The sequence below is a fragment of the Marinobacterium mangrovicola genome, from assembly GCF_004339595.1.
GTDB lineage: Bacteria > Pseudomonadota > Gammaproteobacteria > Pseudomonadales > Balneatricaceae > Marinobacterium_D > Marinobacterium_D mangrovicola.
This window is the reverse complement of sequence record NZ_SMFU01000001.1, coordinates 1-57671: the sequence shown is the minus strand read 5'-3', so window position 1 is coordinate 57671 and position 57671 is coordinate 1. Positions and strand designations below refer to the sequence as shown.

Annotated in this window: 50 protein-coding genes and 1 tRNA gene (1 of these 51 running past the window's edge); 29 read left to right on the top strand and 22 right to left on the bottom strand. The window is 57.6% G+C overall.

Going from position 1 to position 57671, the window contains the following annotated elements; genetic code table 11:
• The 3 genes in view from CLV83_RS00255 to CLV83_RS00245 are tightly spaced (each overlapping or abutting the next) and all read left to right on the top strand, a layout consistent with a single transcriptional unit that may run on beyond the window.
• On the top strand, positions 1-747 hold the 3' portion of the coding sequence (locus tag CLV83_RS00255; protein WP_132285804.1) for a glycosyltransferase family 2 protein. The gene continues 273 nt to the left of window position 1, outside the view; the window shows 747 of its 1020 coding nt (coding positions 274-1020); its start codon lies off the left edge, out of view; the stop codon is at positions 745-747.
• Positions 737-1108, top strand: a complete 372-nt coding sequence (locus CLV83_RS00250; RefSeq protein WP_132285802.1) for a GtrA family protein — start codon at positions 737-739, stop codon at positions 1106-1108. The genes CLV83_RS00255 and CLV83_RS00250 overlap by 11 nt, the downstream gene beginning before the upstream one ends.
• Positions 1105-1893: a ChbG/HpnK family deacetylase gene (locus CLV83_RS00245; protein ID WP_132285800.1), complete on the top strand. Its 789-nt coding sequence runs from the start codon at positions 1105-1107 to the stop codon at positions 1891-1893. Before CLV83_RS00250 ends, CLV83_RS00245 begins: the two co-directional genes overlap by 4 nt.
• A 9-nt stretch (positions 1894-1902) precedes the next feature.
• On the opposite strand, the gene CLV83_RS00240 is transcribed toward CLV83_RS00245, so the two are convergent.
• A complete protein-coding gene (locus CLV83_RS00240) occupies positions 1903-3363 on the bottom strand; it encodes a glycosyltransferase family 39 protein (protein ID WP_165900199.1) in 1461 nt (486 codons plus the stop codon).
• 386 nt (positions 3364-3749) lie between these two features.
• Here CLV83_RS00240 and lpxL point away from each other — a divergent pair, with 386 nt between their 5' ends.
• Positions 3750-4685 carry an LpxL/LpxP family Kdo(2)-lipid IV(A) lauroyl/palmitoleoyl acyltransferase gene (gene lpxL / locus CLV83_RS00235; RefSeq protein ID WP_132285796.1) on the top strand — a complete coding sequence of 312 codons (936 nt, stop codon included), beginning with the start codon at positions 3750-3752 and terminating at the stop codon, positions 4683-4685.
• Between the two features lie 2 nt (positions 4686-4687).
• Entirely contained in the window at positions 4688-5605 is a 918-nt protein-coding gene (locus CLV83_RS00230) for a GT-D fold domain-containing glycosyltransferase (RefSeq protein WP_243642235.1), read from the top strand.
• Between the two features lie 136 nt (positions 5606-5741).
• Here CLV83_RS00230 and CLV83_RS00225 read toward each other — a convergent pair whose 3' ends face one another.
• From CLV83_RS00225 to CLV83_RS00215, 3 genes are read right to left on the bottom strand one after another with little or no spacing between them, the layout of a single operon-like run.
• Positions 5742-6872: a polysaccharide pyruvyl transferase family protein gene (locus CLV83_RS00225; RefSeq protein WP_132285794.1), complete on the bottom strand. Its 1131-nt coding sequence runs from the start codon at positions 6870-6872 to the stop codon at positions 5742-5744.
• Positions 6872-7918 carry a nitroreductase family protein gene (locus CLV83_RS00220; protein ID WP_132285792.1) on the bottom strand — a complete coding sequence of 349 codons (1047 nt, stop codon included), beginning with the start codon at positions 7916-7918 and terminating at the stop codon, positions 6872-6874. The genes CLV83_RS00225 and CLV83_RS00220 overlap by 1 nt, the downstream gene beginning before the upstream one ends.
• A gap of 51 nt (positions 7919-7969) precedes the next feature.
• Complete coding sequence (locus CLV83_RS00215; RefSeq protein ID WP_132285790.1) at positions 7970-8881, bottom strand: glycosyltransferase; 912 nt, start codon at positions 8879-8881, stop codon at positions 7970-7972.
• A gap of 168 nt (positions 8882-9049) precedes the next feature.
• On the opposite strand from CLV83_RS00215, the gene CLV83_RS00210 reads away from it, so the two are divergent.
• The 4 genes from CLV83_RS00210 (at position 9050) to CLV83_RS00195 (ending at position 13070) form a co-directional block, all read left to right on the top strand.
• Positions 9050-10189: a glycosyltransferase family 4 protein gene (locus CLV83_RS00210; protein WP_132285787.1), complete on the top strand. Its 1140-nt coding sequence runs from the start codon at positions 9050-9052 to the stop codon at positions 10187-10189.
• Between the two features lie 73 nt (positions 10190-10262).
• Positions 10263-11309 (top strand): glycosyltransferase family protein, encoded by a 1047-nt coding sequence (locus tag CLV83_RS00205; protein ID WP_132285784.1) that lies wholly within the window; start codon positions 10263-10265, stop codon positions 11307-11309.
• Positions 11306-11998, top strand: coding sequence for a YrbL family protein (locus CLV83_RS00200; protein WP_132285781.1), 693 nt, complete (start codon positions 11306-11308; stop codon positions 11996-11998). Before CLV83_RS00205 ends, CLV83_RS00200 begins: the two co-directional genes overlap by 4 nt.
• Before the next feature lie 19 nt (positions 11999-12017).
• Positions 12018-13070, top strand: coding sequence for a glycosyltransferase (locus tag CLV83_RS00195; RefSeq protein WP_132285778.1), 1053 nt, complete (start codon positions 12018-12020; stop codon positions 13068-13070).
• On the opposite strand, the gene CLV83_RS00190 is transcribed toward CLV83_RS00195, so the two are convergent.
• Positions 13067-13963 (bottom strand): mitochondrial fission ELM1 family protein, encoded by an 897-nt coding sequence (locus tag CLV83_RS00190; RefSeq protein WP_243642234.1) that lies wholly within the window; start codon positions 13961-13963, stop codon positions 13067-13069. The two genes, CLV83_RS00195 and CLV83_RS00190, sit on opposite strands and share 4 nt — an antisense overlap.
• Positions 13964-14194: 231 nt before the next feature.
• On the opposite strand from CLV83_RS00190, the gene CLV83_RS00185 reads away from it, so the two are divergent.
• Complete coding sequence (locus tag CLV83_RS00185) at positions 14195-15190, top strand: branched-chain amino acid aminotransferase (protein ID WP_132285772.1); 996 nt, start codon at positions 14195-14197, stop codon at positions 15188-15190.
• Between the two features lie 403 nt (positions 15191-15593).
• Here CLV83_RS00185 and glnE read toward each other — a convergent pair whose 3' ends face one another.
• Positions 15594-18503, bottom strand: a complete 2910-nt coding sequence (gene glnE, locus CLV83_RS00180) for a bifunctional [glutamate--ammonia ligase]-adenylyl-L-tyrosine phosphorylase/[glutamate--ammonia-ligase] adenylyltransferase (RefSeq protein ID WP_132285769.1) — start codon at positions 18501-18503, stop codon at positions 15594-15596.
• A 413-nt stretch (positions 18504-18916) separates the two neighbouring features.
• Between glnE and CLV83_RS00175 the strand changes: the two genes are divergently transcribed.
• The 5 genes from CLV83_RS00175 (at position 18917) to ygiD (ending at position 24205) form a co-directional block, all read left to right on the top strand.
• Positions 18917-19939, top strand: coding sequence for an amino acid ABC transporter substrate-binding protein (locus CLV83_RS00175; RefSeq protein WP_132285766.1), 1023 nt, complete (start codon positions 18917-18919; stop codon positions 19937-19939).
• 115 nt (positions 19940-20054) lie between these two features.
• Positions 20055-21260 carry an amino acid ABC transporter permease gene (locus CLV83_RS00170; RefSeq protein ID WP_132285763.1) on the top strand — a complete coding sequence of 402 codons (1206 nt, stop codon included), beginning with the start codon at positions 20055-20057 and terminating at the stop codon, positions 21258-21260.
• A gap of 10 nt (positions 21261-21270) precedes the next feature.
• Positions 21271-22371, top strand: a complete 1101-nt coding sequence (locus CLV83_RS00165) for an amino acid ABC transporter permease (protein ID WP_132285760.1) — start codon at positions 21271-21273, stop codon at positions 22369-22371.
• A gap of 53 nt (positions 22372-22424) precedes the next feature.
• Positions 22425-23153 (top strand): amino acid ABC transporter ATP-binding protein, encoded by a 729-nt coding sequence (locus CLV83_RS00160; RefSeq protein WP_207894640.1) that lies wholly within the window; start codon positions 22425-22427, stop codon positions 23151-23153.
• A gap of 170 nt (positions 23154-23323) precedes the next feature.
• Positions 23324-24205 (top strand): 4,5-DOPA-extradiol-dioxygenase, encoded by an 882-nt coding sequence (ygiD, locus tag CLV83_RS00155; protein ID WP_132285754.1) that lies wholly within the window; start codon positions 23324-23326, stop codon positions 24203-24205.
• A gap of 18 nt (positions 24206-24223) precedes the next feature.
• Here ygiD and ansA read toward each other — a convergent pair whose 3' ends face one another.
• Positions 24224-25240 (bottom strand): asparaginase, encoded by a 1017-nt coding sequence (gene ansA, locus CLV83_RS00150; RefSeq protein WP_243642233.1) that lies wholly within the window; start codon positions 25238-25240, stop codon positions 24224-24226.
• Positions 25241-25291: 51 nt separating this feature from the next.
• The gene (locus CLV83_RS00145; protein WP_165900197.1) at positions 25292-26329 is read right to left on the bottom strand and encodes a CYTH domain-containing protein; all 1038 of its coding nucleotides are present in this window, start codon (positions 26327-26329) and stop codon (positions 25292-25294) included.
• Positions 26330-26580: 251 nt separating this feature from the next.
• Here CLV83_RS00145 and CLV83_RS00140 point away from each other — a divergent pair, with 251 nt between their 5' ends.
• The 4 genes from CLV83_RS00140 to argA all read left to right on the top strand — a co-directional run bounded on the left by CLV83_RS00140 (position 26581) and on the right by argA (position 31211).
• Complete coding sequence (locus CLV83_RS00140) at positions 26581-27258, top strand: TIGR00153 family protein (RefSeq protein WP_132285745.1); 678 nt, start codon at positions 26581-26583, stop codon at positions 27256-27258.
• A gap of 20 nt (positions 27259-27278) precedes the next feature.
• Complete coding sequence (locus tag CLV83_RS00135; RefSeq protein WP_132285742.1) at positions 27279-28544, top strand: inorganic phosphate transporter; 1266 nt, start codon at positions 27279-27281, stop codon at positions 28542-28544.
• A 150-nt stretch (positions 28545-28694) separates the two neighbouring features.
• A complete protein-coding gene (gene argE / locus CLV83_RS00130; RefSeq protein WP_132285739.1) occupies positions 28695-29846 on the top strand; it encodes an acetylornithine deacetylase in 1152 nt (383 codons plus the stop codon).
• A gap of 24 nt (positions 29847-29870) precedes the next feature.
• Positions 29871-31211, top strand: a complete 1341-nt coding sequence (argA, locus tag CLV83_RS00125; protein WP_132285736.1) for an amino-acid N-acetyltransferase — start codon at positions 29871-29873, stop codon at positions 31209-31211.
• A gap of 15 nt (positions 31212-31226) precedes the next feature.
• On the opposite strand, the gene CLV83_RS00120 is transcribed toward argA, so the two are convergent.
• The 5 genes from CLV83_RS00120 to ald all read right to left on the bottom strand — a co-directional run bounded on the left by CLV83_RS00120 (position 31227) and on the right by ald (position 35565).
• Positions 31227-32609, bottom strand: a complete 1383-nt coding sequence (locus CLV83_RS00120; RefSeq protein ID WP_132285733.1) for an ATP-binding protein — start codon at positions 32607-32609, stop codon at positions 31227-31229.
• Positions 32606-33295, bottom strand: coding sequence for a response regulator transcription factor (locus CLV83_RS00115; protein ID WP_132285730.1), 690 nt, complete (start codon positions 33293-33295; stop codon positions 32606-32608). Before CLV83_RS00115 ends, CLV83_RS00120 begins: the two co-directional genes overlap by 4 nt.
• Positions 33296-33309: 14 nt before the next feature.
• Complete coding sequence (locus CLV83_RS00110) at positions 33310-33633, bottom strand: PepSY domain-containing protein (protein ID WP_132285727.1); 324 nt, start codon at positions 33631-33633, stop codon at positions 33310-33312.
• Between the two features lie 4 nt (positions 33634-33637).
• The gene (locus CLV83_RS00105) at positions 33638-34264 is read right to left on the bottom strand and encodes a glycine zipper domain-containing protein (protein ID WP_132285724.1); all 627 of its coding nucleotides are present in this window, start codon (positions 34262-34264) and stop codon (positions 33638-33640) included.
• Positions 34265-34443: 179 nt separating this feature from the next.
• Entirely contained in the window at positions 34444-35565 is a 1122-nt protein-coding gene (ald, locus tag CLV83_RS00100) for an alanine dehydrogenase (RefSeq protein WP_132285721.1), read from the bottom strand.
• Positions 35566-35745: 180 nt separating this feature from the next.
• Between ald and ilvD the strand changes: the two genes are divergently transcribed.
• Positions 35746-37578 carry a dihydroxy-acid dehydratase gene (ilvD, locus tag CLV83_RS00095; RefSeq protein WP_132285718.1) on the top strand — a complete coding sequence of 611 codons (1833 nt, stop codon included), beginning with the start codon at positions 35746-35748 and terminating at the stop codon, positions 37576-37578.
• Positions 37579-37640: 62 nt separating this feature from the next.
• Here the strand turns inward: ilvD and CLV83_RS00090 are convergent, their stop codons facing one another.
• The 4 genes from CLV83_RS00090 to CLV83_RS00075 form a co-directional block, all read right to left on the bottom strand.
• Positions 37641-37910, bottom strand: coding sequence for a DUF1413 domain-containing protein (locus tag CLV83_RS00090; RefSeq protein WP_132285715.1), 270 nt, complete (start codon positions 37908-37910; stop codon positions 37641-37643).
• A gap of 60 nt (positions 37911-37970) precedes the next feature.
• Positions 37971-38726, bottom strand: coding sequence for a sulfite exporter TauE/SafE family protein (locus CLV83_RS00085; RefSeq protein ID WP_243642232.1), 756 nt, complete (start codon positions 38724-38726; stop codon positions 37971-37973).
• A complete protein-coding gene (locus CLV83_RS00080) occupies positions 38723-39967 on the bottom strand; it encodes an EAL and HDOD domain-containing protein (RefSeq protein ID WP_243642231.1) in 1245 nt (414 codons plus the stop codon). The genes CLV83_RS00085 and CLV83_RS00080 overlap by 4 nt, the downstream gene beginning before the upstream one ends.
• 158 nt (positions 39968-40125) lie before the next feature.
• Positions 40126-40752 (bottom strand): TetR family transcriptional regulator, encoded by a 627-nt coding sequence (locus CLV83_RS00075; protein ID WP_132285712.1) that lies wholly within the window; start codon positions 40750-40752, stop codon positions 40126-40128.
• A 153-nt stretch (positions 40753-40905) separates the two neighbouring features.
• Between CLV83_RS00075 and CLV83_RS00070 the strand changes: the two genes are divergently transcribed.
• From CLV83_RS00070 to CLV83_RS00045, 6 genes are all read left to right on the top strand, one after another.
• The gene (locus CLV83_RS00070) at positions 40906-42051 is read left to right on the top strand and encodes an efflux RND transporter periplasmic adaptor subunit (protein WP_132285709.1); all 1146 of its coding nucleotides are present in this window, start codon (positions 40906-40908) and stop codon (positions 42049-42051) included.
• Between the two features lie 13 nt (positions 42052-42064).
• Entirely contained in the window at positions 42065-45187 is a 3123-nt protein-coding gene (locus CLV83_RS00065; protein WP_132285706.1) for an efflux RND transporter permease subunit, read from the top strand.
• Entirely contained in the window at positions 45184-46623 is a 1440-nt protein-coding gene (locus CLV83_RS00060) for an efflux transporter outer membrane subunit (protein WP_279387511.1), read from the top strand. The genes CLV83_RS00065 and CLV83_RS00060 overlap by 4 nt, the downstream gene beginning before the upstream one ends.
• 293 nt (positions 46624-46916) lie before the next feature.
• The gene (locus CLV83_RS00055; RefSeq protein ID WP_243642230.1) at positions 46917-47906 is read left to right on the top strand and encodes a Bug family tripartite tricarboxylate transporter substrate binding protein; all 990 of its coding nucleotides are present in this window, start codon (positions 46917-46919) and stop codon (positions 47904-47906) included.
• Positions 47903-48352: a tripartite tricarboxylate transporter TctB family protein gene (locus CLV83_RS00050; RefSeq protein WP_132285700.1), complete on the top strand. Its 450-nt coding sequence runs from the start codon at positions 47903-47905 to the stop codon at positions 48350-48352. The genes CLV83_RS00055 and CLV83_RS00050 overlap by 4 nt, the downstream gene beginning before the upstream one ends.
• A gap of 17 nt (positions 48353-48369) precedes the next feature.
• Positions 48370-49872, top strand: a complete 1503-nt coding sequence (locus CLV83_RS00045) for a tripartite tricarboxylate transporter permease (protein ID WP_132285697.1) — start codon at positions 48370-48372, stop codon at positions 49870-49872.
• Positions 49873-49941: 69 nt separating this feature from the next.
• Here CLV83_RS00045 and CLV83_RS00040 read toward each other — a convergent pair whose 3' ends face one another.
• From CLV83_RS00040 to CLV83_RS00025, 4 genes are read right to left on the bottom strand one after another with little or no spacing between them, the layout of a single operon-like run.
• Entirely contained in the window at positions 49942-51021 is a 1080-nt protein-coding gene (locus CLV83_RS00040) for an ABC transporter substrate-binding protein (RefSeq protein ID WP_132285694.1), read from the bottom strand.
• On the bottom strand, positions 51008-52396 hold the full coding sequence (locus tag CLV83_RS00035; RefSeq protein ID WP_243642229.1) for a sensor histidine kinase: 1389 nt from the start codon (positions 52394-52396) through the stop codon (positions 51008-51010). The genes CLV83_RS00040 and CLV83_RS00035 overlap by 14 nt, the downstream gene beginning before the upstream one ends.
• Positions 52397-53065, bottom strand: a complete 669-nt coding sequence (locus tag CLV83_RS00030; protein WP_132285691.1) for a response regulator transcription factor — start codon at positions 53063-53065, stop codon at positions 52397-52399.
• Positions 53066-53080: 15 nt separating this feature from the next.
• Positions 53081-53944 (bottom strand): YicC/YloC family endoribonuclease, encoded by an 864-nt coding sequence (locus tag CLV83_RS00025; protein ID WP_132285688.1) that lies wholly within the window; start codon positions 53942-53944, stop codon positions 53081-53083.
• Positions 53945-54049: 105 nt separating this feature from the next.
• Between CLV83_RS00025 and rph the strand changes: the two genes are divergently transcribed.
• On the top strand, positions 54050-54817 hold the full coding sequence (gene rph / locus CLV83_RS00020) for a ribonuclease PH (protein WP_132285685.1): 768 nt from the start codon (positions 54050-54052) through the stop codon (positions 54815-54817).
• 59 nt (positions 54818-54876) lie between these two features.
• On the opposite strand, the gene CLV83_RS00015 is transcribed toward rph, so the two are convergent.
• Entirely contained in the window at positions 54877-55650 is a 774-nt protein-coding gene (locus CLV83_RS00015) for an exodeoxyribonuclease III (RefSeq protein ID WP_132285682.1), read from the bottom strand.
• A 198-nt stretch (positions 55651-55848) separates the two neighbouring features.
• Here CLV83_RS00015 and pyrE point away from each other — a divergent pair, with 198 nt between their 5' ends.
• Complete coding sequence (gene pyrE / locus CLV83_RS00010; RefSeq protein ID WP_132285679.1) at positions 55849-56496, top strand: orotate phosphoribosyltransferase; 648 nt, start codon at positions 55849-55851, stop codon at positions 56494-56496.
• 47 nt (positions 56497-56543) lie between these two features.
• Positions 56544-56619 (top strand) — tRNA-Phe (locus CLV83_RS00005).
• The last annotated feature ends 1052 nt before the right edge of the window (positions 56620-57671 follow it).

Below are 57671 nucleotides of genomic sequence, written 5' to 3'. Positions count from 1 at the left end.
GCCGGTATCGATCACGCCGATGGCGATGTTGTCCTGCTGATGGATTCAGATGGTCAGCACCCTCTTTATGTGGTGGACGAGTTTTTCAAACACTGGCGTCAGGGCTGTGACATGGTGTTCGGCATTCATGAAAACCGTTCCGATGAATCCCATGCCAAGCGCTACCTGACTAAGCTGTTCTACAGCCTGCTCAGTCGCAGTGCGGAAATTGAGATACACCCGGATGCGGGTGACTTTCGGCTGCTGGACCGACGCGTTGTTCTCGCGCTACGCCGGCTGCCTGAGCGCTCGCGGATGATGAAAGGACTCTACTCCTGGGTCGGTTTTTCCAGCAAGGCGGTCCCTTTTCAGCCAGATGAACGGATCACCGGAGCCTCTCATTTCTGTTTCCGCAAACTCTCATCCCTGGCGATGACAGGTTTCACCAGTTTCAGTAATGCGCCGCTGCGTGTCTGGATGCTGATAGGCGCGGCAACCTCGGTTCTCTCGGTGCTTTACGCCCTGATCATCGTCATCCGCACACTGATTTTCGGATCGGACATTCCCGGCTGGCCATCCATCGCAGCCGGCATCGCCTTTCTTGGCGGTATGCAGCTGTTTTCGGTCGGCATTCTCGGCGAATATATCGCGCGTATCTTCTCCGAAGTGAAAGCCCGCCCGCTCTACCTGGTCAGCAACGAGATATCCTTCCGCAACCAGAAGCGATCAGAGCCCCAACCTGCACGGGACGAAGCGAATGACGCGTGAGGCACTGAGCTTTATCGCCGTTGGCGTGTCCGCGCTGCTGGTGCATTGGCTGGTGGTGTTCCTGCTGGTGCCCCTGGCGCACCTGCATCCGCTGATCGCCAATGTGATCGCGTTTCTGGTGGCCTTCAACGTCAGTTACCTCGGTCATCGCCACCTGACCTTTCGTGCCCAGGAACGTTCTCACCGCCAGACCTTGCCACGCTTCGCCACCGTTGCCGCCACCAGCTTCCTGCTCAATGAAACGATGTACTGGGCCCTGCTGAGCCTGACGCCACTGCGCTACGACGCGGCCCTGTTCATCGTGCTGGGCAGTGTCGCCCTGCTGACCTATCTACTGGGCAAATTCTGGGCGTTCGCATGAGCCGCACTGTAGTTATCTGCGCCGATGACTTTGGTATGTCTGAAGGGATCAACGAGGCGATCCTCGAGCTGATCGACAACGGTCGCCTGTCCGCTACCAGCTGTATGACCAATATGCCCTGCTGGACGGCAGCTACCGCTGAACAACTGCTGGCCAGGCGGCCACGGGCAGCGTTGGGCCTGCACTTCAACCTGACCGAGGGCGTACACGCCATACCGCCGGGAAGGTTGATACTGAAAAGTCTGTCCAGGCAGCTAGACAGGCAGGTTGTGCTGGAACAGTTTGATACACAGCTGGACAGGTTCGAGCAACTGATCGGCTCAGCACCGGACTTTGTCGATGGCCATCAGCATATCCAGATGTTTCCGGTGATCCGTGATGTTCTGCTCAAGCGTCTGCAACAGCGCTACGCTGAACAGGCACCCTGGGTTCGCGTTTCAACACCTGGCCTGTCGGGTCACGATTCTGCGTTCAAGGCATTGGTGTTAAGGCTGATCGGCCTGGGTTTTGAAGCTACATTAACCCGCGCTCACCTCAGCGGCAGCAAGGCGTTCGCCGGTATGTACTCGCTGACACCTGAGGCTGATTTCGCCAGCATGATGCGACACTGGCTGCAAACCGAACCGGAGGGCGTGTTGATCATGTGCCACCCAGGCAAGACCAGGGGTGAATCCCCCCTTCATCGCGCCAGACAGAACGAGTACCAGTGGCTCAGCAGCGACTCGTTCCATGAGGCCATGGAAAAAAGTAAGCGCTCACTTCGAATAAGGCCTGCGCTGATATAGGTCGTTTCGTTACTGCGGGCAGTCACTCTCGGGTAACCAGAGACGCCAGGATAGCCTCAGCGGCTCATGGTCGGGCAGACGCGGCCAGGGTACGCTGAGCTGCCCCTCTGCAGCCCAAGCGCCCAGCTCTGCCAACGTATCGCCCCAACGGGGCTGATCACCTCCGACCAGTTCGATCATGCCCTGAGCCTCAACACGCCGTTGATCCACCCAGGGTGCCAACTTGAGATCGGCATCAGGTACCGCAGAAGCACCGGGCAGCTCCAGCGCTATCAGCTCCGCCAGCCAATAGTCACCGGCCACCAGTTTTAGCGGGCAGCCGCTATGCTTACTCCATTCACTGGAGAGGCTTTGGGCCAGCGCCTGATCCGGCCAGCCAGTGCGGGACGGTTTGTTACGGATCTGATCTTTGAAGCCAACAAATAGCAGCATCAGGACAGCCAGCAGCAGAAGGAAACCGCCGAACAGAACGACGAGGCGTCGCTGACGCTGACGCAGCAGATCCGCAGGTATCATGCTGGCCAGTATAAGGCCCGACAGGTTCCACATGGGCGTGCCCCACATATCCCGCATTCCTGCGCCTGTCAGGATTGCGCCGACCAGGGTCAGCAGTGCCGGCGCCAGTCCCATAAACCAAATAAATGCCGTTCCAGCTGCCGGTTTCTGCCAACAGCCTCTGCGCCAGAACCCCGCCATCATCAGCAACAGGAGTAACGGTAGATGGTCGACCAGCTGCACCAGTAAAAAGCGTAACGGCCCAAAAATCCGGGAGCCATCTTCTGCGGCACTGACGGTTCGATCTTCAAAATAGGTGAATGGCAGAAAATCATGCTGTACCAGCCACAGCAGGTGGGGCAGGAACACCAACGCCATCACCAGGACGCCGCTCCATAGCTGCGGGCGCAGCAGACCTTTGCGTAACTCGGGCCGCCATACCATCCACAAGAACATGGCCGCGAGTAACACAAGGATCGAGTACTTGGTTAACAGCCCCAGGCCAGCCACCAGCCCAAGGAGCAGCCAGTCAGCATAGCGCCAGTCGTTAACCGCACGATAAAACAGCCATACCGCCGCTGCCCAGATCGGCATTTGGGCAATATTGTGATTGAACTCCATGGTGGGCCAGGTGAAGTAGTAGACCCCCATCAACGCCAGTACAGCAAAGGCTGACTGCTCCGGCGCGAGTGACCTGCGCCCTATCTGCCAGACACAAAACAGCGTCAGTGCGATACAGATCTGACTGAGAAAAAAGGGGCCTATATCCCCCAGGCTGGACTGAAACAGGTGCAGCACCCAGGCGGGAAATGGCGGGTGCTTGTAATACCCCCACTGCCATTCCCCCCCCCAATAAGCGCCCTCTACCACATCAAGCGGCAGGCTTTCGACCAACAGGCCGGGAAGAAAACCCCAGATGAACAGATGCGCAAAAAGCAGGTACCACAATCCCTTGAATACGATTCCCTGTTGCACGTCGGCCCTCTCCCGCCTCCTGTTAGCTAAGTAACCGGTCAAACCCGGCCTGTTTAGGTCAGCTCCCGGCGGGAGCAGCTCTCTGTAATCGTCCCAGCTTTCCTCACAGCGATGTATCTACTCTTTCATTAGCGCATGGTCAGGGTTAGTGAGCAATCACTGATATAGATCTGTCAGACTGTTTCCCGGGTCCAGCACACTACTGATTCGCGGGGTACTCTCTATGCATCCCCTGCAGCCTGCGCGTCTTCGACAACTATCAGAGCCCAAAGTCCGCACTATATCTTTGCTTTTCCTACACAGGGCGCAGCGACCCCTAGCCCCGAATCATTTGCCGCCCACCGGAGCGCGACTTAGAATACCCGCGAACCACAAGGGCAGATTTCATGGCACGCGAAAAACGACAGCGACTACAGAACAAGCCGTTTTGGCATCCTATCTTCTGGCCCAACTGGCTCAGCACCGGATTGCTATGGACTCTGAACCGGCTCCCGTATCGTGCACAGCTCGGATTGGGAAAAATGCTTGGCCTAGCCCTTTACCGGCTGGTCCCCGCCAGACGTCGGGTGGTCGAGGTGAACGCGAAGCTTTGCTTCCCGGAATTCACCGATCAGGAACGTAAGCGCTTTGTTCGTGATGTTTTTATCAACAACGGCATCGGCGTTTTCGAAACATCCATGGCCTGGTGGACGCCTCGCAAACACTTTAAAGGCCGTGTCGAACTCAAAGGCCGGGAGCACCTTGACCAGGCGCTGGAACAGGGCAACGGCATACTTCTGCTGGGCGCGCATTTTTCCACGCTGGACCTGGGTGGCCTGCTGTTCTCTGAGTTCTACCCCGTTGATGCCATGTACAGACGGCACAACAACCCATTGATGGAAGAGATTATCAAAAAAGGGCGTAGTCGCTACTTCGGCCAATCCATCGAGAGAGCCGACATCCGCTCAGTCATCCGCGCACTGCGCAAAAATCACATCATCTGGTACGCACCCGACCAGGATTTTGGTGCGAAGCAGTCCGTCTTTGTGCCCTTTTTCGGCGTAAACGCCGCCACCATTACGGCTACAGCGCGCCTGGCCAAGCTCAATAAGTCACCAGTCATGATGCTGGCCCAGCATCGATTGCCTGACGGAAGCTACGAATTGGAACTCTATCCACCTATCGCAGGGTTCCCGACCGGAAACGAAGAAACCGATGCTGCTCTGGTCAATGCAGAGATTGAACGGGCCATCCGCAAAGACCCTACCCAGTACATGTGGGTCCACAGGCGCTTCAAAACCCAGCCTGACGGTAAAAATCACCTTTACGACCAGAAGCGATAACTTTGAAAAACAGCAACGAAAAAGAGCACTCCGGTGTGATCAGAGCCTTCGCTCGGGCCGTGCTGAGGAAAATGGCACTCATTCTGGCACCGTTCGGTATCACACGGCAGGGACGAGCACGCATCCGTGAGTTCTTTGACGACCTGGTGATTGGCCTCTATCGGGAGGAGATTGAATCATTCATCCGTCGTTACCCCACCGTGTGGAGCGAAGAGGAGACTATTCAGTACATCATTGAGCATAAGGCCAGTATCTGCCGTTTCGGCGATGGAGAGCTCAAGCTGATCGTGGGTGAACGCCATAAATCGTTTCAGGATGTCGATCAGAAACTGAATGACCGTTTGCTCGAAGTGCTGCAGAGCAACGAACCCAACATTCTGATCGGCATTCATCCTGTCAGGGCTTTCGATCGACTAGGGAGAATCTGGCAGAAATTCATCATCAGAATCGGCGATCAGGTACTGGACCTGCTGGATAACCAGAGATCTTACCCTTCGATGGGTGCCTTTCGCGTTTTACCCAAGAAAAGTCGGGCGAGCCTGGTCGACAGGATCAAGCTCACCAAGAAAATCTGGGAAGGTCGGAAAATCCTCTTTATCACTGGAGAGAACAGCCGTTTCAGGTTCGAAGAGGAGCTTTTCAATAACGCAGCTTCGGTAGATTTCCTCTACGCCCCATCAAAAAATGCCTTTGGTCGTTACGACGAGATCATTTCAGAGATCCGTGCCAACTACCCGAAGGAAGAGTATCTGGTTATGCCTGTTCTGGGGCCAACAGCGACGGTTCTGGCTTATGACCTGGCGCTTTCAGGCTACCAAGCGATCGACTTTGGGCAGATGCCAGGCACGTTCAAAAAAGCGAAAGAATCTCTCTTCGGAACAGCTGACACTATATTAGATGAGCTTTATAACAACAAATAAACTCTCTATATCTGATCAATTATTTTATTTTAAGTATTTAAAAAATAAGCAATTATCAGGGCAAATCATCGCGAGGCAAAATAAAAACGACCAGGCCTAATATAAAACATGCGATAGGTAGCTTAATGCCTACAAATCAGTCGGCATTTATACGCTCGAAAACTCGATCCCACATTGCTCGTGTTTCCTGTTTAAGCCTATCAGAATTCCCATCGATAGTTTCTTTAACTTGGACGTATACATCGTCATCCAACAGCTTTTCGAGTGAAGCTATAGCCGCATCAGGGGAGTCTACAAGAAATTCTTCGCACCCATAATCCTGCATCAATTCTGCGTACTTATGACTCCAGCCTGTTGCTATCGAAGGTACACCTTGTGAAAGCGCACTCACTAAGCCATGAAAGCGTGAACTTATAACAATTTTTGCCTTGCCAATTACGCCTTTTATATGAACCGGATTTTCAAATTTATATATATCAATTTCCGAACCCACTTTCTCAGCAGTTTTAACAGCAAGATCCCAATCTTTCTTACCTTCATGCACTAAAATAAAAACTTTTTTTCCGTGATTTTTTGCTACCTGAATTAAAGAAGAGAGCAAATCTATGTAACTTTCTCTATCTTTTACAGCATTCATCTCAATCATTTTATTATTCGGGATTACGCAAATATCATAAACGTCAAGCGGAAATTCTGAAGGTACCGAACCTTTCACCAAATTAGTAAAATCCCCAGACAATGCAATTTTATTATTTTCTCCTACTTCATCGATCAGGTATTCATAAGAAACCCTATCTCTAGCGAATATAAGATCTACACTAGAAACCACTTTCTTCAATTCATCCTTAAATTCATTAGAAGAGAATGGCCCGAAAGCCTGAGGTAACAAAATTACTTTCTTATCTCTATTTTCCCAGCTTTTGGTTTGGGAACCCAATCGATCTCTAAGCTTTTCGACGCCCCACTGATCACCATAAGCAAAACCAGAAGCATCAAAAATAACTCTGATATCCTTATCCTTTACTATCCCGTAACGTCGTATATATTTTTTGGGTAGTAAATTTAACAAAAAGCTTCCATCCTTAGATTTAGACCGAAGCGGAATTTTCTGTAAAAGGCCATACCGGCAACGATCCATATATGGCCTATGGGGTTCACATGCAAATTTAGCATTCGGTATCCGACTAAGTACTTCCTGCTGAATCGCAGCTAACATCAACTCTGCACCTTTGTTAGGAATTCCTATTCCTTTCACTTCAAAAATCATCAGTTATAGCTCCTGATATCATTAATAGATTTCTTCTGTGAGAAAGGCACATGAGCCTCTTTGTCTGGCCACCCTACAGCGATCAGCATTATTACGCGCTCTTCTGCTTTCAGCCCAAGAAAACTGCTTATTTTTTGTTCTCTTTCCTCAATATCTGGCCAGTTAATCACGCAGCTGCTTAATCCAAAAGTTTCTAACGCCAGAATAAAGCCCATAGTCGCCAATGATGAGTCTATATATATGATATGCCTATCTCTCTCATCAAAAAATGCACTAAGGTCTCCAACTACGGCTATCACACAAGGAAAATTATGGCTAAAGCCTTTAGTACCCATTGGTAGTTCAGCTATCGTTCTAACCTTTTCACCTTCAGTAAAAATATGAAACCTGTAGGGCTGCCTGTTACACGCACTGGGAGCTTGAGTAGCAGCCATAATTGCTCGATCCAAGAGTTCTTCCGGGACTTTTTTGTCCTCAAACCAGCGTACTGAGCGTCTTCGACGGCACAACTCCTCAAAGTGTTCAAAGCTTAAAGTACTGCGTTCTAGATCCCTTTGGAACGGAATCTTTTTCTCTTCCCCACTGCGATAGCTTGCTTCACATTGACTAAATTTTTTAAAGCTATTATTTATTGATCGCTTCTTATCAACATTTACAACTGAGAAATATTTTTCTAGTACATCTCTAGCCCATATAAGACTTTCATTATCATCACAGGTTGAAGACTGGATAGCTACTGCATACGCATCTACGGTTTCCTTTATATAGGATTCAGCAAAAACCTCTTTCAAAGGGCGCATAATAAGCCCCTTTTCAAGTCTATGAATATTTCTTCTTAGTAGAAAATCATTATTATAGCTTCGTTCCATTTTTTTTAGATGCAACAGCTTCCCACTAAGAACTGATTGATGCTCTCTAGACATATCACTAGAAATAAAAAAATAGTAAGCAGATGAAAGAAATTTACTTTTAGAGCAGAAAAAGCAAATTTTCAGATCTATCCGCTTCCATATTTTTTTTAACTTAGATTTAAAACCTTTTGCCATCACCAACGCCTTTTATTCTTAAAAATTTAGTGATAATGGAAACCACATTAATTAATAGTCTATTTTCTGATAACTATCGACTGAAAAACCTAAGCATCCCATAAAAACACCGCAAGCTTTAGCCACCCTCAGAAAACTTTCGTTTCTCTTCAGGGGCATAAAAGCGAGCAGGAACAGGAACGACTTCAGCGAGTACAAAAGAACCTGAAAAGCCGCTGAAAGCATCACCCCTACTTTTGAGCGCCCCCTGCTGATTTTCCGCCAGGCATCGGTGACCCCCGCTCTGAACTTTCGTTTGGAAAGCCAGGATAGATTCGTCCGGCTCAACGGAACAAACTCTGTCACTTTCGCCCTGTTGGTGTGATAGATCTGGATGCCGAGTTTATTCGCCTGGGTAAAGAAGATCGTATCCGTCCCCCCTGCCAAGGGTTTAGATTCATCAAAACGTAGCTTGTGCTGATTGATAAATGCCATCGGGACCATGACGTTATCGGTAGCGCAGGCACTCAATTCCTGACGCTCAGCGCGCTCTCGCGTCGAGAAAAGCCCGGCAATACTCGGGGGAACACTGGGGTCCAGTTTCGACTGCACAGCACCATGAATAACGGCTTGATGATCGTACTCTGCGCTGACCTCATACAGCTCAGCGAGCCAGTCAGGATCTACGACTTCATCGTCATCTACGAAGACCAAAAGGTCTGCCCCAAAGCCGTTGGCGACCTCAATCGCGTGATTTCTGGCACAGGGGATACCACGCTTCACTTCAATCGTGTAGCCAATATCCGTCCCGGTTTGAGCTTGAATGTCCTCGACAGTTTTCCTCGCCGACCCAGCCTCATCGTTATCCACGACGGACAGTTTTACACTGCAGTTAGCTGGCAGGGTGATGGCGGAAAGACTTCTCAGGCATGTTGAGAGAAGCTGTGCTCGCCGGAAGGTGCATATGCACACATTGATAAGCATCTGGAACCTGTCTGATTTAATGGAATGTCGATATTCGCCTAAGCTTCCCGTTACTCTCTGCTTATTACGCAGAGTAAAAACGCCTAAGCGACTCCCCGCATAAGCATTTATACCGCTGGCGCAACTCTGCTAGCATAACCGGCCAACCACAGAGAACCCCATCACAGCATGCAACGAGAAGGGAAGGGAGCCAAGTCTCTCCGAGTCGTTCAGGTCCTGCCAGCCCTGGACTCCGGCGGCGTTGAACGCGGCACAGTAGAGTTCGCCAAAGAGCTGGTCAAGCAGGGTCATGAGTCTATCGTAATCTCCAGCGGCGGTCGTCAGGTGGCAACCCTGGAGGCGGAAGGCTCCCGACATATCAGCATGGCCGTTCATCGCAAGTCATTGCGATCACTGGCACTGGTGCGCCCCATGCGTCGCCTGCTCACTGAGCTAAAACCGGACATCATTCATGTTCGCTCCCGCGCGCCTGCCTGGATCGCTTGGCTAGCCTGGCGCAAATTGCCAGTTAACGATCGCCCGCGTTTCGTCAGTACCGTGCACGGCATGTATTCAGTCAACGCTTACAGCGCGGTCATGACAAAAGCCGAGCACATAATCGCCATCTCCGACTGCGTGCATGACTACATCACTCAGAACTACGGCATAGATGCCCGACGCATCACCCGAATCTACCGCGGTCTGGATCCTTCGGTATTCAACGCTTCTGTCGACCTGGGCCAATGGCAGGAAACGCTATTTCAGGAGTATCCGCAGTTGCAGGGTAAGCGCCTGCTGCTGATGCCGGGCCGTCTCTCACGCTGGAAAGGTCAGGAGGCCTTTCTCGATGTGATGCGTCATTTATCTGATCTGCGCACTGATTGTCACGGGGTGGTGGTCGGTGGGGCCGAGGATAACAAGCAGCACTACCTGCAAGAGCTGCTCGATAAGCGAAAAGAGCTCGGCCTGGACGACAAAGTGACCTTCGTCGGTCACCGCTCCGATATCCAGTCGTTTTATTCACTGGCTGATATCACCTGCCATCTCTCCAATAAGGCGGAACCCTTTGGTCGTACCGTGCCAGAAGCGCTGGCCTGCGGCTGCCCGGTCATCGCCTATGACCGGGGAGGCGCTGCCGAATCCCTGCACCAGGCGTTCCCCGAGGGTTTGGTAGAAGCGGACAACCCCAAAGCCTTTGCCCAGCGCGCCCATGAACTTCTGCAGCGAGATACAATCGATATCCACCTGCCCGAAGAGTTCTACCTGCAGCACCAGGCCGACGCCACGCTGGAGGTCTACCGCCGGCTGCTGGCCTCCCCGCCCGGCTGAGGCTGCCCCTCAATACCGGGATCGGCTACACTTCGCGCTACTGCATTTTTACCCCCGACTGGACGGATTCGCCATGCGAGTACTTCACATTGCCTACCAACAACTTCGGCGTTATGGCCATACCCGCGTCAGCTGGGCCCAGAAACTGACCTACGGTCTGATCAAGAACGATCATCTGGTGCAGGGTTTCAGCGACCGTGACGTAGCCGCATTCGAGGCACCGCTGGGTATCCGCGATCTGGGCACCAAGAAGGCCAACAAGCGTCTGCTGGAGACCGTCGAGTCTTTCGAACCAGATCTGGTGATCGCCGGCCACTGCGACATGATCAGCAACGAGACCCTGGCCGAGATCCGCAAGATCGCACCGAACTGCGCCATCGCACACTGCAACAACGACCCGCTGTTCGTGCCCTCCAACGTGGATCGCCTCAAATACCGGGCCGAGGTCGCTGACGCTATTTTCGTCTCCACCGGCCGCCGTGAGCTGACCCAGTTCGAGGGTTCCCGAGCCCGGGTTTACCATATGCCCAACCCGGTTGAACCCTCGGTGGAGAGCTTCAACAACGCGGTCAAAACGGATGCAGAACTGCCGATCGACCTGATTTTCTGCAGCAACAGCCAGAATTTCACCAAGCGCCTGGAGATGATCGGCCGCATGAAGGAGCAGCTGGACCCGATCATGACGTTCAAGACCTTCGGCAGCTTCGGCGAAGCGCCGGTCTGGGGACGCGACTATGACCGCGCTCTGGAGAAGAGCAAGATGGGGCTGAATTTTAACCGCCAGGAAGGTGATTACTGGTACGCCTCCGCCCGCATGGCACAGCTGGGCGGCAACGGTATCCTGCAGTTCACCCACTCGGCGAATAAATTCGATGAGTTGTTCCCGGCCGAATCGATCGTCTATTTCGACGATGAAGCCTCTTTGATGGAGCGGATCCGCGAGTTCCAGGGCGATGACGCCAAGCGCCAGGCCTGGGCCGCGAAAGCACGTGAGTTTTTCCACCAGGAGATCAACTCAACCCTGTACGCCCAGTACATCGTCGAAGCCACCACCCAGACCCCGTTCAGCCACGACTACGTCTGGGCACGGGACATCAATCTGGACGGCAGCCTGAAATGACGCTCAAGCTACAAACGGAGCAAGCCTTTGCCCAGGGCGGCAACCGGCTCTGTTTCGAATATCCCGGGGATCCCTCCCGCTGCATCAAGGTACGCCGGCCAGACTTCACACTGGCGGATCTGCGACGTAAAAAGGGATTCCCGAAAACGCTGCTGCCGCTGAGTGCTTTTGACGATAACCAGGAAGAGTTCGACGTAATCTCCGGCCTCGCCAAACGCCAAGGCAAAGCAGTATTCGATGTCATCAGCCGCTGCTACGGCTTCGAGGAAAGCGATCTGGGACCAGGGCTGGTACTTGAACTGGTGCGTGACGCCGATGGCCGCATTTCCCAGTCACTGAAGGCCCAGATCTGGTTTGAAGGCTACAGCGACGAATGCCGGGCAGCCGTGGCAACCTTCTGCAGCCGTTGGCTGGAACTGCAGATCCCCTCTCGCGATCTGCTGCTGCACAACATTCTGGTACAGAAAGACAGTAACGGGAAAATCCAGCGACTGGTGGTGATCGACGGTCTGGGCAGCCCGAACATCATCCCGTTCAACTGGCTGCCAGCCCCGCTGAGACACGCCAAGGTGGAACGCAAGGTCGCCAACCTGCATCAACGTATCGACGATCTGCTAGCGAAAAAGAAGCGCGGCGCTTCGCCCGGCAACCACGGCATGGCCACGGCCCATCATTCCGCGAACAACTGAGTTTTAAAGGCTTAACACTATGACCAATTCTACGATCCGCACCGCTCAGGTTCTCGCCGGCGCCGAAAATGGTGGGGCCGAGAACTTTTTCGTGCGCCTGGTGACCGGCATGCACGAACACCCGGATATGCAGGTCAAAGCCTTTATCCGTGACCATGAGCATCGGGTCAACGCCCTGCGCCAAGGCGGCGTCGAGACCGAGGGCTTCAGGTTCGGCTCCCCCGTAGACCTGATCGACCGTCATCGCTTTCGCAAGGCGCTGAACGCCTTCGAGCCCGACGTGGTCATGTCCTGGATGGGCCGCGCCACGGCGTACACACCAAACTCCAAGCGTTACACCCTGGTCAGTCGCCTGGGCCACTACTACAAGCTCAAGTACTACCAGCACTGCGATTACTGGGTCGGTAACAGTAAGGGGATCTGCCAGCACATGATCGATGGTGGCTTCCCTGCCGAGCGCGTGGTGCATATCTCCAACTTTGCCGACGAAACCCCGGTCACGCCGATTCCACGCGACAGCTTCGATACCCCTGCCGACAAACCGATCATCCTCAGCGCAGGCCGGTTGCACGTTAACAAGGCGTTCGATGTGCTGCTGCACAGCCTTACCGAACTGCCGGATGTGACGCTCTGGCTGGCCGGTGCGGGTCCGGAAGAAGCGAATCTCAAGGCGCTGTGCAAACAGCTGGGGCTGGAGTCGCGGGTGCGTTTCCTTGGCTGGCGTACCGATGTCACCACCCTGATGGCCAGCGTCGATCTGTTCGTCTGCCCGTCACGTCACGAGGGACTGGGGTCAATCGTGCTGGAATCCTGGGCGCACCGTTGCCCCATCGTCGCCACAGACTCGCAGGGACCGGGCGAGTTGATCACCGACGGGCTGAGCGGCCTGATCACGCCGATTGATGAAGCCCCGGCGCTGGCCAAGGCGATTAACCGGGTGCTAAGCAGCGATGACCTGCGCCAGCAGCTGATCGAAGACGCCAGCCGGGTGTACGCCGAAGGCCACAGCAAAGCATACATCGTCCAACGCTATGCAGAGTTCTACGAGGAGATACGCCGCAAACGCGGCTAAGCCTGGGCTCCAAACAAGCCGCGCGCCAGTAACTCACGGGCGCAGCGGCCCGCCTCATCCAGCGGCTCTGCGTCCGGCTGCAGCGCTTCACCCCGCCACTGCTCCAGCGCCACCACTCGCTTAGCATCAATCAACTGCTGCAGCCCGGCCTGCAGCCGGTTCTGCTTCAGTTGCGGCACCGGCAGAACACCGACCGCGCACCCTGCGCTCAGCGCCTCATAGACCATCGATACGCTGTCGGCGCTGACCCAGCAGCACTCCGTTACCGCCAGTTGTTGCGGCAACCAGCCGGAAGGCGTTTGTGCCGCCGGGATAAACTCCAGCCCACTTAACTGCGCCAGCTTTGCCTCGGTTTCCGCTGGTGTGCGGCGCGAACTGGTAGCGCGCCAACTGCGACCATCCTCGGACACTATCCGTTCGATCGCCCGGATCAGACCCGTCTCATCCCAGCCGCTGTGTTTGGAGGGACCGCCCACCAGGATCATGCCGCTGTCCGACGTTTTCTCACCCGGTCGCATCCGGTTCAATGCACCGCGGGTGGCAACCACATTGCCCTGCGACGGCGGGCTGTCGTGCTCTGGAATCAGGCAAAGATCAAACAGCGACAGCGGCAGGCTAGGCTTCATCAGCACCACCGCCGGCACACGCCAGCCACGTTTTAGCGCCAACAGCGTCAGGTGCGTTGCGTGGCCCGCACCGATCAGCAGATCCGGCTTGGCTATCTGTGCGGACGACCGACCCAGCAGCAGCGCTTTAAGGGCGACACCCCGAGTAAACGGCGGCAGAGTCTCAATTTCGACCTCAGGTAGCAGGCGCTGCAGCGCCTCGGCCAGACCCAGCGATTGGTTGAGATGGCCCGGCTTGCCGTCACTGACAATAACAATTCGTTTCACGGTCGCTCTCGCGTTGATGGCTTGGGTGTTACTCCGTCCCGAAGAGGACGCGATCATGATAAACAAATCAACCTGAGCAGGATAATCCGGCTAAAAGCAGGATTTCACTGTTCAGCCAATTCCATTTTTCGCGTGAAAGCATACAATCTACAGTCTTGCGTAAAAGTCCCGGTGCTTTATCAGCATTTCTGGGGCACTTTCCTGTTTACCCGGTCTTTAGGATGGTCTGATATGTCGGCGTTCGGCTCTGTTTTCATGCCTGAAATGGCAATCTCCTGGTTTGATGGTTCGAGCTGGAGCGAAAGCCAGGTCGTGCCAAGCGAAAGCCTGCATCTGCACGCCGGTGCCCACGTACTGCACTACTCCAGCACCTGCTTCGAAGGCCTGAAGGCATTCCGCCATGCAGACGGCTCGATCAAGATCTTCCGTATGGACCGTAACATCGACCGTATCGCGCAGAGCTCCCAGCTGCTGGCACTGCCGGAGATCAACAAGGACCAGGTCGCCGAGATGATCAAATCGGTGGTCGCGAAGTTTGCGGCGGAAGTTCCGGAAGCACCGGGCTCCATGTATATCCGCCCGACCCATATCGGTACCGAGCCCGCCATCGGCAAGGCCGCTGCGCCGACGCTGACCTCCTGCTTCTACGTGCTGCTGTCGCCGGTAGGCGATTACTTCTCCGGCGGCGACCGCGCCCTGCGTCTGCTGATCGATGACAAGAACATGCGCTGCCCGCCGCATATGGGCATGGTAAAGAGCGGTGGTAACTACGCCGGCGCCCTGCAGCCAACCATGAAAGCACGCGCCGAATTCCAGGCCGACCAGGTTCTGTTCTGCCCCAACGGCGATGTTCAGGAAACCGGCGCTGCCAACTTCCTGCTGATCGATGGCGACGAGATCATCACCAAGGCGCTGGACAGCACCTTCCTGCACGGCGTGACCCGCGACTCCATCCTCACCATCGCTCGCGATATGGGCATGAAAGTCTCCGAGCGCCAGCTCAGCATTGATGAGCTGCTGGAGCGCTCCGCCAAGCCGGGCTGCGAAGCCGCCCTGTCCGGCACAGCCGCTGTACTGACCTCCGTCGGCACCCTGATCCACAACGGTCAGGAGTTCACCGTCGGTAACGGCGCCATCGGCGAAACCACTGTCAAACTGCGTCGCGCCCTGAACGATATCCAGTGGGGCCGCAGCGAAGACAAATTCGGCTGGCTGATCGACGTCTAACACCCTGTTCAAACAGACGTTAATCCAGATACGAAAAGACCGGGCCAGTGCCCGGTCTTCTCTTTTGTGGTCCCATCAGGGCGGCAAGGCACGACCTCAATATCAGTCTAGCTGAGCTCATCCCCTTTCCCCTTCGGCGCAGCCGAGCATCACAGGCTGAAAGAGAAACAAGGGAAGGGCTGTTTGAGCAGCAACGCTGCGACTGACCCTAAGGTAAAGAGTCGATTCCGCTCTTTCAGCCGAGAAGCACAGGGAAGTCGGCGCAGCCGACCAAGCCGTAGGGGCGGTTTGGGATTGATAAGGGACCTTTCCCCTATAAAGCAGCGCACAAGTACCTTATCTCGCCAGCAGGCGAAACCAGCGCTAGAAAAGCGCACAAATCTTGATAATTTGGCGCCTTAGCTCACTCCATCAAATCACCCCAGTACCCACTGATCCGCTCCCGATACTCAACCAACTGATCCCCACTGATCACCCGCGGCTGGTTCTGCATGGTCTGGCGATGGCCAAAAGCACGGTAAGCCTTGTACGCCTCGCGCAGCTCCTCGGCCTGATCGGCAGGCATCAGCCCTGATTCCTCCAGAGATTCAAGAATGCGGATGTTGTCCGTATAGGTCAGCAGACGCGCATCGTCATGGGCGTTAGCGAGCACCAGGTACTGCACCATAAACTCGATATCCACCAGGCCACCGCGATCCTGCTTAAGGTCGAACTCCTCTCCTTCACGGCTCGGGGCGGTGCCAAGCTGCTGCCGCATCTTCTCACGCATCTCGCGCACTTCCTGCTGCAGGGCACTGCGCTCACGCGCCTGCCCCAGCACATCGGCACGCACCGTCTCGAAACTTCGCGCCACCCGCTCACTGCCACTGACCACGCGGGCGCGCACCAGGGCCTGATGTTCCCAGGTCCAGGCATCATTGCGCTGGTACTGCTCGAAAGCGTTCAGCGAGGTCACCAGCAGGCCGGAGTTACCCGAGGGGCGCAGTCGCATATCCACCTCGTACAGCTGGCCTGAGGGCGTCAGCGTGCCGAGAATATGGATAATCCGCTGCCCAAGCCGGGTAAAGAACACCGCATTGGGCAGTTCCCGCTTACCACCCTGGGTCATCAGATTGGAATCGGCATCGTGGATAAACACCAGGTCCAGGTCTGAGCCGTAGGAGAGCTCGATACCACCGAGTTTGCCGTAACCGACGATAATGAAATCAGGATCACAGGGCTCGCCCGGCGACTTCTGCGGCACGCCGTACTTGGCGGTCATATCGCGCCAGGCGATCTCCAGCACCGCATCGAGGATCACCTCGGCCAGCCAGGTCAGATAATCGCTGACCTTCATCAGCGGCAGCGCACCGGTAATATCGGAGGCGGCAACCCGCAGCACGTGGGAGTGCTTGAAGTAGCGCAGCGCCTCCATCAGCTGTTCGGTGTCATCTTCGGGGATACGCACCAGCACCTGGCGCAGCTCGTCATTCAGTTTCGCCTTATCCGGCGGCGTAAACAGCGTACGTGGATCGATCAGCTCATCGAGCAAACCAGGCTGACGTGACAGCTGCTCGGCAAACCAGTGGCTGGCGGAACAGAGCCGCACCAGCTGCTGCAGAGCACCAGGATTTTCATTCAACAGTACCAGGTAGGCGGAGCGGCGCAGCACCGCCTGGATCAGCAGCAGCACCCGCTCCAGGGTCACTTCCGGATTCTCGGTCCCGCCCACCGCTTTCAGCAATTTGGGCAGCACCGCCTGCAAACGTTCGCGCCCTACCTGCTGCAGCATCTGCACGGTACGCTGCTGCTGCAGACTGCGCAGCTGTTGCAGCGCCTGTTGCGGCTCGGCAAAGCCCAGGTCGCTCAGATAGCGCTCCACTGGTTCGCTTTCCAGTTCGGCATCCCAGAGGGAGTGCCACTGATCGGCATTTTTATCCGCCTTGTCAGCCTCTTCATCCCTCTCTGCGGCCGGCGCAATCACCTCGGCAAAATGCTCGGACACCGTACGACGATAGCCATCAAGGCGTTCGCTGAACGCCTGCCAGTCCTTGGCCCCCATGACGAAGGCCAACCGTGCCTGCCCCAGCTCATCACGGGGCAGCTCCTGGGTCTGGCGGTCGGCCAGGGCCTGCAGCGCATGCTCGGTATCGCGCAGGAAGCCGTAGGCCTCCAGCAGCTCATCCACCACCTGCTGCGGCATACCAACACATTCCGGCAGCAATGGCAGTATTCGGTTCAGCTCACGCTGCTGCAGGCGCGGATCGCGGCCACCGCGGATCAACTGGAAAGCCTGGGCGATAAACTCCACCTCGCGGATGCCACCGGCGCCAAGTTTGACGTTCTGATCACGGTTCTTGAGCTTCACTTCGCGATTGATCAGCGCCTTCATATCGCGCAGGGACTCGAACGCGCTGAAATCGATATATTTGCGGTAAACAAAGGGACGCAGCTGGGTAAACAGCTCATCGCCCTGCTTCTTGTCGCCAGCCACCACACGGGCTTTTACCATGGCGTAGCGTTCCCACTCCCTGCCCTGGTCCTGGTAATAGGTTTCCAGTGCATCGAAGCTGCACGCCAGCGGACCGACGCTGCCAAAGGGACGCAGACGCATATCGACACGGAATACGAAGCCGTCCGCCGTGGTGTTATCCAGTGACTGGATCAGCTTCTTGCCGAGGCGGGTGAAGAACTCCTGGTTGCTGAGGTTCTTGTCCTGGCGGTCGGTCTCACCGTTCTGTGGGAAAGCGAAGATCAGATCGATATCGGAGGAGAGGTTAAGCTCGTAAGCACCCAGTTTGCCCATGCCGATCACCACCATGCGCTGCTCGACCAGCTCACCGGAAGCATCGCGTCCCATCGGCCGTCCCCAACGGGCAGCGGTGGCTTCATGCAGCCATTCAAGGCTCAGGTCGATCAGGGCATCGGCCAGATGGGTCAGGGTGCCGGTGGTTTCGGCCAGATCGGCCAGACGATTCAGGTCACGCCAGATAATGCGCACCATCTCCCGACGGCGGATCAGGCGCAGGCGCCGCTGTAGCTCAGCTTCGCTGTCACACTCCTGCAGAGTAGCCTGCGCCAGCTGGCGAACCTCACTGGGCTCGTAGCAACGCCAGAGATCGCCGCTTTGATGCAGCTCCGCCAGCAGCTGCGGCTGCCGCTCCAGCTGTTCACAAACGTAGTCGCTGCCGATCAGAATTCGTGGCAGCCCTTCCCTGACCTGCTCGGGCAGTTCGGCCCCCAGCTGTTCCAGCGCCGGTGTCACCCGCCGCAGATTAGCCTCCAACACGGTGTGCAGCTCAGCGGGGATTCCGCTTTTGAGTTCTTCCAACATCCTGACGCTCTCCTCACTCAACGCGGCCTCTACTGTAAACCAGAAGAATACAGCAGGAACAGACGCACCATTAAAGTGCCACACCAGCGCCGCAAAGGGGCGAATGCAGATTAACCGGGTGCACAACCGTCCTTGAGCCCGCCCATAAAAGCCTGCCGAAACACAGTTTTAAATATCGATCTAAGCCACTGCTTTTTCTGGAATAACTGTCGATTACCGACTACACATGTAAGGGTCAACAGATGGATGACCGAAAAGGCTGAGCCAGAGCAAAGCGCCCTTCCGTAGTGCACCTACACTGATATCGGGTAACTGGAACAAGATTTGCTAACTAAGTGGTCAAGCTTTTAGAACCAGAAAAAACAATATTTCCAACACGCTGCAAAAAAGAACTCACCAGAGAGGACGACAAAATGTTGAGAAAAGCCTTTATCGCAACCGCGACGCTTTCACTGGCAGCTGCTGCCACCGGCGCTCAGGCCGCCGGCACGCTCGATGCGGTTAAAGAACAAGGTTATGTGCAGTGCGGTGTGACCTCAGGCGTCCCCGGTTTCTCTGTTCCGGACGAACAGGGTAACTGGGTCGGTCTTGATGTCGACGTATGCCGCGCTGTTGCCGCAGCGGCCCTGGGCGACGCCAGCAAGGTCAAATACACGCCGTTGAACGCCAAGGAGCGCTTCACTGCGCTGGCCTCCGGTGAGATCGATCTGCTCTCCCGTGTAACCACCTGGACCCTGACTCGTGACACCCAGCTGGGTATCAACTTTGCCGGCGTGAACTACTACGACGGCCAGGGCTTCATGGTTAAGAAAGATCTCGGCCTCACCAGCGTCAAGGAGCTGGATGGCGCCACCATCTGTGTACAGTCTGGTACCACCACCGAGCTGAACATGGCTGACTACTTCCGCACCCACGGTCTGGAGCACACTCCGGTGGTGTTCGACACCAACGAACAGGCGGCTACCGCCTTCGATACCGGCCGCTGCGACGCCTTCACCACCGACCTCTCCCAGGCTTACGGCCTGCGTACCCGCATGACCGACCCGTCATCCGTGGTAGCGCTGCCGGAAGTTATCTCCAAGGAGCCGCTCGGCCCGTCCGTGCGCCAGGGTGACGACCAGTGGTTCAACATCGTTAAGTGGTCCCTGAACGCCATGATCAACGCCGAGGAACTGGGCGTGACCTCCGCCAACGTGGACGAGATGAAAGCTTCCAGCGAGAACCCGAGCGTCAAACGTCTGCTCGGTGGTGAAGCTGGCCTGGCCGAAGGCATGGGCATCAGCGATGACTGGGCTTACCAGATCGTCAAGCAGGTAGGGAACTACGGCGAATCCTTCGACCGCAACGTCGGTAAGGACTCTCCGCAGAATATCGACCGCGGTATCAACAACCTGTGGAACAACGGCGGCATCATGTACGCCCCGCCGATCCGCTGATCATCCGTTAGTCATAGAGGCCGCCTCCGGGCGGCCTCCTGCATCCGACATAGATCCCTTAACCGGGAAAGCCCCTGAGACGGACGATCCCGTCTAGGGTATGGAGAAGCAAGAGATGGCATCGGACACTAACCCAAACAGCAGCTCCCCCCCTTCCGAGCCGGAGCACAAGATCAAGTTCTGGAACGACCCCGGCAAGCGCGCCCTGATATTTCAGGTGCTGCTGGTGCTGGTGCTGGGCGGCTTCGTCTGGTTTATCGTTTCCAACACCCTCAGCAACCTTGAACAACGCGGTATCACCACCGGTTTTGACTTCCTTTCCCAGGAGGCCGGCTTCGGGATCCCGCTGTCACTGGTCGAATACACTGAGGCCTCAAGCTATGGCCGCACCTTTATTGTCGGCCTGCTCAATACCGTGCTGGTCTCGGTCCTGGGCATCATCGCGGCTACCATCCTTGGTTTCATCCTCGGTGTGGCGCGCCTCTCGGACAACTGGCTGATTTCACGCCTGTCCGCACTCTATATCGAGATTTTCCGTAATATTCCTCTGCTGCTGCAGATCTTCTTCTGGTACTTCGCGGTACTGCGGGCGCTGCCTTCACCCCGTGAAAGTATCGAGTTTCTCGGCAGTTTCCTGAATATCCGCGGCCTGTCGATGCCGGCCCCGGTGGCAGAACCCGGCTTTAACCTGGTCTGGATAGCCTTCGCTGTCGGCATCGTCGGCACCTGGGCCATGACCAAGTGGGCGCACAAACGTCAGGACGCCACCGGCAAGATATTCCCGGTAGGCTGGACCTCCCTGGGCCTGATTATCGGTCTGCCCCTGCTGGTGTTCCTGCTCAGCGGCGCACCGATGACCCTGGATTATCCCGAGCTGCGCGGCTTCAACTTCCGCGGCGGCATGACGATCATCCCCGAGTTTGTGGCCCTCTGGCTGGCACTGACCATCTACACCGCGGCGTTCATCGCCGAAACGGTACGCGGCGGCATTCTTTCAGTACCCCACGGCCAGCTCGAAGCAGCCTCCGCCCTGGGACTGCCGAAAACCCGTACCCTTCGCCTGATCGTTATCCCGCAGGCGATGCGCGTGATCATTCCACCGCTGACCAACCAGTATCTGAACCTGACCAAGAACTCATCGCTGGCCACCGCCATCGGCTACCCGGACCTGGTGTCCGTGTTCGCCGGCACCACGCTAAACCAGACCGGTCAGGCGATCGAGGTGATATCGATGACCATGGCGGTCTACCTGTCGCTGAGCGTGCTCACGTCGATATTCATGAACTGGTACAACAAGCGCAAATCGCTGATCGAGCGCTAGGAGGCAAGGTATGAAATACGAACTTCAACCCACGCTACCGCCTCCCGCCAACACCATCGGTGTGATCGGCTGGATGCGCAAGCACCTGTTCAACGGGCCATTGAATTCCATCGCCACCCTTGTGCTGGCCTGGCTCGCTTTTACCCTGCTGACCCCGGTGATCGACTGGGCATTTTTCAGCGCTAACTGGGCCGGTACCACGCGGGAAGACTGCACCAGCGGCGGTGCCTGCTGGGTATTTGTCGGCCAGCGTATCGACCAGTTCCTGTACGGTTTTTATCCACGCGAGGAGACCTGGCGTCTGAACCTGTCGTTCTTCCTGATGCTGGCGCTGATTCTCTGGCTGGCGATCCCGAAGATTCCCGCCAAGGGTATCGCCGCCGTGCTGACGCTGGTGGTATTCCCGGTGGTGGCGTTCTTCCTGCTCACCGGCGGTGTGTTCGGTCTCGAAGCGGTGGACACACATCAATGGGGCGGGCTGAGCCTGACGCTGGTGCTGGCCGTGGTCGGTATGGTGGCGTCACTGCCGCTCGGCGTACTGCTGGCGCTGGGCCGGCGTTCAGAGATGCCGATCGTCAAGTCCCTGTCGGTGGTTTACATCGAGATATGGCGCGGTGTACCACTGATCACCGTGCTGTTCATGGCGTCGGTGATGCTGCCGCTGTTCTTCCCGGAAGGGATGAGCTTCGACAAACTGCTGCGTGCGCTGATCGGCATCACCCTGTTCCAGACCGCCTACATGGCGGAAGTGGTGCGCGGCGGTCTGCAGGCGATACCCAAGGGACAGTATGAAGCCGCCGATTCACTGGGCCTGGGCTACTGGCAGAAGATGATCATGATCATCCTGCCGCAGGCGTTGAAGATGATGATCCCCGGCGTGGTAAACACCTTTATCGCCCTGTTCAAGGACACCAGCCTGGTGCTGATCATCGGTCTGTTCGACCTGCTGGCGATCGTCCAGGCGGCCACCAACGATCCCAAATGGATCGGTTATGCCACCGAAGGCTATGTCTTCGTGGCGCTGGTGTTCTGGATCTTCTGCTTCAGCATGTCACGCTACAGCCAGTACCTTGAGAAACGGCTACAAACCGGCCATGGCAACCGGGCCTGAACACGGAGAATGAGACAATGACAGACGCGGCAAGCAATACCGGTGAGCAGCTGATGATCGAGCTGCGCGACATGAACAAGTGGTACGGCGAGTTCCATGTTCTGAAGAACATCAATCTGAAGGTCAAAAAAGGCGAACGCATCGTTATCTGCGGCCCCTCAGGCTCGGGCAAGTCGACGATGATCCGCTGCATCAACCGACTGGAAGAGCACCAGCGCGGTGATATCCTCGTCAACGGCGTGCCACTGACACACGATATCAAGAACATCGAAACGATCCGCAAGGACGTGGGCATGGTGTTCCAGCACTTCAACCTGTTCCCGCACCTGACCGTGCTGGAAAACTGCGTGCTGGCCCCGATCTGGGTGAAGAAGATTCCGCGCAAGGAAGCCGAAGCCACGGCGATGAAGTACCTGGAGCGCGTGAAAATTCCCGAGCAGGCGAAGAAGTATCCCGGCCAGCTCTCTGGCGGTCAGCAGCAGCGTGTGGCGATCGCTCGCTCGCTCTGCATGAACCCGGATGTGATGCTGTTCGACGAACCCACCTCGGCGCTGGACCCTGAGATGATCAAGGAAGTGCTGGATGTCATGATTGAGCTGGCCCGTGAGGGAATGACCATGCTCTGCGTCACCCATGAAATGGGCTTCGCCAAGACGGTGGCTGACCGGGTGATCTTTATGGCGGATGGCCAGATCGTTGAGGAGAACGAGCCACATGAGTTCTTCAACAACCCGCAGCATGAGCGTACCAAGCTGTTCCTGAGTCAGATCATCGATCACTGATCCTGCCGACTACAGCGAACAGGAAAACGAAAGGGTGACTCTCCGTTGAGCGTCACCCTTTTTTGTCACCGTGAGCCATTAAGCTAGTGAGTCTTTAAGCTAAATACAGAAATTCATCTGGCTGGGTTAGTATCCTCCTCCCCGCCAGCTTGCCGGACGATGGAAATCCGATGAAACGACGTCAATTGATTCAGGGTGCACTGGGCCTGTGCTGTGCACCACTCTCAGGCTCCCTGTTTGCGCAACTCACCGAAGCACTGCCAAAGACGGATACTCAGCCCGTCGCCTTTATCGGCCACGGCTCGCCGATGAACGCCATCGAGGACAACCTCTACAGCCAGGCCTGGAAGACGATGGCCAGCGATCTGCCGAGGCCCGCAGCGATTCTCTGTATTTCCGCGCACTGGCTAAGCCGGGGCAGTTTTGTCGGCGCCGTGCAAGCACCTGAAACCATTCATGACTTTGGTGGCTTCCCACAGAAGCTGTTCGATGTGCAGTATCCGGCACCGGGCTCACCGGAGGGTGCGGAGTTGGTACAGGCGATCACCCGGCAGAAATCGGGAAACGATGTGGTCAGACTGGATCACGAACGGGGGCTGGATCACGGCACCTGGTCGGTGCTCAGGCAGATGTACCCGGACGCCGATATTCCGGTGTTTCAGCTCAGTATCGATTACCACCGGCCGATGGCCTATCACTATGAGCTGGCACAGCAACTGGCGGCGCTACGCGAACGCGGCGTGCTGATTATCGGCAGCGGCAATATCGTCCATAACCTTCGCGCGGTAAAAGCCGTCGACGGCGGCTATGACTGGGCGGTCGCTTTTGATGAGCAGATCAAGCAGAAGCTTATTGATGGCGATCACCAGAGCATTCTCAACTACCAGTGGTACGGCAAGGCGGCGGAGCTGTCGGTACCGACACCGGATCATTATATTCCGATGCTTTACAGCCTCGGCCTGCAGCGCAGCAGCGACGAGCTCAGCTTCTATAACGAATCACTGACCCGCGGCGCCATATCGATGCGCTCCTTTGTGCTTTCGCCCAGCTGATCCAGCTGTTAAGAAGCCTCAGCTCGCCAGCTGCTCGCCGCAGAGCGACTGGCGCAGCTTCGCCGCTACATCCTCGGCAGATAAGTTCTGCGCCAGCAACCAGTGCAACTTGGCAAACGCCGCTTCCAGGGTGAGGTCAGCACCGGATATCACGCCGATACGCGATAACGCCGCGCCGGTGGCATAGGTATCGCTGGCCACAGCGCCTCGGCTGCACTGGGTCAGGTTCACAATAGTTACGCCCCGGGCGATGGCGGATTCCAGCGTTTCCATCAGTGCTGCATCCGAGGTTGGCGCATTCCCCACTCCGTAGCTCTGCAAAATCACACCGCGTAAACCCGGCTGGCTCAGCACCGCCTGGAGCAGCGTCGCACTGATACCCGGAAAAATTCGCAGGACCGCCACAGCCGCGGGATCAAAATCGGGGGAGCTGAACGCTGGCATACCGGGTGCCAGCATCAGATCAGAGCGCAGCGAAACCTCGATGCCCACCTCTCCCAGACGCGCCAGATTAGGCGAATCAAAAGCCGCCAGGGCGCTGGCATCGACCTTGACGCTGCGGTTACCGCGCAGCAAGCGACCGTTGAAGTAGATGCAGACCTCGCTGATCTCGGGCCGCGCCGCCAGCTCCAGCGCCCCCAGCAGGTTGCTGTCGGCGTCGCTTCTGTGCTCCGCCAGCGGAATCTGCGAGCCGGTAAGGATCACCGGCTTGGTCAACCCCTGCAGCATGAAGGAGAGCGCCGATGCGGTATACGCCAGAGTATCCGTGCCGTGGAGGATGATAAATCCCGCATAATCCTCGTAGCGATCGATAATCGGTGCGGCAATGCTGCTCCACTGGCTGGGCGAGAGCTCCGCGCTGTCGATCAGAGGCTCCAGCTCAATCAGATCGAACGCCGGCAGTGTATCCAGCCGCTCGGCAAGCCTCTGCCTGAGCAGCTGTTCAAAACCCGCCGCCGGAGCAAGCCCCTGTTCCGTGGGCAGCATACCGATGGTGCCACCGGTATGGATAATCAACACCTTGTCAGCTTGCACGCGGCCACTCCTCATCCTTCAGCGTCCTTACTCTGTGCTCAATTGGACTGCTTAGTCCTCGTCATCATCGATCTGCCAGAGCAGTTCCCCGGTAGCCAGCGCCAACTGCCCCGGCAGGGTTTTCCGACTCAGCCCCTGTAACAGACGGGCCGCCTGTTCACGCTGCTTATGCTGCCAGGCCGCCGGCATCATCTCCAGCAGTCGCCAGTCCCAGGCGCGAGCGGTATCGGCCCGCAGCCGCTGATACTGCGAAATCAGTACCTGGCAATGGGCGGCGATATCGGGCTGGGATTCCAGCGCGACCAGCATCAGGTCCAGGGTTCGGTTCAGCTCCTTGAGCGCCGACTCATCACCATCAATCGCTTTCGCCAGCTGTGCTGGCCAGGCTTTGAGGCAGTCCGAGATCAGCACCACCAGGGTTTCATCCTCGCTACCTTTGAACGCAGGCTCCGCCCGGAATGGCGGCCGCTGCAGGCCTGCCAGGGCGTAGCCGCGCTGGGCCTTGCTATCATCACGCACCTGCACCGGAATCTGCCGGGCGATCTCCAGCGCCAGCTGAAACAGCGCCTCGGTAGGACCGGATTTCAGCTCCAGCTCCAGCTCCGACAGTTCCGTACTCTGCTGACCGGCGCGTATCTCTCCGTGGTCCAGCGCGACTTCAACCTGCCAGGCTTCAGCTCCTTCACCACCGCCAAGCAACCAGATATGGCGTTCGAAATTGGTATCGAACACGGGCTCCAGCGTCGCCAGCAGCGCGTCATCGTTAAACTGCGGCGGCAGATGAGCACGAACGTTGTCCAGCTCGAGCACAGGCTCAGCCAGCTCCCACTCCCACTCACCACGCACACTCAGACCGCCACGGCCGTCGCCTGCAGTTTTCAGCGTCTGAATATAACGCTCGCCATCGCGGCGGATACGCAGCGCGACCCGGGCCGCGGTCAACGCATGATCCGGGGTATCGAAATAGGTGTTATCCAGTTGTCTGCATTCGGGTTCGGCCTTGGCGTACTGCTCCAGTATCGGCAACCCTGCCACCTCTGGACCGTACTCGGGCAATAGCCCAAGCTTAAGTTCTGTTTCCGCTCCCATCATCCGACTCCACTGATTCAATTCCTCCATTTTATGGGGCAGGGCCGAAACACTCTAGGGAATCGGGCAATTTGTCCCTAGCCCACACCAGATGCAAAGAGATTCTCGCGTGAACCTTAACTTCCGGTTTTCACGCTATTTTTTAAAATCGATCTGTGCGGTGTGACAAATTCATTGTTGTTTTATTACAAAAACGACAAATCGATACGTATACTTGCGCCAAATTACAACCGGCCAACAGGTATACATCGATGGTTAACAGCCCCCTATTTCAGATGTTCGCCCGTTCCCCCTTTCTGCCGATTCAGGAACATATCGCTAAGGCACAGGATTGCGCCGCTGAGCTGGTCCCGTTTTTTCAGGCGGTGATCAAGGAGGACTGGGCTGAAGTCGCCGAGTGTCAGCAGCGTATTACCTCGCTTGAGCATGAAGCCGACGATATCAAACGCAAGATTCGTCAGAACCTGCCAGGCAACCTGTTCCTGCCGGTCGCACGTACCGATCTGCTGGACCTGGTGCGTATGCAGGACAAGATCGCCAACAAGGCAAAAGATATTGCCGGGCTGATCCTTGGCCGACAGATGACCATTCCGCAAAACCTTCAGCAGGGCCTGATCAATTTTCTGACCACCGCCCTGCAGACCACGGACCAGGCGAAAACCGCACTGAACGAGCTCGACGAGCTGGTCACCTCCGGTTTTCGCGGCCACGAAATCGATCTGGTGGAACGCCTGCTGGTGGAGCTTGACCGCCTTGAGCACGAAACCGACGCGCACGAACGTGAACTGCGCAGCGCCCTGTTCGCTGTCGAACGCGACCTTTACGCCGTCGATGTGATGTTCCTGTACCAGATCATCACCTGGATTGGCGATCTCGCCAACCGCGCTCAACAGGTAGGCAGCCGCCTGCAACTGCTACTGGCACGCTAAATCGGTAAAACGAGGATCCAATGGAAATCATCTCTCAGTACGGCCACATACTGGTCATTCTGGCCTGTGTCTTTGGCTTTTTCATGGCTTGGGGCGTGGGCGCCAACGATGTAGCCAATGCGATGGGCACCTCCGTGGGCTCAAAGGCGATCACACTCAAGCAGGCGATCATCATCGCTATCCTGTTTGAGTTTGCCGGTGCTTATCTGGCGGGCGGCGCAGTGACCGCGACGATCCGTAAAGGAATTATCGAACCGGGAATCCTGTCTGGCAGCCCTGAACTCCTCGTTTATGGCATGCTGGCTTCGCTATTGGCGGCCGGCGTCTGGCTGTTAATCGCCACCCATTTTGGCTGGCCGGTTTCCACGACCCACTCCATTGTCGGCGCCATCGTTGGCTTTGCCGCCGTGGGTGTTTCCGTCGATGCGGTGCATTGGGGCAAGGTAGGCACCATCGTTGCGAGCTGGGTGGTCTCGCCCGTCACGGCCGGGATAATAGGCTTCTTCCTGTTCCGTACGGTGCAGCACCTGATCCTGGATACCACCGATCCGTTCAAAAACGCCAAACGCTACGTGCCCTTCTACATCTTCCTGGTAGGCTTCATGGTCGCCATGGTGACCTTCACCAAGGGCCTGAAGCATATCGGTCTGCACCTGAGCTTTGGCCAGAGTGCGGCGATCTCCGTAGCCGTTGCACTGGTCGTCATGGGCGTAGGCATCCTGATGCTGCGCAAGATCAAGGCAGATCCCAAGGCGGATGAAGAGTATCACTTCAGTAGCGTAGAGAAGGTGTTCGGCATACTGATGCTGTTTACCGCCTGCGCCATGGCCTTTGCTCACGGCTCCAACGATGTGGCCAACGCGGTAGGCCCGCTGGCAGCGGTGGTCGGCGTGGTTTCCGCCGGCGGTAGTGTGGCACAGCAGTCTGCCATGCCCACCTGGATCCTGCTGCTCGGCGGCGGCGGCATCGTGGCCGGCCTGATCATGTACGGTCACAAGGTTATTGCTACCGTGGGTACCAATATCACCGAACTGACACCGAGCCGCGGCTTTGCAGCAACGCTGGCGGCGGCCTCCACCGTGGTGTTTGCTTCCGGTACCGGTCTGCCGATCTCCACCACCCACACCCTGGTGGGCGCTGTCCTTGGCGTGGGTATCGCACGTGGCATGGCGGCGCTGAACCTGCGCGTTGTCGGCACGATCTTCGTATCCTGGATCGTCACCCTGCCGGCCGGTGCACTGCTGGCAATCATGTTCTTCTTCATGCTCAAGGGCATGTTTTCCTGATCGGCGTTTTTTACGTCAAACGCTAAGACGAACTGACCGAAAAAAGGGGCGCTAATGCGCCCCTTTTTGCTGTGTTTTCTATAATGGACCCTGCAAGGTAAAGCCTGCACAATAAGGTTTTATCCCCCATACCCCGATGCGGAGTCCGACATGTCTCGCACCCCTCCTGACGCTCTGGCGATGCTGCGTGAACTGATCGCCTCCCCCTCGATCAGCTCCACTACGGCGGAGTGGGACCAAAGCAATCTCAAGGTAATTGAGCTGCTGCATACCTGGCTCGAAGAGCTGGGCTTCAGCTGCGAAGTGATGCCGATCCCGCATCAGCCCACCAAGGCCAACCTGATCGCAACACTGGGTACAGGCCCGGGCGGACTGGTGCTCTCCGGTCATACCGATACCGTGCCCTGTGATCCCGAACTCTGGCGGACCGACCCATTCCGCGTGTCCGAACGCGACCAGCGCCTTTATGGCCTGGGCACCTGCGACATGAAGGGGTTCCTGGCTCTGGCGATCGAGGCGGCGAAAAGCTTTGTCGATCAGCCACTGCAGCAGCCGCTGATCATTCTCGCCACCGCCGATGAAGAGAGCGCCATGTCCGGCGCTCGCGCCCTGGTCGATGCGGGGCGCCCTAAGGCGCGGGCTGCGGTTATCGGTGAGCCGACCAGCCTGAAGCCGATCAACATGCACAAGGGAATCATGATGGAAGCGGTGCGGATCGAAGGCCGCTCCGGTCATTCCTCCGATCCCTCCCTGGGCGCCAATGCCCTGGATGCGATGCATCAGGTACTGAATGAGCTCTCCAACTTCCGTAATGAACTCAAGGCCAAGCACCGCAACAGCGACTTCCGCGTCGATTTTCCGACCCTGAATTTTGGCTGCATCCACGGCGGCGACAACCCGAACCGTATCTGTGGCCAGTGCGAGATGGAGTTCGACCTGCGCCCGCTGCCCGGCATGTCGGTGGATGGGCTACGCAACGCCATTGGTGAGCGCCTGGCGCCCCTGGGTGCCCAGTTCGGTGTGGAACTGACGACCCGCCCACTGTTCCCCGGTATTCCGCCGTTCCAGAACCCCGATAACGAGGGCCTCGTAGCGCTGGCGGAAAAACTGACCGGACACCGGGCCCAGGCCGTTGCCTTCGGCACCGAGGCCCCCTTCCTGCAGCAGTTGGGGATGGATACCATCGTCATGGGCCCCGGCTCCATCGATCAGGCCCATCAGCCCGATGAATACCTGGCGCTGGACCAGCTGCAGCCAACCATCGATATTCTCAAACAGCTGATCACTCGTTATTGCCTCTAAAGAACCTAGGAACAGGTTGACCGCGTGAACGACACGACCCAAGAATTTGTAAACTGGTTTCGCCACTCATCGCCTTATATCCACGCACATCGCGGCAAAACCTTTGTCGTGATGCTCGGTGGCGAAGCGATTACCGACTCCCGTCTGGCCAGCATCGTCCACGACATCGCACTGCTGAACAGCCTGGATGTGCGCCTGGTGCTGGTGCACGGTGCCCGCCCTCAGATCAATGCGCGTATGCAGGAAGCCGGTATCGAGACCCGCCTGCACCATGATCAGCGCGTCACCGATAGCGATACCCTGCACTGCGTGATCGAAGCCGTTGGCCGCGTACGCATGGAGATCGAAGCACAACTGTCGATGGGACTGGCCAACACGCCGATGCATGGCGCCCGCATCCGGGTCTGCGGCGGTAATTTTGTGACAGCGCGCCCCGTCGGCGTGCTGGACGGTGTCGATATGGGCCATACCGGCGAACTGCGCCGGGTCGACGTCAAGGGGATCAATCAGCAGCTAGACCTGGATAACATCGTGCTGATCTCCAACCTGGGCTACTCGCCCACCGGCGAGGTGTTCAACCTGTCGGTGGAAGAGGTCGCCACCGGCGTCGCTACCGCACTGAAAGCCGACAAGCTGATTCTATTCGGTGAGCAGGAGGGGATTCGCGACTCCAACGACGAGCTGCGCAGCGAGCTGCTCGCCGAAACAGCGCGCCGGCTGGTGCATAAATACTCCGCCACGGTGACCGCCGAGGAAAGCTGGAGCGAGACCGCCTGCCTGCTGCAGGCCGCTGTAGATGCCTGCGATAAGGGCGTGCCACGCTGCCACCTGGTCAGCCATGGTCAGGATGGCGCCCTGCTGCTGGAGCTGTTCACCCGCGACGGTACCGGCACCATGATCAGCAAGGAATCCTATGAACAGGTGCGCCCGGCCAACATCGAGGATGTGGGCGGCCTGATCGAGCTGATCACGCCGCTGGAGGAGAAAGGGATTCTGGTACGCCGCTCTCGCGAGCTGCTTGAGGCGGAGATCGAGCGTTTCCACCTGGTGGTGCGCGATGGCGCGATTATCGGCTGCGCCGCGCTCTACCCCTTTGCCGAGGATGGCATGGGCGAACTCGCCTGCGTAGCGATCAACAACGAATATCGCGGCGGCAATCGCGGTGATCTGCTACTGGAACATATCGAGGACGAAGCCAAGCGCACCGGCCTGAAAAAACTGTTCGTGCTGACGACCCGCACCGCACACTGGTTTCTGGAACGCGGCTTCCGCGCCGCACCGCTGGATGAACTGCCGGGGCAGCGCAAGGAGCTGTATAACTTCCAGCGTAACTCCAAAGTGTTTATCAAACCGCTAAAGGACTGAGCAGCCCCGCTGCTCTCAGTCCAGCATCGGCAGCTGGAGCAGGAAGGCGGCACCGGGCAGATCGGTGCTGTCGCGAATCTCCAGTGCGCCGCTGTAGCTGCTGAGAATATCCACCGCCACTGACAGTCCGATCCCCTGGCCAGGGGCCGAAGAGTCCAGACGTGCGCCGCGCTCAAGTATCACCTGGCGCATCTCCCGATTGACACCGGGGCCATCGTCCGCAACCTCGATCCAGAGCATGGCGCTGGCAACCCAGCCCTTGACCAATACCTGACGGCGGCCATATTTGAAGGCATTTTCGAGGACGTTGCCGAGCAGTTCAATCAGGTCGTGCTCATCGCCGGCGAAGCTCAGCCCAGGCTCCAGCTCCGTACGCACCTCTACCGCCTTATCGACGTAGACCTTGCCCAGCGCCAGCAGGATACGGCGTACCACCGGCTCCACCGCCACCGGCGCTGCCAGCGGTGCACCGGGCGATTTCACCGCCCGGGACAGCTGGTACTGCACAATCTGATTCATGCGTGAGGTCTGCTCGCTGACCAGCTGACGGTAGCGCTCGGTACTCATCTGCTCGTCAGCGGCACCCTGCATCACCGCCAGCGGCGTTTTCAGGCTGTGTGCCAGATCGCCCAGGGTGTTGCGGTAGCGCTCGCGCTGACGCCGCTCACTCTCGATCAGCCGGTTCAGGTTATCGGTCACCGCCTGCACCTCCAGCGGATACTTACCCTTCAGCTTTTCAGCCTGCCCCTGTTCGATGGAGCTCAGATCCTCGGCCAGGCTGTCCAGCGGCTTAAGACCCCAGCGCATGATCATGTACTGCATCAGCAGCGCCAGGATATAAACACCGCCGAGCCAGCCCCAGAGCTGGGTGGCAAACGCCTGAATTTCGCGATCCACGCTGTCATCGGTATGCAGGATCGACATCAGGAAGTGACGCTCACCACCCTCGCCTTCCCAGACAAACGGGTACTGAAACAGGAACAACCCATCCTGCGGCAGGTGCTGGAACAGGGTCTGCCCGGGCTCCAGATTGGCCCTGGGTAGCCCGTTCATCAGCTCTTCCGGCAGCAGCTCCGCCGAAGGAGAGCGCCAGAGCAGCTCGCCGCCACGGGAATGCACAGTGGCATAGAGGCCAGACTGAACCTGGCTGAAACGCGGCTCCTGCACGCTATTGGGCAGCCAGAGCCGGCCATCGCGCAGTTGCGCTTCGCCAAGCAGCAGGTAGACATGCAGACGCGCCTGGCTGGCTTCGGAGGCTTTCAGGCTGTTATGAAACGCCCGCTGCAGCGCCGCGCCGGCAAATACCGTGACGATCGGCAGCAGCACCACCGATGCCCAGAAAAGGCGCGCCTTGAGTGAGCGGGGCAGTAATGAGGAGAGTAATGAGGAGAAAGTCATCCAGCGTTTTCAGAGGCCTGCAGGACAAAGCGGTAACCGAGGCCGCGCACGGTCTCGATCGGTTGCAGAGTCTGATCCGGATCCAGCTTCTGACGCAGGCGGCGGATAAACACCTCAAGCACATTGGAATCGCGGTCGAAATCCTGGTGATACAGGTGCTCGGTAAGCTCCGCCTTGGAGATGGTTTTACCGGCATTCACTACCAGATATTCCAGGGTACGGTATTCGTAGCTGGTCAGTTTTACCATATCGCCATTCAACAGCACCGTGCGGGCCGTGGTATCCAGAGTCAGCGGACCAAACACCAGCTTCGGGCTGGCGTGACCAGCAGCACGACGCAGCAGCGCGTTCAGGCGGGCCACCAGTTCTTCCACATGAAAGGGTTTGACCAGGTAATCGTCGGCGCCCGCTTCCAGCCCTTCAACCTTGTCCTGCCAGCCGCCGCGAGCGGTCAGAATCAGTACCGGGAAGTTACGTTCCTCGCTACGCCAGCGGCGGACCACTTCGATTCCGGAAAGCTTGGGCAGGCCAATATCGACCACGGCGAGATCGTAGGGATACTCGCGTCCCAGATAAAGCGCCTCTTCACCATCTTCGGCTTCCTCGATGGTAAAGCCACGTTCGGTCAACCCGGTTTTCAACTGCCGGCGCAGATCCGGATCATCTTCAACGATCAGCAGCTTCATGACGACAACCTCCTTCAGGGATTCAGGATCTCGCCGGAGAGCGCATCCACCAGCACATCACGAACACGACCGTTATTCACCAGACGAATCTGAAACAGACGCTGCCCCGAACGTGTTACCTCTTCAGCCTTCACTACCTCGCCGCCAAAGGCCTGGCGGGCGATCTCCACGGCGCGCTTGAGATCGACACTGTTCTGCGCCAGCACGGAAGCCGCCTGGGCAGCGCCGGCCTGCAACGGCACGACTAACATCAGAGACAAAGCCAGCAGCAGCGCTTTGGCTACCGCACCGGCTGACATCTGCCTCAGACGCACCCTAGGTTTAAGATCCCTTCGCATAACCTTAATTGATCCTTATATAGCGGCCCGGATGCTCTCGGGTTCTGGTGGTATAGATCCGGTCACGATAACGATAGCGCACAAGATAGGCGACCGGCTTCTGATGATACTTCAGTTTACGGCGTTCAACACACTCCCGGCCCCCGTGGCGCGAGCCCTGGCGGATCAGGATATCGCCGCCGGCAGCTCCGGCCAGAGCACCGGCTACAGCGCCCAGCGCGGCGTTGTCATGCTCGCGGCCGATCAAACCACCTACGGCAGCGCCAGCCAGGGCACCGGTAATACGTGCCCGGTCACGGTCGCCGGTATCGACCCGATGGTCTGAATACCTGCGATCATCGCGGCAATCGTAACGGCGGTCGTGGCGGCGATCGTGCCCCCAGAGAGGCTTCACATCGATCACGCGAGCGCGATGCCGCTTGTGATTCTTGCGGTCATGGCGGTCGTAACGATCGTAACGGTCATAGAGCTGCGGATATTCGCTGTGAGAATTAAAACGTCCGTGGCTGTCGTGGTGCGAGCGTCCGTTATAACCCTGGTACGGGTCATAGGGGCCCGCCAGGGCGGTCTGCCCGGTCAGCGCGACCGACAGCGCCAGTCCCAGCGATAGTGAAAAACTCTTCAGGTTCATGCTTACCTCCCGGGGATCTCCCCTCTGGTCAGTAATGGCGGAAAATGTCTAATAACCGGGCTTACCCAGTAGTAGGACTTTCTCCACTGGAGGGGTTCCCCATCTCATGGGAACTCCCTCTGATAGCCGCCATTCTCAAGCAGGACAGATGAATCGTGCATGAACCCGAAACGTCTATTTCAGGATTTTTGTAATACCTCCTCGATACCGGCCAGTGGCAGGTCAAAAGCCGCGGCGACACCCGCGCAGTAGAGCTCGCCGGCATGAACATTCAGCCCTGGCGCCAATCCCGGCACCGACCTCAGCGCTTCCTGCCAGCCACGGTTTGCCAGCGCCTCCACATAGGGCAGCGTGGCATTGGTCAGCGACTGGGTGGCGGTGCGTGCGACGGCCCCGGGCATATTGGCGACACAGTAGTGGACGATGCCATCGACAAGAAATGTGGGCTCGGCGTGGGTAGTCGGATGGCTGGTTTCGAAACAGCCGCCCTGGTCGATTGCCACATCCACCAACACCGCCCCCGGCGGCATCAGAGCCAGCATTTCACGGGTCACAAGCTTGGGCGCCTTGGCACCGGGCACCAGCACGGCACCGATCACCAGATCGGACTCTGCCAGCTTCTGGCGGATATTTTCGCCGGTGGAATAGAGCGTTTTTACCTGACCCTCGAACTGCTCATCGAGCTGACGCAGCCGTGGCAGAGACTTATCCACAACCGTAACCTCCGCGCCCATGCCGTGCGCAATGCGCGCCGCCTGGCCACCGACCACACCACCACCGATCACCAGCACCTTGCCGGGTGACACGCCGGGTACGCCGGACAGCAGCACACCGCGGCCGCCCTGTTCACGCTCCAGGCAGTGGGCTCCGGCCTGCACCGACATGCGCCCGGCCACCTCACTCATCGGCGCCAGCAAAGGCAGCCCTTCATGCAGGTCTTCCACCGTTTCATAAGCGATGGCGGTGCAGCCGCTGGCCAGCAATGCATCGGTCTGCGGTCGGTCAGCGGCCAGGTGCAGGTAGGTAAACAGAACCTGACCTTCACTGAGCCAGGCACACTCATTCAGCTGCGGTTCCTTAACCTTGACCACCATCTGCGCTTCGCGGAAAACGGCTTCCGCATCCTCAACAATGGCCGCCCCGGCATCGATATAGTGCTGATCGCTGTAGCCGATGGCGCTGCCTGCGTCCTTTTCGACCCGCACTTCATGTCCCTGTGCGACCAGTTCTCGTACCCCCATCGGCGTCAGGCCAACCCGGTATTCATGAACTTTTATCTCTTTGGGAACGCCAATACGCATACAGACCTCCCGCCTTTTCTAGGCTTGCTGGGTAAATTCTCTCGACAACGGCAGTGTAGACGGTCATTTTCGATTTTCACCTTTGCCGATTCCCTTCCCTCCAACCTGATGAGAAGAAAGGCAGTTTCTGCTATAATTTGCGCCTCAAAAAACTCTACCCAGTTATCGAGGGTTCCGCAGATGCCAGAGTACCGTTCCAAGACGTCCACAGCGGGTCGCAACATGGCAGGCGCCCGTGCCCTGTGGCGCGCAACCGGCATGAAAGATGACGACTTCCATAAGCCGATCATCGCCGTTGCCAACTCCTTCACCCAGTTCGTACCCGGTCACGTCCACCTCAAGGACATGGGCCAGCTGGTCGCTCGCCAGATCGAAGCTGCCGGCGGTGTTGCCAAGGAGTTCAACACCATCGCAGTGGATGACGGTATCGCCATGGGCCACGACGGCATGCTTTACTCGCTGCCGAGCCGCGACATCATCGCCGACTCTGTCGAGTACATGGTCAACGCGCACTGCGCCGATGCCCTGGTCTGCATCTCCAACTGCGACAAGATCACCCCGGGGATGCTGATGGCCGCCATGCGCCTGAACATCCCGGTTATCTTTGTCTCTGGCGGCCCGATGGAAGCCGGTAAGACCAAGCTGGCCGATCACAAGCTGGACCTGGTTGACGCCATGGTGCTGGCCGCCGACCCGAACGCTTCCGACGAGGAAGTCGAAGCGGTCGAGCGCTCCGCCTGCCCGACCTGCGGCTCCTGCTCCGGCATGTTCACCGCCAACTCCATGAACTGCCTGACCGAAGCCCTGGGTCTGTCCCTGCCGGGTAACGGCACCATGCTGGCCACCCACGCCGACCGCGAGCAGCTGTTCCAGCGTGCCGGTAAAACCATCGTTGAGCTGGCGAAGAAATACTACGAAGGCGGCGACGAGCGCATCCTGCCGCGTGCCGTGGGTATCGAGGCGTTTGAAAACGCGATGACGCTGGATATCGCCATGGGCGGTTCCACCAACACCATCCTGCACCTGCTGGCGATCGCCCAGGAAGCGGAGATCGACTTCACCATGAAGGATATCGACCGCCTCTCCCGCGTGGTTCCGCAGCTGTGCAAGGTCGCGCCGAACACCCAGAAATACCATATCGAAGATGTGCACCGCGCTGGCGGCATCATGGCGATCCTCGGTGAGCTGGACCGTGCCGGCAAGCTGCACACCGACGTACCGACCGTGCATTCAGCCACCCTGGCCGACGCACTGGATCAGTGGGACATCATGCGCAATCCGACGCCGGAAGTGGTCGAGTTCTACAAGGCAGGCCCCGCCGGTATTCCGACGCAGCAGGCGTTCAGCCAGGCAACACGCTGGCCGACCCTGGACGGCGACCGCGAAAACGGCTGCATCCGCTCACTGGAACACGCTTTCTCCCTGGAGGGTGGTCTGGCCGTGCTGCACGGCAACATCGCGCTGAATGGCTGCGTGGTTAAGTCCGCCGGCGTCGACGAGTCGATCCTGGTGTTCGAAGGCCCGGCTCACGTGACCGAGTCCCAGGACGAAGCCGTTGCCAACATCCTCGGCGACAAGGTCAAGGCTGGCGATGTGGTCATCGTTCGCTACGAAGGCCCGAAAGGTGGTCCGGGTATGCAGGAGATGCTCTACCCGACCTCCTACATCAAGTCCAAGGGCCTGGGCAAAGACTGTGCGTTGCTGACCGATGGCCGTTTCTCTGGCGGTACCTCCGGTCTCTCCATCGGCCACGCCTCTCCGGAAGCGGCTGCTGGCGGTGCTATCGGTCTGGTACAGAATGGCGACCGTATCCGCATCGACATCCCGAACCGCACCATCGATGTGCTGGTGTCCGATGAGGAGCTGGCCAAACGCCGTGCCGAGCAGGATGCCAAGGGCTGGAAACCGGCTGAAGAGCGTCCGCGCAAGGTTTCCGCTGCGCTGAAAGCCTACGCCAAGCTGGTCACCTCCGCCGACACCGGCGCGGTGCGCGACCTGGATCAGCTCGACTAAGCAACCGACTGAGCTTCAGGCATAAAAAAGAGCGGCTCCGGCCGCTCTTTTTTGTTGCTGCTCTATTCACCTGCATCATCCAGTCCTTCTCTCAGCCCTTCATTCAGGCCAGACCAGCGGTAGCAGCGGCCACCGCCGCGTTTAACGCCAGTATCGTTAACGCCGGGAAACTCCCCCTTGCGTACCGCGTTGAGAAAGGCGTGACCCAGCTTTACCCGATCACCGATCCACAGCTGCTCCCAGCTAGGGCCATAGATCTCGGGAAAATGAAACTCACCCGCTTCACGGCCTTCCAGCCGGCTTTGCAGATGCTTGCGTAAAGGCTCTTCCATCTAGCCTCCATGAGGATTTTCCGGATTTTTCGACGCAACTGTCGACGGAGGGTCCTGCGTCTATATCAGCTCCGATACTGCCAGCCAGATCAGGCGCAGCGCCAGCAGTGTGACCAGCGTTTTGAAGATCAGGCTGAAACGCTCGGGCGGAATCTTTTTCAGCAGGTTGAGACCGATCCAGGTACCCAGCGCGCCGCTGGCGACCATCAGCAGTGACAGTCCCAGCCAGTCAATAAAACTGAAACCGATAAAACTGAACACCGCCGCCTTGAGCATATGCTGCACAGAAAGACAGGTGGCAAAGGTGCCCACGGTACGGAAGCGGTCAAAGCTATTGCGGTGGATAAAGGCACCGACCATCGGTCCGGTGGCACCCACAAAGACGGTGAGCACCGTGGTCAGGGCACCCATGAGCATAAAGCTCGCCCTGGAAAGCTCATGTTTGCTGAGCTTTGGCCCCCACACCAGCCAGAGAATAAACAGGCCGATACAGAGCTGGATCGTCACCAGCGGTAACTGAATCACCACCATCGACGCCAGAATCGCCCCGGGTATGGCACCTGCCGCAAAAAGGCCCGCCATGCGCCAGTCGATATGCTTGCGCATCATCAGTGCCCGGTTGGCATTGGAGCCCAGCTGCACCAGCCCGTGCACGGGAATCAGTGCGTTGAGCGGTACAATCTGCCCCATCACTGCGAGCAACAAAAGACCGCCACCAATGCCCATGGCGGCGGTCAGCATAGAGGTAAAACCGGCGGTAACGATCAGTAGCAGCGCTTCGGCGAGGGCAAGATCCGGAGGCAGCAACCCACTCACGCGGACTCCTGCATCGCCTGCATCACCTGGGTGCCCCAACTAACGCTGTGGCGGTAGGCAACCTCATAGAACTGGCGTTCCATCAGGTTACGCAGATGCTCAAAGTCGCCACGCTCGTAATGTTCCACTTCCTGCAGGATCTCGCCATAGCTGCCCTGGCGACTGATCAGGGCATCCTTGATGTCCTGGCGCAGTGGTACCTGATCCATCAGCTCTTTCATGTCGATATCGAGCATCACATCAAGCTGGGAAAGCAGACCCACAATAAAGTGGTTAATCGGTTCATCGCGCCCTGACATCTCCGCCAGCAGCTCGCACATACGGCCACGCTGCAGCATGTTGCGGGTCAGATCATCCGGCTTGTCTTCATCGTTGTTGGCGAGAAACAACATCACCCAACGACGGATCTGCTCCATCCCCAGCAGCGCGATGGCGTGGGACAGGGAGGTAATCTCCTTGCGCAGGTTGAACGCCGCGGAGTTAACCACGCGCAGGATACGATAGGTCAGCGCGGGATCGTTCAAGGCGATCTCTTCCACCGACTCCGCCGTGGCGCTGGGGCGCTGCAGCTCGGTCAGCAGCTGAATCAGCAGTACCTTGTTGCCGGACAGCTTTTTGCCCCGCACCGGCTCCGGCTTGCTGAGGAAGTAACCCATGTACTTCTCGAAGCCCATCTCCAGGCAGATACGGAACTCCTCCTGGGTTTCGACCTTGTCGGCGAGCAGTTCCAGCTGGAAGGGTTTCAGTTTCTGCGCCAGCGTCTGAACGTTTTTCAGCCCCAGTTTCTGAATATCCAGTTTGAGAACGTGAACGATGTTGAGAACCGCGCCAAAGCGGGGGTCACGCGGATCATAATCGGCCAACGCAAGGCGGTAACCATCGTTGGCCAGGCTTTTGATACGCTCGATGAAGGCCGGTGTGAACTTGGAATGTCCAAGAATCTCGATGACGAAGCTGTGACGGGGCAGCTCGGGCATATCGTTATCAAGCAGGAAGCTGTCGGTCACCTTCAGAAAGCAGGGAAGATTCTGTACCTGGCCACCCTGGCTGATACTCGAGTAGGTCCCCAGCAACACGCCCAGCGTCGCTTCCTTGTCTTTCAGGCCTTCGATGAAATTGCCATCCGGATCACGGAACAGCAGCTCGAAAGCTGCAACATCCTGGCTTTTGGTGTAGATCGGCTGTCGTGCCATCAGGACCGACAGTTTTTCCGCACCCTCGATCTCCTTGCTCGTGCCCACTGATTCACCCCTTAGTATCACTGGCGATAGGAATTGGAGGAAGGCTCTAGTATACCCAAGCACACGGGCTTGTCTTGCATGCTGGCAGGGAATCTCTTTTCAGAAAAGTCGGCCGGGCGGCTCTATGTTCATAAAGCCGCAGCCGTTTAGCCTTCAGCTCAGGGGTTTGACCTGAGGCCGTGCTTGAGCACCGCGATAATCGAGTAAACCAGCTGGTCAGCCCGCTCGCTCAACGAAAAGCAATCAGGACGCTGGAGCCAGCTCATGACCATCCCTTCGAGCATCACTTTCATCATTAACGACCCAGCATCCACATCCAGGTCTGCGGGCAGCTGTCCCTTGGCCTTGGCATTTTGCAGCGAACGTACCCGGCGTTGATGCAAGGTTTCCTGGAAGGCCGCCATCGGTTCGGGAATCTCCCGCTGCGTTTTCATCGTAGTTTCCTGAATACAGATGATGATCATGCGGCGGAACTCTTCATCACGCTCGACACTGGTAAGCACCAGCTTCAACAGATCGACCAGTTTACCCAGGGGGTCGCTTTCATCCTCGGATTCGGTCGCCATGCCCAGCACATTGACCGGCGCGGAATAGCGCTCCCAGATGGCATTAAACAGGTCCCACTTATTCTTGAAATGCCAGTAAATGGCTCCCCGTGTCACGCCCGCGGCTTTCGCTACCTCGGTGAGACTGGTGTTTGAAATCCCCTGATCGGAGAAAAGCTCGAGGGCCTTGAGCAGGATGTGCAGGCGCGTGGCTTCCGCCTCTTCTTTTGTTCTTCGCACTTTTTGATCACTTTACGTTTTTTTACTGTGCCAACAGTTTACATACAAACGTGGATGTATGTAAAATCCAAATCTTTAGTGATCCATGTCAGTATATTCTGCTGATCCCCATCTTCAGATCACGAACTACCGGCTTTTTCTTACGAGGACATCATGGAAAGAACTTTCAATTCATCTCGTCGCTGGCCTCTGGTTGTTGTCAGCAGCCTGCTGATCGCCCTCGCCGGGTGCCAGGATTCCAGCGAACAACAGGCAGGAGCCGAACAGCCTCCCGCTCAGGTTGACGTGGTCACCCTGAACGAACAGCCGGTAGATATCAAAGACACCTATGCGGCCAGGGTTTCCGCCTTCCGTACCGCCGAAATCCGCCCTCAGGTGGAAGGCATTATCCTCAAGCGCACCTTTGAAGAAGGTAGTGAAGTAGAAGCGGGCGACCTGCTTTACCAGATCGACCCTGCCGTCTATGAAGCGGAACTGGCCAGTGCGAAAGCCCAGCTGGCGGTTGCTCAGGCCAACGCTCAGAGCAGCAAGCTGCTGGCAGAGCGTTATGGTCAGCTGGTACAGAGTTCAGCGGTCAGCCGCCAGGAAGCCGATGACGCCGCTGCAGCCTGGAAACAGGCGCAGGCGCAGATCCAGTCAGCCCAGGCCGCTGTAAAGAGCGCCCAGATCAACCTGGACTACACCAAGATCACCGCACCGATCTCCGGCATCATCAGCCGCTCCAACATCACCGAAGGCGCGCTGGTCTCCGTGGGCCAGAGCCAGGCACTGGCCACCGTGCGCCAGTATTCCCCTGCCTACGTGGATATCCGCCAGCCAGCGGCCACCGCGCTGAAGATGAAACGTGACAGTAACGACCGTAGCGTACATCTGGCACTGGAAGACGGTACCGCACTGGAAGAGGTCGGTACGCTCAAGTTTTCCGAACGCAGCGTCGATGAGGGCACAGGTACCGTCAACGTTCGTGCCGTGTTTGAAAATGGCGAAGGCCTGCTGCTGCCTGGCATGTTCGTGCGCGCCACCGTTGTACTGAACCATCTGGACAACGCGCTGCTGGCCCCGCAGGAAGGGGTTATCCGCCAGCCTAACGGTTCCGTCATCGCCATGGTCGTCAACTCTGAGAACGTCGTCGAGTCTCGCCCCATCGAAGTTGAGGCCGCTATCGGTTCCAACTGGCTGATCAAGTCCGGACTGGAAGCGGGTGAAAGCATCATTGTTGCCGGGCTACAGAAAGTTCAGCCAGGCGATACCGTTTCTCCGCAGGAGCGTGCCTCTGCTCAAAATGGCGACGGTCAGTAAGGAGCGTTGATTCATGGCCAGATTTTTTATTAACCGACCGATCTTCGCCTGGGTTATCGCCATCGTTGTGATGTTGGCGGGCGCCCTGGCGATCGTCGAGCTGCCGGTTCAGCAATACCCGACGATAGCACCGCCGGAAGTCTCTATCTCTGCAAGCTACCCGGGTGCCTCCGCCGAAACCCTTGAAGAAAGCGTTACCCAGGTCATTGAACAAAACATGACCGGGCTGGATAACCTGCTGTACATGTCCTCGAACAGCAGCAACTCCGGCAGCGCGACCATCGCGCTGACCTTTGCACCGGGTACCGACCCTGATATTGCCCAGGTACAGACGCAGAACAAACTGTCCCTGGCGGAAAGCCTTCTACCTGAAGCCGTGCAGGCCCAGGGTATCTCCGTCACCAAGTCCAGCACCTCGTTCCTGATGGTCGTTGGCCTCTACTCGCCGGACGGTTCCTACACCAAGGCGGACCTGTCAGACTTTGCCGAAAGCACCCTGAAGGATCCTCTATCAAGGACCGCTGGCGTCGGCGATATCCGCGTTTTCGGTGCCCAGTACGCCATGCGTATATGGCTGAACCCTGACAAGCTGACCTCTTACGGCCTAACCCCGCCAGATGTCACCACCGCTATCCGCGCACAGAACGCTCAGATTACTGCCGGCCAGCTCGGCGGTTTGCCGGCAGTTGAGAACCAACAGCTCAACGCGCCGATCATCGCGCAGACTCGCCTTGAAGATGTGAACCAGTTCAAGGATATTCTGCTGAAGGTGGAACAGGACGGCTCTCAGGTAAAACTCGGCGACGTGGCCCGTGTTGAACTGGGCGCTGAAAGCTACGCCGTTGACAGTCGTTACAAGGGCCTTCCGGCCACCGGTATCGCGATTCAGCTGGCCACCGGCGCCAACGCCTTGGATACCGCAGAAGCGGTACGCGCCACCGTTGATGAGCTGCAAGCCTTCGTGCCTGACGGCATCGAGGTTATCTACCCGTACGACACTACCCCGTTCGTAGAGATCTCCATCGAAGAGGTGGTCCACACCCTGTTCGAGGCGATCCTGCTGGTCTTCCTGGTCATGTACCTGTTCCTGGGTAACTTCCGGGCCACACTGATCCCGACCATCGCCGTACCTGTCGTACTGCTGGGCACCTTCGGCGTCATGTCTGCCTTCGGTTACAGCATCAACACCCTGACCATGTTCGGCCTGGTGCTCGCAATCGGTCTGTTGGTGGACGATGCCATCGTTGTGGTGGAAAACGTCGAGCGCGTCATGGAGGAGGAAGGTCTTCCTCCAAAAGAAGCGACACGCCGATCGATGGATCAGATTACCAGCGCCCTGATCGGTATCGCCCTGGTACTGTCGGCGGTATTCATTCCGATGGCGTTCTTCAGCGGTTCTACCGGTGCGATCTATCGCCAGTTCTCGCTCACCATCGTATCCGCCATGGCGCTGTCGGTACTGACCGCGTTGATCCTGACACCAGCCCTCTGTGCGACTATTCTCAAGCCGCCCAAAGAGGGGCATGGTGAGAAAGGCTTCTTCGGTCTGTTTAACCGCTTCTTCAACCGCTCCAACGATAAATACGGCCAGGGTGTACGTAAAACGATCAATGCGCCCAAGCGCATGGTTATGGTTTTCGTCGCCATGCTGGTGGGTCTGGGTTACCTGTACAACAAGCTGCCCAGCTCCTTCCTGCCGGAAGAGGACCAGGGTCTGTTCCTGACGCTTGTACAGCTGCCCTCCGGCGCTACCCAGGAACGTACCATCGAGGTGATGAAACAGATCGAGGCATACCTGGAAACGGAAGAAAATGCGCAGGAGTATTTCACCGTCTCCGGCTTCAGCTTCGCCGGTCAGGGTCAGAACATGGGTCTGGCCTTCATCAACCTGAAACCCTGGGATGAGCGTCCCGACCCAAGCCAGTCGGCTCAGGCGATCATCGGTCGCGCCTTCGGCGCCTTCAGCCAGATCAAGGACGCGCAGATCTTCCCGATCAACCTGCCGCCCATTCCCGAGCTGGGTACCGCATCCGGTTTCGACATGATGCTGGTAGACCGCAACAACCTGGGACACGATGCATTGCTTCAGGCACGTAACCAGATGCTTGGCATGGCTGCCGAGGATCCGCGTCTGACCGCGGTACGTCCGAACGGCATGGAAGATGTACCCACCTTCCATATCGACATCGACTACCAGAAGGTGGAAGCACTGGGTCTTAGCATCGCCGATGTTAACAGCACCCTGAGTACCGCCTGGGCCTCCAACTACGTCAACGACTTCGTCGACCGTGGCCGTATCAAAAAGGTCTACGTCCAGGCTGATGCGCCTTACCGCATGCTGCCAGACGATCTGAACGACTGGTACGTGCGTAACGATCAGGGCGAGATGGTGCCGTTCTCGGCTTTCGCCTCCTCGTCCTGGGATTACGCACCGTCTCGCCTGGAGCGTTATAACGGTGTGCCGTCCATGAATATCCAGGGCCAGGCTGCTCCCGGTTACAGTACCGGTGACGCCATGCAGGCGATGGAGGAGATGCTGCCGAACCTGCCACAGGGTCTGGGTATCGAATGGACAGGCATGTCTTACCAGGAGCGTCAGGCCGGTAACCAGGCTCCCGCGCTCTACGCCCTGTCTATCCTGATCGTCTTCCTCTGCCTGGCAGCGCTGTACGAAAGCTGGAGCGTTCCTTTCGCGGTCATGATGGTCGTCCCGCTGGGTGTACTGGGTGCCTTGGTAGCCGCCACCCTGCGTGGTCTGGATAACGACGTCTACTTCCAGGTCGGCCTGCTGACCACCATCGGTATATCGGCGAAAAACGCCATATTGATCGTCGAGTTTGCCAAGTCGATGTACGATCAGGGGATGGATCTGACCAAGGCAACACTGGAAGCTGCCCGTATGCGTCTGCGCCCGATACTGATGACCTCACTGGCATTCATGCTGGGTGTGACCCCTCTGGCAATCAGCTCCGGCGCGGGTGCGCAGAGCCGTCACGCCATCGGTACCGGTGTGATCGGGGGTATGTTGGCCGCCACCTTCCTGGCCATATTCTTCGTGCCGCTGTTCTACATTCTTGTAATGAAGCTATCGGGTGCCAAGCGGGCAAACCATGCCGAGGAGCAAACCGCAGAATGATGATGATCAAACCCTTACCCGTGATACTGGCCGCCGCCCTGCTGGGCGGCTGCTCCCTGGCCCCGGACTATCTGCGCCCGGAAGCCCAGAGCATTAACGAATGGCAGAGTGCGGACCAGTCGGGCCAGGTATCGTCCGCCGATACCGGTTGGCGCGACCTGTTCGCCGACCCCGCCATGCAGCAGGTGGTGGATCTGGCACTGGACAATAACCAGGATCTGCAGATCGCCCTGCTCAACGTGGAACGTTACCAGGCCCAGTACCGCATCCAGCGCTCTGAGCTGTTCCCGTCGATCTCTGCAGATGGCGGCGGTACACGACAGCGTATCCCGACCACCTACTCCGGTGCCGGTGAGTCGAGCATCTCCAGCCAGTACAGCGCCACCGTGGGTCTGACCTCTTACGAGCTGGACCTGTTCGGGCGCGTGCGCAGCCTCAAACAGCAGGCGCTGGAAGAGTTTCTCGCCCAGCAGCAGACTCAGCTCAGCACTCAGCTGACACTGGTCGCCAACGTCGCCAACGCCTATCTGAACCTGGTGGCGGATAACGACCAGCTGAAGCTGGCCATGGAGACGCGCGATATCGAGGCCGATAACCTGGATCTGGTCGAGAAGCGCTACAACCTGGGCGTGGCTTCTGAACTGGAGCTATCCCAGGCCCGCGCCTCCTACGAGGATGCGGAAGTTCGCCTGGCCCAGTACCAGCGCCTGACCAAGCTGGACCGCAACGCCCTGACCCTGCTGGTCGGTACTCAGCTGCCGCAAAACTGGACCCCGAGCGAGTCGCTGCAGTCCGTGGCCATCGGTGAAGTCCAGGCGGGTCTGACCTCCGAGTTGATCAACCGGCGCCCGGATATCCTGGCGGCGGAATATCAGCTCCGTGGTGCCAACGCCAACATCGGCGCTGCCAAAGCGGCATTCTTCCCCAGCATCAGCCTGACGGCCAATGCGGGCACCATGAGCAGCGACCTGGATAATCTGTTCGATCACGGCAGCGATACCTGGCTGTTCGCCCCGAGCATCAGCCTGCCGATCTTTAACGCCGGACGCCTGAGCGCCCAGCTGGATACCTCCGAGATCGATCGCGATATCGCCCTGGCCCAGTACCAGCAGAGTATCCAGACCGCCTTCACCGAGGTCTCCGATGCCATTGCCGAGCGTGACGGTTACGCTCAGCAGCTGCAAAGCCAGCAGCGTGCCGAAGAAGCCTACCAGCGCTACTTCGAAATTGCCGAGCAGCGTTATCGCAACGGCGTAGACAGCATGCTGACCCGCCTGGATGCACAGCGGAACCTGGTCTCCAGCCAGCAGGCAAGCATCACCGCCCGTCTGTCACTGCTGCAGTCCCGTGTTGACCTGTACCGCGCCCTGGGCGGCGGCTGGAAGGAAAACACCGAAACTGCCGCAACACCGACCGCAGACGCAGCGGCTCAATAACGCTCACCCGAGCATGGCCGCCCTCAGCCTCAGGCTGGGGAGCGGCCCCTCCCCTCGCATCACCGTTCTCTCCCCACCTTCTTGTATCTTCGCAGACTACCTGGCTGCCCCCTTCTAGCGCCCGTAACACTCAGCCTGTAACGCAATACGGCAGCTTAGATGAGATAAATTCATCACATAGATGAACCAGATGACAGGTTGATGAAAGGTTGTCTCCCTAGACTCGCAGAATCGGTTAATCCGACCCCAATGCTTTTCTAAAGATCAGAAGAATCAAAAATAAGGAAATGCGCATGTCTACTTTCTCTTTCGCATCCCTGCGTCGCCCGCTGCTGGCTGTTGCCCTGGCCGGTGCCGCTTCTGTCAGTTACGCCCAGGGTGGCAAGCCCGAATGTCTGGCCCCGGCCAAGCCTGGCGGCGGCTATGATCTGACCTGTCGTCTCGCCTCCAATGGTCTGGAACAAGCCAAACTGCTGGAAAGCCCGATGCTGGTTAACTACATGCCCGGCGGTATCGGCGCTGTAGCCTTCAACCATGTGAACGGCGTGCGTAAGAACGATCCTGATCTGATCGTCGCAGCCAGCACCGGTGCAGCCCTGAACCTGGCGCTTGGCAAGTTCGGTCGCCAGTACGACGCCAGCAACGTTCGCTGGGTTGGTGCACTGGGCGTTGATTACGGTGCCGTCGTCGTTGCGGCAGACGCTCCCTGGCAGAACCTTGAAGAGCTGATGGCCGACCTGCAGAGCAACCCGAGCAGCGTGGTTATCGGTGCCGGTGGTACAGTGGGCAGCCAGGACTGGATGAAAGCCGCACTGATGGCTAAATCAGGCGGTGTTGATCCGCGCTCCCTGCGTTATGTTTCTTTCGAAGGCGGTGGTGAGTCTCTGGCAGCGCTGCTGGGTGGCCACATTCAGGTCTTCACCGGCGATCTGGCCGAACTCAAGCCTCAGCTCGACAGCGGTACCATCCGTGTTCTCGCGGCACTCTCCGACCAGCGTATGGATGGCGTCTATGCAGAGATCCCGACTGCTAAAGAGCAGGGCTATGATGTTGAATGGCCGATCTGGCGCGGTTACTACATGGGCCCGGAAGTTAGCGATGCTGAGTACAACGCCTGGGTTGAGCGCCTGCAGAAGCTGGACGAGCAAGAGAAATTTGCCGAAATGCGTGAAGCGCGCGGACTGTTCCCGATGAGCAAGTTCGGTAGCGACTTTGATAGCTATGTAAAAAGCCAGGTTGAGGAATTCCGCGGTCTGGCCAAGGAAGTAGGACTGGTTAAATGAGTGGTGCTGCCGACCGAGTGCTGAGTGTTCTGCTGCTCGGTCTGGCAGCGTTTATCGCTGTCCAGGCCAATCAGCTGGATGTTCCCTTCAGTTATGATCCGGTGGGCCCCAAGGCCTTCCCGATGCTGCTGTCAGGTATTCTCGGACTTCTTTCCGTGATCCTGTTTTTCCGCCCTGGTCCGGGCGGTAGCTGGCCCCGTGGGCCGCTGCTGCTGCGCCTGATCGGTGTTCTGGTACTGCTGGGTCTTTACGCCTGGTTCTTCACACTGGCGGGTTACCTTATCACCACGGCAATTACTGCCGCAGTGCTTGCCTGGCTGTTCAACTCAGGTCCGGTTAAAGCGGTGATCTCCGGCATTTTGCTGTCGATCGGCTCCTACCTGCTATTCACCTACGCTCTGGGCATTACCCTGCCCTGGGGTGCCTGGCTGACCTCTGCGGCCTGATTTTGGAGTAACACTCTATGTGGGATTTTCTCTTCCAAGGCTTTGCCGTCGCCGTCTCCCCGCTAAACATCGCCCTGGTAATGGGTGGTGCGCTGCTGGGCACCCTGTTTGGCGCCCTTCCCGGCATTGGCCCGATCAACGGCATCGCCATTTTGATGCCGCTGGCTTATACGCTCGGCTTGCCCCCTGAATCCGCGCTGATTCTGCTGGCAGGCATCTACTGTGGCTCCGAATACGGCGGCCGCATGTCCAGTATTCTACTGAACGTACCCGGCGACGCCGGTGCGGTTATGACCACCCTCGACGGCTATCCGCTGGCACAGAAAGGCCTGGCGGGGCCCGCGCTGGGTATGTCGGCCATCGCTTCCTTTGTGGGCTCAACCCTGGCCATTATCGGCCTGACCCTGTTTGCCCCGCTTCTGGCCATGGTCGCCGTGAAATTCGGACCGGCCGAATTCTTCGCGCTGATGATTTTCGCCTTTGCCTCCATGTCCGCGATGATGGGCAAAGACCCGCTGAAAACCCTGATCGGCGCGGTGCTCGGTATTATTATCGCCACCGTCGGCGTGGACTCCGGTACCGGCGTACTGCGCTTTACCTTCGATATGCCAGAACTCTATGACGGCATCGACTTTGTCGTGCTGATTATCGGTATGTTCGCCATCAGCGAGATTCTGCTGATGCTGGAGCACAGTTTTGATAAGTCTTCAGACAAACAAATGGCGCCTATCGGCCGCGTCATGGTAAGCATGAAAGAGGTGCTGAGCTGCAAATGGAGCATGCTGCGCTCCGGCGTAATCGGCTTCGTCATCGGTGTGTTGCCGGGTACCGGCGCTTCCGTGGCCAGTGCCGTTGCCTATACCACCGAGAAACGCGTGGTCGATAAAGAAGACACCTTCGGCACCGGTGATATGCGCGGTCTCGCAGCCCCTGAAGCGGCTAACAACGCTGCTGCTGCCGGCTCGTTCGTCCCGATGCTGACCCTGGGTATTCCGGGTTCCGGTACCACAGCGATCCTGCTGGGCGCGCTGATGCTTTATAACATCCAGCCTGGACCGATGATGTTCAGCGAGCAGCCGGTGATTGTCGGCGGCCTGATCGCTTCACTGTACCTCGGTAACCTGGTGCTGCTGGCACTGAACCTGCCGCTGGCCGGCGTCTTCGCTCGCGTGCTCACCGTACCCAAGTGGGTGCTGGTGCCCTGCATCGCGATGCTCGCTTTTGTCGGCGTGTTCCAGTTGCACTCTGACCTGCACGCCATTTACCTAATGCTGGGCATCGGTATCTTCGGCTACCTGCTGCGCAAGTTCGGCTTTTCACTGGCGCCGATCGTTCTTGGCTTCGTCCTCGGCGGACTGATGGAACAGAACCTGCGCCGTGCGTTGGCAATCAGCGGTGGGGAAACCGGCATCCTGTGGGAATCCGCCCTCTCTATCGGACTGTGGATCGCCGCCATCATCGTGATGGTAGCCCCCTGGCTCCTCGGCCGCCTCAAGTCCAAGTCTGCCGCGGCCCAATAAGCCGGCAGTCGCCACCCAGGCACCTCAAACGGTCGGGATCTTCCCGGCCGTTTTTATTTCCACTCGCCTTTATTCCTCTCGCGCCATCGCTTCCTGCCAACGCTTAAGGAATGCCGCCCGCCGCAGCGGATCGACCAAGGCCAACAACGCGGCGTTCAGCGGAATCGGATAAAGGTGATCGCCGACTTCGTCGCGTAGGCGCTGAGCGGTGTATGGGCCGACGACATCGGGCCGCACGCTGAACAGCGGCGTCTCCCCCGCCATCACAGTCTGGCCCTGGCGGCTCAACAGAAAATCCACAAAACGAAATGCTGCCTCGGGATGCTGTGCCTCTCGATGCACAAAGGCCGTTCGCATCATCACCAGAGAATAGTCATTTGGCACCTGGACGACGACTTCGGGGTGGTGCAGCGCCCAGACCATGGCGTAGGACCCGAGTATGTTGTAGGCCAGCCAGTATTTCCCTGAGCTCAACCCCTCCAGCATCTCCCTGGAACTCCCTGCCTCATAAGCATCCACCTGTCCCATCGCTTCCACCAGATCCCACATTTTCGGTGTATAGCGGGCATCCTGCTGAGACAGCATATCGCCGATGCCACTGTTAAGCGGCGAGTAGGTCACCACCCTGTCCTGAAGCTCTTCACGATGATTCAGCAGCAGGTCCAACAAATCCTGATGAGTTGAAGGTGGCTGCATAGCGGCGGCAAGGTCCAGGCGATAAGCCATAACGATGGGCTCAAAGGTGAACCCGAACAGCTCCTCCCTCCACTTGGCCCAGGCCGGCCACTGCCGGCTTTCTTCGGTATCGACGCGCTGGGAAAAGCCCTCATTGCTCAGGGCCAGCTGCCAGGGCATCGCCGAGCTGATCACCACGTCCGGTGCTGGCTTCGCTGTTCGGGCAAAGGTATCCACCATCAGGGTCGAACGATCCCGATAGTCGAGCGTTATATCCGGATTATTTTGCTGAAAAAGGGCCAGTACCGGCTCAAATACATCACGATCCAGCGCCCCCTCAATAATGAGCGTCTCGGCGTGAGCAGCACTACCCAACCCAGCCAACAGCAGAGGCAGTAATGCCCGCCGGACACAGCCAGACAGGCCTGAACCAGAACCGGCTTTTTGTCCTGCCAGCGTTTTACGCCTGATCATCAGCGCCTCCCTGGGGAAATTGCACACACACCCTGAGCCCCTGAGGAACACGGGTACTCAGTTTAAGCTCAGCACCGTGACGCTCGGCAATGGATGCGACAATAGCCAACCCCAGTCCGGAACCCTCGGTCCCCTGCAGACCGGCCCGCTCAAACGGCGCGATCCAGCGTTGCGGATCGGTTTCACTGCAGGGGCCGTTATCCTCGACCCAAAGGCTTACACCCTCAGCATCACGACTGATTCCCGCCGTAATGACCGTATTCTCAGGGGTGTAACGCAATGCGTTATCAATCAGGTTGCCGATCAGCTCATGCAGCGACCAGGCTTCACCCTGGAGCCAGATATCCTCTTCAGGCAACTCCGCGCCCAGGTCATGCCCCCGGGCCTGCTGACGATCCGCCCACTCCATCAGGCTATCCCGTACCAGTGCGGATAAGTTGATATTTTGCAGATCGGCCTGGGAAACCTGGTGCCTGAGCCGGGCAAGATTGAGCAGCTGCGCCGCCAGCCGGCTGGTGCGCCCAGAGGCCTGATAGATGGTTTCCAGAGCCTGGCGCCATCGCTCTGGATCTGTGCTGCCAAGCGCCAGTTCACTGCTATTCTGCAGCCCAGCCAGCGGCGTCCGAAGCTGATGGGAAGCATCAGCGATAAAACGTAACAGGGCTTCGCGATGTTGATCCTGACGCTCAAGCAGGTGATCCAGAGTATCGGTCAGCTCGCGCAGCTCGGCTGGTACATCTACTCGTAATGCAGAATAGTCATCGAGCTTGCGCCCTCGCAGCACCTGCCGCAGACGTCTGATCGGCATCAACCAGGCGCGCATGACAAACACCAGAATAAGGCCGGTGATCAGCATCGTCATCGCCAGTCGGGTCAGCGTTCCGCCGACCAGCGTTTGCGCCAACGCCTCACGCCCCTCTGTGGTATGTGCAACCCAAACCTCGACCGGCTCCTGGGTCTCCCAGCCGGCAGAAGTAACCTGGCGGCCGTGCAACCGCAGGCTGCTGCCCTGGAACTCCACATTAGCGAACACGGGTGCCAGTCTGATCTGCTGATGCAGACGGGTGCTGATAGGTAGCTGCGTATTGGAGGTAATCAGCTCACCCTGGGAGCCGATCAACTGATAGAACACCCGCTCCTGCCAACGGGTGGCAAGAATCTGTAAGGCGGAAGCGGGCATCTCCAGCATCGGCGAGCCGTCCGGCCACTGAATCGCTTCGGCAATGTCCAGGCTGGCCGCCTCCAGCTGGCCATCCAGTGCCTGGTCCGCCGAGCGCTTGGCGCTGGCCCAGGCCTCTATGAGCAACAAGCCTCCCAGACAAAACATGATGACGCACCACCAGAGCGCCAGGCTGCGCTTGAGTGACTGCGCCACCTAGCTGCCAGCCTCTTCCAGCCTGTAACCCAGCCCTCGTACCGTACGGATCTCGACGCCACTATCCTGCAGCCGCTTGCGAAGCCGGCTGACGTACACATCGAGCGCATTGGCACCTACTGCCTCAAAGCCAAACAGCCGTTGCTCCAGCGCCTCTCGCTGAACAATCTTGCCGGCATTAAGCAGTAAGCCTTCCAGCAGATTCAGCTCTCGGCGCGGGAGTTCCAGATGATCCCCGCCGACAAAGGCCATGGCTGAATCCACATCAAGACTCAACCGGCCAAGAGTCAGAACCGGGTGCAAACGCTGCTGGCTGCGTCGTAGCAGCGCCCTGACTCGCGCTTCCAGTTCGATCAGCGAAAACGGTTTGGTGAGATAGTCATCGGCCCCAATATCCAACCCGCGCACCCGGTCATCGAGGCTGTCTCTGGCCGTCAGCATCAATACCGGAGTGGCGTCCTGGCGTTGCCGCATCAGCTTCACAACCTGACTGCCATCGCCATCAGGCAAACCTAGGTCGAGCAACACCAGGTCGTAATTCACCAGCGACAGGGTATGAACGGCGTCGCTACAGCGGGCAAAGTGGTCAACCACATGCCCCTGCTGACGCAGAGACGCGCCGATACTGTCTGCCAGGAGCTCGTCGTCTTCTATGAGGAGTAAGTGCATAAGGGTTGCAGGTCGTTACTCGATGTTCTGGATCTGCTCGCGCATCTGCTCGATCAGCACCTTGAGCTCGACGGCCCTCTGCGTGGTCGCTGCGACGATCGATTTCGACGACAGGGTGTTGGCCTCGCGGTTGAGCTCCTGCATCAGAAAGTCCAGACGTCGACCGATCGGACCTTTCTGTCCCAAGACGCGGCGCACCTCCTGGACATGAGTATCGAGGCGATCCATCTCTTCATCCACATCGGCACGCTGGGCGATCATTACGATCTCCTGCTCCAGCCGGGACGGATCGATTTCAACGCTAACATCAGCAATCTTGGCGCGGATCGATTCCCGCTGAGCTTCAAGGATCTTCGGCATCAGTGAACGTACTTCGGCGACGATCTCGGAGATACTGTCCAGACGCTGGTTAACCAGCTGATTGAGCTCCTGGCCCTCTCTTTCACGTCCAGACGCCAGATCCTGCAACGCCGCATCAAACAGCGTCAATGCATCCTTTTTAACCTCTGCCATATCGACTTCGGTTTCCCGTAAAACACCGGGCCAGCCCAGTACCTGGAAGGTATCCAGGGGGGCTGAATCGGGCATCAAACCGCGCACCTGTGCCGCAGCCGCGATCAGGTCGCAGGCGCGTGATTCATCGACACTGAAGGTCTGCGCGGCGGCTTCGGGGATAAAGCGCAGAGTGCACTCCACCTTGCCACGGCTGAGGCCATTGCGCAGTTTTTCCCGGACTTTTCCCTCCAGGTCCCTTAGCGTTTCCGGCAACCTCAGATGCGGCTCAAGATAGCGATGGTTAACGGAACGGATCTCCCAGGTGAGCGTGCCCCATGCGCGGTGCGCTTCCTGACGGGCGAAGGCGGTCATGCTACGTGTCATATTCGGTCGATCTCGATTAAAATTAGGCATTCGTCTTTGAGCCATATTAACAGCCCCGGCATCAAGCCTCTATCGACCGGGGGACACACCAAACAGGGTATATACATGTCTACGCTTTCCGAACAGCTGCAGAACCTGGGCCTGAAAAAACTCCGTCCCAGTGGTCGTGAACCTGACCAGATGCGCGAAGTGCGTATTACACGCAACTTTACCAAACACGCGGAAGGCTCAGTGCTGGTTGAATTCGGCGATACCAAGGTGCTCTGTACCGCCAGCGTCGACCGTGGCGTTCCCCGCTTCCTCCGCGGCTCAGGCTCCGGCTGGGTTACCGCCGAATACGGCATGCTGCCCCGCTCCACTAATACCCGTTCGGATCGTGAAGCTGCCCGCGGTAAGCAGGGTGGCCGTACCGTTGAGATTCAGCGCCTGATCGGTCGCTCACTGCGCGCCGCCATGGATCTGAAAAAGCTGGGCGAAAACACCATCACTATCGATTGTGACGTACTTCAGGCTGACGGCGGCACCCGTACCGCTTCGATCACCGGTGCGTTTGTCGCCCTTCAAGATGCCATCAATGTGCTGAAGAAAGATAAGAACGGCGCGATGAAGGGCGATCCGATCAAGCATCAACTCGCGGCAGTTTCCGTCGGCATCTATGAAGGCCACCCGGTACTGGACCTGGATTATGCCGAAGACTCCAAAGCTCACACTGACATGAACGTGATCATGACAGCCAGCGGCGGTTTTGTTGAAGTTCAGGGCACCGCCGAAGGCGAACCGTACACCCAGGACGAACTTAACGCCATGCTGTCCCTGGCGTCCAAAGGGATCGGTGAGCTGGTCAAAATCCAGAGCGCGGCGCTGCAGGAATAAACGTTACCTGAGGCATTAAAAAAGGAGCCAGTTGGCTCCTTTTTTATTTCTGTTAACGCTTAGATATCAACAGCGTAATCGATGATCAGCGGGCAGTGCTCAGAGAATCGGTGGTCACGATCGATCCGCGCCGCCTTGATACTCTTGCGCAGATTCGCAGTGGTAACCTGATAGTCGGTACGCGCGCCTTCATTCAGGGTCCAGGCACGATTATAGTCGGGCCACCAGGTGTATTGACGCTCAGCCTTGTTCACTTCCCGGAAGGCGTCGACAAAGCCCATTTCGTCATAGACTTCGTCCATCCATGCGCGCTCTTCTTCCAGAAAGCCCGAAACCTTTTGGTTAACGTACCAGTTACTCAGGTCCATCGGTTTGTGAGCAATATTGAAGGTGCCGGTGAAGATAAAGTCGCGACGCTTGCGCAGGGTCTTCTTCAGGTGATTTTTGAAGTGCTCAAGGTACTCCATTTTGTTGGCCTGAGCTTCTTCGCTTTTCAGCCCCGAGGGAATCGTCAGAGAAGAGACGCTGACCTTGTCGAAGTCCGCCTGGATGAAGCGTCCCTGAGTGTCGCACTGCTCAAATCCGAGCCCGGTCATGATCGCTTTCGGCAGGTGACGGGTGTAGATCGCCACGCCGCTGAAACCATCTTCGAACGCATCGAAAAAGTACGAATGATAGCCTTCTGGGTGGTAGCGGTCTCCATCAAGCTGATACTCGCGCGCCTTCAGGTTCTGCAGACAAACCACATCGGCATCCTGCTCTACCATCCAGTCGAAAAAGCCCTTGTCGGCAGCCTGTTCAATACCCTGAGTATTGAAAGTGATCACGCGCATAGTCAGTTGTGCCTCACCCCAGCGAGAATTCGAAAAATCGAAACGTCAATTGTATCGGTAAGGCGCGGAAAATTAAAATGTTTACCGGCCTCAGAGTGAGAAAAGACAGTATCTATAAGCAGCACTGTGCGGCCCTCAACAGCGATTCAGGGTATGATTAGCATCCCTAATCCGTCAGACGATCCAGTGGAGAAAACTATGCAGGACTACCAGCGCGACTTTATCGAATTTGCCATTGAACAGGGAGTGCTTAAATTTGGTGAGTTTACGCTGAAGTCAGGTCGTAAAAGCCCCTACTTCTTTAATGCCGGGCTATTCAATACCGGTGGCGCCCTTGCCAAGCTCGGTCAGTTCTATGCGGCTGCGATCGTCGATTCAGGTATCGAATTTGATGTCATGCTGGGCCCCGCCTACAAAGGGATCCCGCTGGCAGCTGCCACCACCGTTGCTATGGCTACCGGCTATGAGCGCGACGTGCCTTACGTGTTTAACCGCAAGGAAGCCAAGGACCACGGCGAAGGTGGCACTCTGGTTGGCGCCCCGCTCGAGGGCCGCGTAATGATCATCGACGATGTAATTACCGCAGGCACCGCTATCCGCGAGGTGATGAGCATCATTGAGCAGGCTCAGGCGACACCTGCTGGTGTAGCTATCGCACTCAATCGCATGGAGAAGGGTCAAGGTGAACTATCGGCTATTCAGGAAGTGGAGCGCGACTACAAGATGCCAGTGGTCAGCATCGTTTCTCTCGACGATCTTATCGAGTTCCTGGAAGAAAAAGGCAATATGACCGAAGAGCTGAGCGCAATCCGTAAATACCGCGAAGAGTTTGGCATTAAAAGCTGATTCGCACTTGACCGGCAATCGGCTAAGTGGTTGAATAGAAAACGATTGCCCGGATAGCTCAGTCGGTAGAGCAGGGGATTGAAAATCCCCGTGTCGGTGGTTCGATTCCGCCTCCGGGCACCAAAATTTAAGAGGCTCGCATCTACAAAATGCGGGCCTTTTTTGTGCCCTTAATCTGGATGTTTCCTACCCCCAGAAATGAGAAAGGGCCCGTACACATCCATGTAACAAGCCCTTCTTTGCAGCATCCTTGCCGCACCCACCGCTATCCTTGCGAGGGGTCGAGTTCAGCTTCCCGCCGATTAAACACGCTTCCTTGCGTTACTCATGTGAGTATATTCGTTCATAGCCGCCCCTATTGGTATAGGAGTTTTTCCTATTTTAGCACTGGTGTTTGATTAGCTGGGCTCTGGGTATTGAGCACTCCGTTTATACGCAACAGCGGCTGATATGAGCGTTCTATGGGATTGTCTAATTTGGAGCCTGTAAGGAGTTAGCAGGCTCTTATGGGTATAGCGCTACCCTAGGCTGCTTCTGAATCTTCTGGATGACTCACCGAGGCTCTGTATCGCCTGATTTTAGAACCTAGCGATCATTCGCTGAGCTTTGAATTAACCACCGTGCAGGCTTCTTGGCGTGCCTCCTAAACTGAAGCGGCGGCAAGATCATTTTCGTAGGAGGGGCGCCCTCGCCCCGATTACCCGGGGATTATGCTCGGGAGGTCGGTGCTTGGGATGTGCTGCAGCCCTGCCGATCAGATCGGCGGGTTTCGCGAGCTGCGCGTGCCCCGTTTCCAGGGGTTATCTACCGACGGTCGGAAATACCTCGGTGGATGATCAGAAGTGTTGCTTCTAAGCCTCGGAGCGTTGGCTGCTGTAGGTCGATGGTGAGGAGCTGAGCTTGCTGAAGGGGCGAACAGCGATGACCTACTTTAGGTGCCTGCCTGCTTTCCGGGGCTTATTCTGCCAGCGTTCGGAAGTAGCTTAGAGGATGACCTACAGTGATCAGAAGCGCTGCTTCTGACCCTACGGGCGTCGGCGTAGCCGACGTCCAAACCTGCACCTGCGGTGCATCGGTTTGTCACATGGGCCTGTGTAGTAAGGGGCGGCATCGCCGCCCAATACGAAAAAACCCCAGTACCAACGGTACTGGGGTTCTTCGTATTAGGTGCCTGG

Excerpts from the sequence above, each read along its gene's own strand:
- CLV83_RS00250 (WP_132285802.1), top strand. The coding sequence starts at position 737 with ATGACGCGTGAGGCACTGAGCTTTATCGCCGTTGGCGTGTCCGCGCTG.
- CLV83_RS00245 (WP_132285800.1), top strand. The coding sequence starts at position 1,105 with ATGAGCCGCACTGTAGTTATCTGCGCCGATGACTTTGGTATGTCTGAA.
- lpxL (WP_132285796.1), top strand. The coding sequence starts at position 3,750 with ATGGCACGCGAAAAACGACAGCGACTACAGAACAAGCCGTTTTGGCAT.
- CLV83_RS00225 (WP_132285794.1), bottom strand. The coding sequence starts at position 6,872 with ATGATTTTTGAAGTGAAAGGAATAGGAATTCCTAACAAAGGTGCAGAG.
- CLV83_RS00220 (WP_132285792.1), bottom strand. The coding sequence starts at position 7,918 with ATGGCAAAAGGTTTTAAATCTAAGTTAAAAAAAATATGGAAGCGGATA.
- CLV83_RS00215 (WP_132285790.1), bottom strand. The coding sequence starts at position 8,881 with ATGCTTATCAATGTGTGCATATGCACCTTCCGGCGAGCACAGCTTCTC.
- CLV83_RS00210 (WP_132285787.1), top strand. The coding sequence starts at position 9,050 with ATGCAACGAGAAGGGAAGGGAGCCAAGTCTCTCCGAGTCGTTCAGGTC.
- CLV83_RS00205 (WP_132285784.1), top strand. The coding sequence starts at position 10,263 with ATGCGAGTACTTCACATTGCCTACCAACAACTTCGGCGTTATGGCCAT.
- CLV83_RS00200 (WP_132285781.1), top strand. The coding sequence starts at position 11,306 with ATGACGCTCAAGCTACAAACGGAGCAAGCCTTTGCCCAGGGCGGCAAC.
- CLV83_RS00195 (WP_132285778.1), top strand. The coding sequence starts at position 12,018 with ATGACCAATTCTACGATCCGCACCGCTCAGGTTCTCGCCGGCGCCGAA.
- CLV83_RS00185 (WP_132285772.1), top strand. The coding sequence starts at position 14,195 with ATGTCGGCGTTCGGCTCTGTTTTCATGCCTGAAATGGCAATCTCCTGG.
- glnE (WP_132285769.1), bottom strand. The coding sequence starts at position 18,503 with ATGTTGGAAGAACTCAAAAGCGGAATCCCCGCTGAGCTGCACACCGTG.
- CLV83_RS00175 (WP_132285766.1), top strand. The coding sequence starts at position 18,917 with ATGTTGAGAAAAGCCTTTATCGCAACCGCGACGCTTTCACTGGCAGCT.
- CLV83_RS00170 (WP_132285763.1), top strand. The coding sequence starts at position 20,055 with ATGGCATCGGACACTAACCCAAACAGCAGCTCCCCCCCTTCCGAGCCG.
- CLV83_RS00165 (WP_132285760.1), top strand. The coding sequence starts at position 21,271 with ATGAAATACGAACTTCAACCCACGCTACCGCCTCCCGCCAACACCATC.
- CLV83_RS00160 (WP_207894640.1), top strand. The coding sequence starts at position 22,425 with ATGATCGAGCTGCGCGACATGAACAAGTGGTACGGCGAGTTCCATGTT.
- ygiD (WP_132285754.1), top strand. The coding sequence starts at position 23,324 with ATGAAACGACGTCAATTGATTCAGGGTGCACTGGGCCTGTGCTGTGCA.
- CLV83_RS00145 (WP_165900197.1), bottom strand. The coding sequence starts at position 26,329 with ATGGGAGCGGAAACAGAACTTAAGCTTGGGCTATTGCCCGAGTACGGT.
- CLV83_RS00140 (WP_132285745.1), top strand. The coding sequence starts at position 26,581 with ATGGTTAACAGCCCCCTATTTCAGATGTTCGCCCGTTCCCCCTTTCTG.
- CLV83_RS00135 (WP_132285742.1), top strand. The coding sequence starts at position 27,279 with ATGGAAATCATCTCTCAGTACGGCCACATACTGGTCATTCTGGCCTGT.
- argE (WP_132285739.1), top strand. The coding sequence starts at position 28,695 with ATGTCTCGCACCCCTCCTGACGCTCTGGCGATGCTGCGTGAACTGATC.
- CLV83_RS00120 (WP_132285733.1), bottom strand. The coding sequence starts at position 32,609 with ATGACTTTCTCCTCATTACTCTCCTCATTACTGCCCCGCTCACTCAAG.
- CLV83_RS00115 (WP_132285730.1), bottom strand. The coding sequence starts at position 33,295 with ATGAAGCTGCTGATCGTTGAAGATGATCCGGATCTGCGCCGGCAGTTG.
- CLV83_RS00110 (WP_132285727.1), bottom strand. The coding sequence starts at position 33,633 with ATGCGAAGGGATCTTAAACCTAGGGTGCGTCTGAGGCAGATGTCAGCC.
- CLV83_RS00105 (WP_132285724.1), bottom strand. The coding sequence starts at position 34,264 with ATGAACCTGAAGAGTTTTTCACTATCGCTGGGACTGGCGCTGTCGGTC.
- ald (WP_132285721.1), bottom strand. The coding sequence starts at position 35,565 with ATGCGTATTGGCGTTCCCAAAGAGATAAAAGTTCATGAATACCGGGTT.
- ilvD (WP_132285718.1), top strand. The coding sequence starts at position 35,746 with ATGCCAGAGTACCGTTCCAAGACGTCCACAGCGGGTCGCAACATGGCA.
- CLV83_RS00090 (WP_132285715.1), bottom strand. The coding sequence starts at position 37,910 with ATGGAAGAGCCTTTACGCAAGCATCTGCAAAGCCGGCTGGAAGGCCGT.
- CLV83_RS00070 (WP_132285709.1), top strand. The coding sequence starts at position 40,906 with ATGGAAAGAACTTTCAATTCATCTCGTCGCTGGCCTCTGGTTGTTGTC.
- CLV83_RS00065 (WP_132285706.1), top strand. The coding sequence starts at position 42,065 with ATGGCCAGATTTTTTATTAACCGACCGATCTTCGCCTGGGTTATCGCC.
- CLV83_RS00060 (WP_279387511.1), top strand. The coding sequence starts at position 45,184 with ATGATGATGATCAAACCCTTACCCGTGATACTGGCCGCCGCCCTGCTG.
- CLV83_RS00055 (WP_243642230.1), top strand. The coding sequence starts at position 46,917 with ATGTCTACTTTCTCTTTCGCATCCCTGCGTCGCCCGCTGCTGGCTGTT.
- CLV83_RS00050 (WP_132285700.1), top strand. The coding sequence starts at position 47,903 with ATGAGTGGTGCTGCCGACCGAGTGCTGAGTGTTCTGCTGCTCGGTCTG.
- CLV83_RS00045 (WP_132285697.1), top strand. The coding sequence starts at position 48,370 with ATGTGGGATTTTCTCTTCCAAGGCTTTGCCGTCGCCGTCTCCCCGCTA.
- CLV83_RS00040 (WP_132285694.1), bottom strand. The coding sequence starts at position 51,021 with ATGATCAGGCGTAAAACGCTGGCAGGACAAAAAGCCGGTTCTGGTTCA.
- CLV83_RS00030 (WP_132285691.1), bottom strand. The coding sequence starts at position 53,065 with ATGCACTTACTCCTCATAGAAGACGACGAGCTCCTGGCAGACAGTATC.
- CLV83_RS00025 (WP_132285688.1), bottom strand. The coding sequence starts at position 53,944 with ATGACACGTAGCATGACCGCCTTCGCCCGTCAGGAAGCGCACCGCGCA.
- rph (WP_132285685.1), top strand. The coding sequence starts at position 54,050 with ATGTCTACGCTTTCCGAACAGCTGCAGAACCTGGGCCTGAAAAAACTC.
- CLV83_RS00015 (WP_132285682.1), bottom strand. The coding sequence starts at position 55,650 with ATGCGCGTGATCACTTTCAATACTCAGGGTATTGAACAGGCTGCCGAC.
- pyrE (WP_132285679.1), top strand. The coding sequence starts at position 55,849 with ATGCAGGACTACCAGCGCGACTTTATCGAATTTGCCATTGAACAGGGA.